This window comes from Pseudomonas sp. MB-090624, from assembly GCF_003205245.1.
Taxonomy (GTDB): Bacteria; Pseudomonadota; Gammaproteobacteria; order Pseudomonadales; family Pseudomonadaceae; genus Aquipseudomonas; species Aquipseudomonas juntendi.
The window spans coordinates 1-56,048 of sequence record NZ_QJRK01000026.1 but is presented as its reverse complement, the minus strand read 5'-3'; the positions used below and the strand labels follow the sequence as shown (position 1 = coordinate 56,048).

General features: G+C 61.8%; 51 protein-coding genes, 1 other RNA gene and 2 pseudogenes (1 of these 54 running past the window's edge). 30 read left to right on the top strand and 24 right to left on the bottom strand.

The features are described from left to right. Positions 1–122 carry the 3' portion of a hypothetical protein gene (locus DMX12_RS29040; protein WP_146226835.1) on the top strand. 103 nt of this gene lie to the left of the window's left edge, so 122 of the gene's 225 nt are visible here — the last part of the coding sequence; its start codon lies beyond the left edge, outside the window; its stop codon occupies positions 120–122. Positions 123–138: 16 nt separating this feature from the next. Here DMX12_RS29040 and DMX12_RS15905 read toward each other — a convergent pair whose 3' ends face one another. The 4 genes and pseudogenes from DMX12_RS15905 to DMX12_RS15890 all read right to left on the bottom strand — a co-directional run. Then, a complete protein-coding gene (locus tag DMX12_RS15905) occupies positions 139–2,283 on the bottom strand; it encodes a relaxase/mobilization nuclease domain-containing protein (RefSeq protein ID WP_177411271.1) in 2,145 nt (714 codons plus the stop codon). 11 nt (positions 2,284–2,294) lie between these two features. Then, the gene (mobC, locus tag DMX12_RS15900) at positions 2,295–2,669 is read right to left on the bottom strand and encodes a plasmid mobilization relaxosome protein MobC (protein ID WP_110678589.1); all 375 of its coding nucleotides are present in this window, start codon (positions 2,667–2,669) and stop codon (positions 2,295–2,297) included. A gap of 284 nt (positions 2,670–2,953) precedes the next feature. After that, positions 2,954–4,708, bottom strand: a complete 1,755-nt coding sequence (locus DMX12_RS15895) for a recombinase family protein (protein ID WP_177411270.1) — start codon at positions 4,706–4,708, stop codon at positions 2,954–2,956. Between the two features lie 44 nt (positions 4,709–4,752). Then, positions 4,753–5,715: pseudogene (locus DMX12_RS15890) on the bottom strand (YifB family Mg chelatase-like AAA ATPase); the annotation flags it as partial. Positions 5,716–5,972: 257 nt separating this feature from the next. On the opposite strand from DMX12_RS15890, the gene DMX12_RS15885 reads away from it, so the two are divergent. Beyond that, entirely contained in the window at positions 5,973–7,985 is a 2,013-nt protein-coding gene (locus DMX12_RS15885; RefSeq protein WP_110678587.1) for a DUF4034 domain-containing protein, read from the top strand. Between the two features lie 23 nt (positions 7,986–8,008). Here DMX12_RS15885 and DMX12_RS15880 read toward each other — a convergent pair whose 3' ends face one another. Further along, on the bottom strand, positions 8,009–8,275 hold the full coding sequence (locus tag DMX12_RS15880) for an accessory factor UbiK family protein (RefSeq protein ID WP_009681642.1): 267 nt from the start codon (positions 8,273–8,275) through the stop codon (positions 8,009–8,011). Between the two features lie 384 nt (positions 8,276–8,659). On the opposite strand from DMX12_RS15880, the gene glnK reads away from it, so the two are divergent. The 3 genes from glnK to sutA all read left to right on the top strand — a co-directional run bounded on the left by glnK (position 8,660) and on the right by sutA (position 11,137). Then, on the top strand, positions 8,660–8,998 hold the full coding sequence (gene glnK, locus DMX12_RS15875; protein WP_002555808.1) for a P-II family nitrogen regulator: 339 nt from the start codon (positions 8,660–8,662) through the stop codon (positions 8,996–8,998). Positions 8,999–9,044: 46 nt separating this feature from the next. After that, positions 9,045–10,376, top strand: a complete 1,332-nt coding sequence (locus tag DMX12_RS15870; protein WP_110678584.1) for an ammonium transporter — start codon at positions 9,045–9,047, stop codon at positions 10,374–10,376. A 431-nt stretch (positions 10,377–10,807) separates the two neighbouring features. After that, positions 10,808–11,137, top strand: a complete 330-nt coding sequence (sutA, locus tag DMX12_RS15865) for a transcriptional regulator SutA (protein ID WP_009681644.1) — start codon at positions 10,808–10,810, stop codon at positions 11,135–11,137. 152 nt (positions 11,138–11,289) lie between these two features. Here sutA and DMX12_RS15860 read toward each other — a convergent pair whose 3' ends face one another. Genes DMX12_RS15860 through DMX12_RS15835 form a run of 6 tightly spaced genes read right to left on the bottom strand, consistent with a single transcriptional unit; the run spans position 11,290 to position 15,916 of the window. After that, a complete protein-coding gene (locus tag DMX12_RS15860) occupies positions 11,290–11,985 on the bottom strand; it encodes an HAD family hydrolase (RefSeq protein WP_009681645.1) in 696 nt (231 codons plus the stop codon). After that, positions 11,982–12,881, bottom strand: a complete 900-nt coding sequence (gene xerC, locus DMX12_RS15855) for a tyrosine recombinase XerC (protein WP_110678582.1) — start codon at positions 12,879–12,881, stop codon at positions 11,982–11,984. The genes DMX12_RS15860 and xerC overlap by 4 nt, the downstream gene beginning before the upstream one ends. Beyond that, on the bottom strand, positions 12,881–13,591 hold the full coding sequence (locus DMX12_RS15850; RefSeq protein WP_009681647.1) for a DUF484 family protein: 711 nt from the start codon (positions 13,589–13,591) through the stop codon (positions 12,881–12,883). The genes xerC and DMX12_RS15850 overlap by 1 nt, the downstream gene beginning before the upstream one ends. A 13-nt stretch (positions 13,592–13,604) precedes the next feature. Continuing rightward, on the bottom strand, positions 13,605–14,435 hold the full coding sequence (dapF, locus tag DMX12_RS15845; RefSeq protein WP_009681648.1) for a diaminopimelate epimerase: 831 nt from the start codon (positions 14,433–14,435) through the stop codon (positions 13,605–13,607). A 4-nt stretch (positions 14,436–14,439) separates the two neighbouring features. Next, a complete protein-coding gene (lysA, locus tag DMX12_RS15840) occupies positions 14,440–15,687 on the bottom strand; it encodes a diaminopimelate decarboxylase (RefSeq protein ID WP_110678580.1) in 1,248 nt (415 codons plus the stop codon). Positions 15,688–15,697: 10 nt separating this feature from the next. Beyond that, on the bottom strand, positions 15,698–15,916 hold the full coding sequence (locus DMX12_RS15835) for a lipoprotein (RefSeq protein ID WP_110678578.1): 219 nt from the start codon (positions 15,914–15,916) through the stop codon (positions 15,698–15,700). Positions 15,917–16,166: 250 nt separating this feature from the next. Here DMX12_RS15835 and cyaY point away from each other — a divergent pair, with 250 nt between their 5' ends. From cyaY to rnk, 3 genes and pseudogenes are all read left to right on the top strand, one after another. Beyond that, complete coding sequence (gene cyaY, locus DMX12_RS15830; RefSeq protein WP_029887574.1) at positions 16,167–16,499, top strand: iron donor protein CyaY; 333 nt, start codon at positions 16,167–16,169, stop codon at positions 16,497–16,499. 1 nt (position 16,500) lies between these two features. After that, positions 16,501–16,725: pseudogene (locus tag DMX12_RS15825) on the top strand (DUF1289 domain-containing protein). A gap of 146 nt (positions 16,726–16,871) precedes the next feature. Beyond that, on the top strand, positions 16,872–17,282 hold the full coding sequence (gene rnk, locus DMX12_RS15820) for a nucleoside diphosphate kinase regulator (protein ID WP_110678576.1): 411 nt from the start codon (positions 16,872–16,874) through the stop codon (positions 17,280–17,282). Between the two features lie 39 nt (positions 17,283–17,321). Here rnk and DMX12_RS15815 read toward each other — a convergent pair whose 3' ends face one another. Next, complete coding sequence (locus DMX12_RS15815; RefSeq protein WP_110678574.1) at positions 17,322–20,171, bottom strand: class I adenylate cyclase; 2,850 nt, start codon at positions 20,169–20,171, stop codon at positions 17,322–17,324. 168 nt (positions 20,172–20,339) lie between these two features. Between DMX12_RS15815 and DMX12_RS15810 the strand changes: the two genes are divergently transcribed. After that, the gene (locus DMX12_RS15810; RefSeq protein WP_110678572.1) at positions 20,340–20,792 is read left to right on the top strand and encodes a YaiI/YqxD family protein; all 453 of its coding nucleotides are present in this window, start codon (positions 20,340–20,342) and stop codon (positions 20,790–20,792) included. 194 nt (positions 20,793–20,986) lie between these two features. Here the strand turns inward: DMX12_RS15810 and elbB are convergent, their stop codons facing one another. Continuing rightward, positions 20,987–21,646, bottom strand: coding sequence for an isoprenoid biosynthesis glyoxalase ElbB (elbB, locus tag DMX12_RS15800; protein ID WP_054911892.1), 660 nt, complete (start codon positions 21,644–21,646; stop codon positions 20,987–20,989). 187 nt (positions 21,647–21,833) lie between these two features. Then, positions 21,834–22,436 carry a DedA family protein gene (locus DMX12_RS15795; protein WP_009681657.1) on the bottom strand — a complete coding sequence of 201 codons (603 nt, stop codon included), beginning with the start codon at positions 22,434–22,436 and terminating at the stop codon, positions 21,834–21,836. Between the two features lie 211 nt (positions 22,437–22,647). On the opposite strand from DMX12_RS15795, the gene ppk1 reads away from it, so the two are divergent. Then, positions 22,648–24,897: a polyphosphate kinase 1 gene (gene ppk1, locus DMX12_RS15790; protein WP_054905404.1), complete on the top strand. Its 2,250-nt coding sequence runs from the start codon at positions 22,648–22,650 to the stop codon at positions 24,895–24,897. Here ppk1 and ppx read toward each other — a convergent pair. Next, positions 24,884–26,386, bottom strand: a complete 1,503-nt coding sequence (gene ppx / locus DMX12_RS15785; RefSeq protein WP_110678568.1) for an exopolyphosphatase — start codon at positions 26,384–26,386, stop codon at positions 24,884–24,886. The two genes, ppk1 and ppx, sit on opposite strands and share 14 nt — an antisense overlap. A gap of 242 nt (positions 26,387–26,628) precedes the next feature. On the opposite strand from ppx, the gene trxA reads away from it, so the two are divergent. The 5 genes from trxA (at position 26,629) to DMX12_RS15760 (ending at position 31,980) form a co-directional block, all read left to right on the top strand. Then, positions 26,629–26,958, top strand: a complete 330-nt coding sequence (gene trxA, locus DMX12_RS15780) for a thioredoxin TrxA (RefSeq protein WP_110678566.1) — start codon at positions 26,629–26,631, stop codon at positions 26,956–26,958. A 226-nt stretch (positions 26,959–27,184) separates the two neighbouring features. Then, the gene (gene rho / locus DMX12_RS15775; protein WP_029886229.1) at positions 27,185–28,444 is read left to right on the top strand and encodes a transcription termination factor Rho; all 1,260 of its coding nucleotides are present in this window, start codon (positions 27,185–27,187) and stop codon (positions 28,442–28,444) included. A 205-nt stretch (positions 28,445–28,649) separates the two neighbouring features. Beyond that, the gene (gene ubiD / locus DMX12_RS15770) at positions 28,650–30,116 is read left to right on the top strand and encodes a 4-hydroxy-3-polyprenylbenzoate decarboxylase (protein ID WP_110678564.1); all 1,467 of its coding nucleotides are present in this window, start codon (positions 28,650–28,652) and stop codon (positions 30,114–30,116) included. Then, on the top strand, positions 30,116–31,084 hold the full coding sequence (locus DMX12_RS15765; RefSeq protein ID WP_110678561.1) for a CDP-6-deoxy-delta-3,4-glucoseen reductase: 969 nt from the start codon (positions 30,116–30,118) through the stop codon (positions 31,082–31,084). The genes ubiD and DMX12_RS15765 overlap by 1 nt, the downstream gene beginning before the upstream one ends. A 245-nt stretch (positions 31,085–31,329) precedes the next feature. After that, the gene (locus DMX12_RS15760; RefSeq protein WP_009684148.1) at positions 31,330–31,980 is read left to right on the top strand and encodes a gamma-glutamylcyclotransferase; all 651 of its coding nucleotides are present in this window, start codon (positions 31,330–31,332) and stop codon (positions 31,978–31,980) included. A 119-nt stretch (positions 31,981–32,099) separates the two neighbouring features. Here the strand turns inward: DMX12_RS15760 and DMX12_RS15755 are convergent, their stop codons facing one another. Then, positions 32,100–33,077 (bottom strand): NADPH:quinone oxidoreductase family protein, encoded by a 978-nt coding sequence (locus DMX12_RS15755; protein ID WP_110678559.1) that lies wholly within the window; start codon positions 33,075–33,077, stop codon positions 32,100–32,102. A 169-nt stretch (positions 33,078–33,246) separates the two neighbouring features. Here DMX12_RS15755 and DMX12_RS15750 point away from each other — a divergent pair, with 169 nt between their 5' ends. Continuing rightward, positions 33,247–33,651, top strand: coding sequence for a flagellar basal body-associated protein FliL (locus tag DMX12_RS15750; protein ID WP_009684146.1), 405 nt, complete (start codon positions 33,247–33,249; stop codon positions 33,649–33,651). Positions 33,652–33,673: 22 nt separating this feature from the next. On the opposite strand, the gene DMX12_RS15745 is transcribed toward DMX12_RS15750, so the two are convergent. Further along, positions 33,674–34,123: an EVE domain-containing protein gene (locus DMX12_RS15745; protein WP_009684145.1), complete on the bottom strand. Its 450-nt coding sequence runs from the start codon at positions 34,121–34,123 to the stop codon at positions 33,674–33,676. A gap of 179 nt (positions 34,124–34,302) precedes the next feature. Here DMX12_RS15745 and DMX12_RS29510 point away from each other — a divergent pair, with 179 nt between their 5' ends. Continuing rightward, positions 34,303–34,455, top strand: coding sequence for a hypothetical protein (locus DMX12_RS29510; protein ID WP_009684144.1), 153 nt, complete (start codon positions 34,303–34,305; stop codon positions 34,453–34,455). A gap of 19 nt (positions 34,456–34,474) precedes the next feature. Here the strand turns inward: DMX12_RS29510 and DMX12_RS15740 are convergent, their stop codons facing one another. The 4 genes from DMX12_RS15740 to DMX12_RS15725 form a co-directional block, all read right to left on the bottom strand. Further along, positions 34,475–35,083: a 5-formyltetrahydrofolate cyclo-ligase gene (locus DMX12_RS15740; RefSeq protein ID WP_110678627.1), complete on the bottom strand. Its 609-nt coding sequence runs from the start codon at positions 35,081–35,083 to the stop codon at positions 34,475–34,477. 80 nt (positions 35,084–35,163) lie between these two features. Beyond that, positions 35,164–35,343: non-coding RNA, 6S RNA (ssrS, locus tag DMX12_RS15735), on the bottom strand. 17 nt (positions 35,344–35,360) lie between these two features. Continuing rightward, on the bottom strand, positions 35,361–35,681 hold the full coding sequence (locus DMX12_RS15730) for a cell division protein ZapA (RefSeq protein WP_009684142.1): 321 nt from the start codon (positions 35,679–35,681) through the stop codon (positions 35,361–35,363). Further along, positions 35,678–35,860, bottom strand: a complete 183-nt coding sequence (locus DMX12_RS15725; protein WP_029886233.1) for a TIGR02449 family protein — start codon at positions 35,858–35,860, stop codon at positions 35,678–35,680. The genes DMX12_RS15730 and DMX12_RS15725 overlap by 4 nt, the downstream gene beginning before the upstream one ends. A gap of 181 nt (positions 35,861–36,041) precedes the next feature. Here DMX12_RS15725 and DMX12_RS15720 point away from each other — a divergent pair, with 181 nt between their 5' ends. The 10 genes from DMX12_RS15720 to gcvP all read left to right on the top strand — a co-directional run bounded on the left by DMX12_RS15720 (position 36,042) and on the right by gcvP (position 48,582). Further along, positions 36,042–36,596: a YecA family protein gene (locus DMX12_RS15720; RefSeq protein WP_009684141.1), complete on the top strand. Its 555-nt coding sequence runs from the start codon at positions 36,042–36,044 to the stop codon at positions 36,594–36,596. Positions 36,597–36,617: 21 nt separating this feature from the next. Continuing rightward, on the top strand, positions 36,618–37,952 hold the full coding sequence (gene pepP / locus DMX12_RS15715; RefSeq protein WP_054911886.1) for a Xaa-Pro aminopeptidase: 1,335 nt from the start codon (positions 36,618–36,620) through the stop codon (positions 37,950–37,952). Further along, positions 37,949–39,148 carry a 2-octaprenyl-6-methoxyphenyl hydroxylase gene (gene ubiH, locus DMX12_RS15710; protein WP_054905399.1) on the top strand — a complete coding sequence of 400 codons (1,200 nt, stop codon included), beginning with the start codon at positions 37,949–37,951 and terminating at the stop codon, positions 39,146–39,148. The genes pepP and ubiH overlap by 4 nt, the downstream gene beginning before the upstream one ends. Further along, the gene (locus tag DMX12_RS15705; RefSeq protein ID WP_009684137.1) at positions 39,145–39,627 is read left to right on the top strand and encodes a DUF4442 domain-containing protein; all 483 of its coding nucleotides are present in this window, start codon (positions 39,145–39,147) and stop codon (positions 39,625–39,627) included. The genes ubiH and DMX12_RS15705 overlap by 4 nt, the downstream gene beginning before the upstream one ends. 8 nt (positions 39,628–39,635) lie before the next feature. After that, positions 39,636–40,853, top strand: coding sequence for a 2-octaprenyl-3-methyl-6-methoxy-1,4-benzoquinol hydroxylase (locus tag DMX12_RS15700; protein ID WP_166524963.1), 1,218 nt, complete (start codon positions 39,636–39,638; stop codon positions 40,851–40,853). 117 nt (positions 40,854–40,970) lie between these two features. Further along, positions 40,971–41,972, top strand: coding sequence for an extracellular solute-binding protein (locus DMX12_RS15695; RefSeq protein WP_047150145.1), 1,002 nt, complete (start codon positions 40,971–40,973; stop codon positions 41,970–41,972). Positions 41,973–42,134: 162 nt separating this feature from the next. Next, positions 42,135–43,757, top strand: a complete 1,623-nt coding sequence (locus tag DMX12_RS15690) for an iron ABC transporter permease (RefSeq protein WP_110678557.1) — start codon at positions 42,135–42,137, stop codon at positions 43,755–43,757. A gap of 124 nt (positions 43,758–43,881) precedes the next feature. Beyond that, entirely contained in the window at positions 43,882–44,964 is a 1,083-nt protein-coding gene (gene gcvT, locus DMX12_RS15685; RefSeq protein WP_110678555.1) for a glycine cleavage system aminomethyltransferase GcvT, read from the top strand. A 51-nt stretch (positions 44,965–45,015) separates the two neighbouring features. Next, positions 45,016–45,399: a glycine cleavage system protein GcvH gene (gene gcvH, locus DMX12_RS15680; RefSeq protein ID WP_110678553.1), complete on the top strand. Its 384-nt coding sequence runs from the start codon at positions 45,016–45,018 to the stop codon at positions 45,397–45,399. Between the two features lie 309 nt (positions 45,400–45,708). Then, positions 45,709–48,582, top strand: coding sequence for an aminomethyl-transferring glycine dehydrogenase (gene gcvP / locus DMX12_RS15675; protein ID WP_110678551.1), 2,874 nt, complete (start codon positions 45,709–45,711; stop codon positions 48,580–48,582). 46 nt (positions 48,583–48,628) lie between these two features. Here the strand turns inward: gcvP and DMX12_RS15670 are convergent, their stop codons facing one another. Both DMX12_RS15670 and DMX12_RS15665 read right to left on the bottom strand, forming a co-directional pair. Further along, a complete protein-coding gene (locus DMX12_RS15670) occupies positions 48,629–48,943 on the bottom strand; it encodes a DUF2388 domain-containing protein (protein WP_009684128.1) in 315 nt (104 codons plus the stop codon). A gap of 85 nt (positions 48,944–49,028) precedes the next feature. Further along, positions 49,029–50,702: a GspE/PulE family protein gene (locus DMX12_RS15665; protein WP_110678549.1), complete on the bottom strand. Its 1,674-nt coding sequence runs from the start codon at positions 50,700–50,702 to the stop codon at positions 49,029–49,031. 379 nt (positions 50,703–51,081) lie between these two features. Here DMX12_RS15665 and DMX12_RS15660 point away from each other — a divergent pair, with 379 nt between their 5' ends. Continuing rightward, positions 51,082–51,555 carry an Lrp/AsnC family transcriptional regulator gene (locus DMX12_RS15660; RefSeq protein WP_054905209.1) on the top strand — a complete coding sequence of 158 codons (474 nt, stop codon included), beginning with the start codon at positions 51,082–51,084 and terminating at the stop codon, positions 51,553–51,555. 134 nt (positions 51,556–51,689) lie between these two features. On the opposite strand, the gene DMX12_RS15655 is transcribed toward DMX12_RS15660, so the two are convergent. Further along, complete coding sequence (locus tag DMX12_RS15655) at positions 51,690–53,057, bottom strand: inorganic triphosphatase (RefSeq protein ID WP_110678547.1); 1,368 nt, start codon at positions 53,055–53,057, stop codon at positions 51,690–51,692. Between the two features lie 230 nt (positions 53,058–53,287). Here DMX12_RS15655 and argE point away from each other — a divergent pair, with 230 nt between their 5' ends. Continuing rightward, the gene (gene argE, locus DMX12_RS15650) at positions 53,288–54,430 is read left to right on the top strand and encodes an acetylornithine deacetylase (RefSeq protein ID WP_110678545.1); all 1,143 of its coding nucleotides are present in this window, start codon (positions 53,288–53,290) and stop codon (positions 54,428–54,430) included. A 124-nt stretch (positions 54,431–54,554) separates the two neighbouring features. Further along, complete coding sequence (argA, locus tag DMX12_RS15645; protein WP_029888017.1) at positions 54,555–55,853, top strand: amino-acid N-acetyltransferase; 1,299 nt, start codon at positions 54,555–54,557, stop codon at positions 55,851–55,853. Positions 55,854–56,048 lie beyond the last annotated feature (195 nt).

The following is a 56,048-nucleotide window of genomic DNA, read 5'->3' as shown; positions in this document are numbered from 1 at the left end:
CGTTGTCACGCTTTATAAATGATTGCATGAAGGAATACTTAGATGTAAGCAAAGTTAACGGATTCAACAAAGATGTAACGCTACAAGTGGGGATTAGAAACTTTCAAACCCAAGACAAATAAAAGCCCAGAGGGCTTTTTATTTATCTTCTTTACGTTTCGGCTTTAAATCCATTCCAACCCCACGGCGACGGGTTCTTTTGTTTTGGTCATTATCTAGCTTCTTCTGTTTTTGTGCTTCTTCAATTTTCTCATTACGTTCGTTTATTTTATCTTGTAGTATCTCTTCCCTGATTTCCGGGCTTTCTATCTTTTCAAGTTTCTTCTGTATTGCTTCATATAGTTCAATTTCTTGCCTCGCTTCATCTAAGCCATCAACATCAAATTCTTTAAGTCTCTCTACAAACTCCTTGTTAGCTTCATAGGCTTCCTCATCAAGAAAGTCAAAGCCGGGGTTGTTGTGCTCAATTTCTTTAAGGAAGATGTTGAAATCTTGTTTAATCTCAATTGTCTTTTGAGCTTGATACGCATTAAGTGATTCCGCATAAATAGGGGTATCCTTTAACAACTGTTTGTGGTCAATGATGATTTCATCAAACTCACCTTTCAAGTTTGGGTGGTCAGTGTAAGCCACAAATAATTCTGTGTTGAGTTGTTTGAACTCTTCTTTTTTATCTGCTGGTGCATTGTCAAATTCATTTCCGAAACATCTGCGGCAAGTAATAGAACCGTGTTCCATACAAAGCATTTCTGGTGTGACCTTATTCAATACCTCACGTAAGGCGTCTTGTGGGGTAGGTTTAAACATACTATTCAACTCATCAATCAAGTCATCATTAGTCGCTGCAACGTGTTCTTGTTCAACCTGCTTTGTAGGCTCTTCTGGTGTCTCTGGTGCGTTTTGAGCAGGCGTAGGCATGACTGGTGGGACAATGATAGGCTCTACTGGTTTAGCTGGCTCTACGGCCACCGTAGGAGCTTCTAGTTTAGGTTCTGGCTTCTTGTTCATAGAAGCGTATTGCTCTTGGATTTTCTTCAATTCTTCAAGGTCTGCTGGTGTAGGTTTGTAACCTTCAAGCTTGAACCCTTTGGCTTCCAATCCCATTAACTGAAATTCAAGCCATATATTTTTCTTAAAGAAATCAGGGCCATTCACTGTGAATGATTGTGGTGGTTTGGCGTCAGCAACAAGCCTTTGAATGCCAGCCTTTGCTGACTGTCTTGATAAGTCATGAAATGAAACTTTTGACGGGTCTTTGTAATACTCGAATGATTTCTTGCTGCTGGCTGAATTATAGAAATATTCAACCTTGTCACTATGCTGAATAAACTTGAACTTGGTGGCAAGCACTGAGTTCGGTTTAATCTTTTTCATGTAGTCGGGTGCTGCTTCATTGGAAGCAATAGAACAATCTTCGTATTTCTTAAAGTTGTGCTTATTTTTCAAAGTCTGCTCAAAGCCAGTGTCATCACCTAGTTTCGCTTTAAGTGTTTTGTAAGATAGGCCAAGCTCGGATGCTTTGAAAATCTGGTCTTCATGTTGAATGGAGAAAGATGATTTACCATTGTGAATGACATTAAAACCATTCGCAGTTATCTGGTTGATAAAGTCGGAAGGGCTTGAAGAGTTATCAAGGTAAACGTTTAAAGCGTCTTTCATCTGCTGCTTGTTGGACGTTATGCCTCGAACATCAAGCATTCTTTCATTGGATGACGGATGCTTGTCTTTATATTTTTTGCTGATGATGTCCTTCTTATCTTTTGGTGATAAGTCTTTTCTTTTGTCAAGTGCGTCCATGTCTCTTGATATTCGGTTCTCTGGAATAATTAGATTGTATTTCTGTTCAAGCTTTTCACATTCTCTTTCAATGACTCGGTAGTCATTGCTAACGTTATAACACTTACCATTGAAGTCTTTCAAACCCCAAACAATATGAACGTGAACCTCATCTGTATCAATATGAACACCCAACGCATACTTTCTATTTGAAAGGTTATGCGTCTTTTCATAGAGTTCTTTTACTATCTGCTTCGCTTGTTCAGGAGTAACGTTATCATTGGTATGAAAGCTGACCATATCGTGCTGGCTTCTAACTGACTGCTTTCTGCCTTTGGTTCTAACAGCGACATCACTTTCGATGGATGTTGCAATGGCATTAGCAATTTGTCTTTTGGATGAGTTCATAGGTGTGTAAATGTTGCTTTCGAACAATACACATCCTTCATCTTTGTGAAAGTATTTAGAAGCCTTATATACTCCTGACCTGCTTTTTTGGGTGCTCAATCTTTTCCTTATCATATATCTCCTTTGGTTGTTATTTTCTCCTTTTTCAAGTTTTCAAGTCTATTCATCAATACACCCATGTTCTTATCTAATTTGCTCAGAACATCCAAAACGTCTTGGCTTGGTTGCTTCCCTGAATTTAACGCTGCTGCTATCTGGTTAACGTTGTTGCCAATCTGGCTGAATACTTTTTCAATGGTGACTATATCCTCTCTTAATTTTGGGCTGCTTACTTCTATGATTTCATTTATTCCATTATTTATAATGTGGGAAATGAATTTCACCTGAGTCATTTTTAATGTGGCTCTCTGCTTTTCGAGCAGTAAAATATCTTCCCGTGGAAGTCTAAAATTTAACTGATTACTTTTTCTAACTTTGTCATTCATACAATCCTCCATGTTGATTGCTATACATTTTTCAAACGTAGTGCGAAAAATCGAGCGTAAATGTTAGTAAATGAACGAAGTGAAATTTGCTATACATTTACATTGCTCGCATATAAAGAATTCAAACTACTAATATCAAGTTAACATGTATTAAAATGTTTTCAAGTTGTATAGCTTTCAATAAGCCAGATAACAAAGAATGAGAGCGTATAGCAACGTATAGCAACGTATAGCCAGCATTAAAAAGGCCACCTGATAGGCAGCCTACTTTGATTATGATGGCGTCAATTAAAGTATTCGTTGAGATTGTTGATGCCGAACTCTTTAAGGGGGTTATGTAGGCTGAACTGTTTGGCTATGCGGTCAATTTCAAAACCGTTCTGGAAAATCTTCGCAAACAAAGTTCTTGAGGTTTTGTCGAATTTGAATTTGAAAGTTATATCGTTAGCAACAAAGAATTGATTTATTTTTAAGCGGCCATCTTCTGTTTTATATAAATCAATTATGTCGTTTTCCGAGTAAATGTTTATAGTGGTTTTCTTGATGTTTATTTGTGTTTGTAGCTCTGCAAGGTTTTGTTCAATATCGTTGATGGTTGCTTCTGTTTTGCTGACTACCTGCAAGAATTCTTGCGGGATAACACCGCTGGTGAAGCCTGCAAAAGACTTCATCAGGTTGTCTCTGTAACTTTTTTGTTCAAGCAATAGGTTGCTCAATTCAAAAATTATCTTGTTGTCTTTGGTTTGGTTTTCTCTGTTTGAAAGTAGCTTGATTAGTAGCTCTTTAAAGTTTTCTACTCGTTCTTCCTCATCAATATCTTCCTTTGTTGGAAGGCGATACCTCATGCCGCTTTCGCGAGTAATCCATTCATATTCAATTTCAGTATCCGGCATTTCGTTTTGCCACGGGTGGACGTCAAAGTCTTCATCCGTCGTGGATTGATATATGAGTTCAAGAAATAACCCAAAAGCCAAGTCAAAACGAAAGCGTGGTTGGTCACATCCATTTTTTAATTCTTTGCGTGTGTAGCATTGAAAATACGGATAAACGACGCCTTTGGGGTTTGTTTGTTTTTCAAACAACATAGATGCCTCACAACAATCACATTTGATGCTGTGGCGGAAAATGTTCAAGCTGCCAACACTTTGGTTGCCGTAGTTTTTTCTTTGTGCTCTATTTTTCATTGCTGCTATTGCTTCATTAAACAGCTCATATGAAACGATTTGCGGGTAATAGTTTTCAATGTATCGCTCAAATACTTTCTTTTTGTTTTCGTCTCTTCGCTGAGCCATGTAAGCACCGAGAACGTATTTCGTATCTATTAGATGCTTTATATTTCTACTTGACCATTTTCGTTTTGAATAAGCATTTAGCTTTTTAATTGACAATGACACGCCGACATATTTCAAGCTCTCAAAGAAATCTCTTATTTCCTGAGCTTCTTCTTCCTCGATTTCAAAGCAGTTAAGCTCTGTATTGTATCGAATTCCATATGGTGGATTATGGGCGTTAAAAATGACTTTTTCTTCTTCAGCTAACTTCTTGGCTCTATTCCATGCGGATTTTCTACGAACTGATTTTGTCTTACTTTCTTCGTATGCTCGCTTTGCGATAACACTTAAGAGAATATCTTGCTGTAAGTCATCAATACGGTTTGTTTCGTTTGGTTTTTCATATCGTTGACCATCAATAGTGGTTATTAAAATAACCCCTTTTTCAAGGATGCCATTGACTAGCTCTTTTGCTTGCAGAAGTCTTTGACGACTAAGCCGGTCGATACTTTCAACAAATATATAATCGCCCTCTTTGATATGCATATCGCTAATCATATCAATGAGTTCTTTTAGTTTTCCTTTTCGTTTGTTGCTTCCATCGTGTGCAGATATGCCCGTATCCGAGTAGATATTCTCGGGCGGCAACTCAATACCTTGTTGCTTTGTAATGGCTTGGATCGATGCCATTTGACGGTCTACGGAATCCCTACCGGCTTCACCTTGGGCTTTTGATGAGTAGCGGATATAAGCGTAGGCAGTAGGCATTCCGGGCTTCCTGTGGCATTTGGTAAAGTGTGAGAATACCATCTACCGATCTCCAACGGCTCGCGTAACACCTCCAGCACGCGGCGCTCGAATTCCGGCAGCTCGTCAAGGAACAGCACACCGTGGTGGGCGAGGGTGATTTCGCCAGGTTGCGGCCGGCTGCTGCCCCCCACCAGTGCCGGGCCGGAGGCGGAGTGGTGCGGGTGGCGAAAGGGGCGCTGCGGCCAGCTGCTCAGCGGTGCATGGCCGCTGACCGACTGGATCGCCGCCACTTCCAGCGCCTCGTGCTCGTCCAGTGGCGGCAGCAGCCCGGGCAGCCGGCTGGCGAGCAAGGTCTTGCCGGTGCCGGGCGGGCCGGTGAACAACAGGTTGTGCGCCCCGGCAGCTGCCAGCAGCAAGGCGCGCTTGGCCGCCAGTTGCCCTTGCACCTCACTCAGGTCCGGGTACGGCCGTTGCTGCAGGATCAAACCGTTGGCCGCATAAGGCGCCAGGGGCACCTGGCCGTTGAGGTGGGCAACCAGCTCCAGCAAGTGCCCCACGGCATACACCGCCAGGCCGCTGGCCAGGCTGGCCTCCTCGGCGTTTTCCCGTGGCACCACCAGCGCCCGGCCTGCTTCGCGGGCCGCGAGTGCCGCCGGCAATACCCCCTGCACCGGGCGCAACGTGCCAGACAGTGCCAGTTCGCCCAGGCATTCAAGCTCGGCAAGGGCCGCGGTTGGCAGTTGACCGTCGGCGGCGAGGATGCCCAAGGCAATGGCCAGGTCGTAGCGCCCGCCATCCTTGGGCAGGTCGGCGGGGGCGAGGTTCTGGGTGATGCGCCGTTGTGGGTAGTTCAACCCGGAATTGACGATGGCGCTGCGTACCCGGTCTTTGCTTTCCTTGACGGTGGTTTCCGGTAGGCCGACCAGGGTGAGGTGCGGCAGGCCATTGGTCAGGTGCGTTTCGACGCTGACCGCCGGTGCCTGTACGCCCACCTGGGCGCGGCTATGGACGAGGGCTAGGGACATGGACGCTCCGTTGTCGCGGGTGAAGGCCGCTTCCTGCGGTAGCGCACAGGATAGCCAGCGCTCCTGCTGCCGGCGCAAGAAGTGTGCGTCGTGGTTTTTCCGGGCAGGGATTTATCGCGGATTTTTACACCTCTGAGCAAAAGGTGGATCCAATATTCTTTGCGCAGGGGCCGGGTATGGCTTAGTGTTGTTGGGCAACTGCAGTTGCCATGGAATGGCACTGTCCCTTCTTCCAAATGGACTTGAGGAATTGCTCCGTGCAAACGCTCACCCACACTCACCAGGTAATCCGCGAACTGGTGCAGGCCCGCGCATTCGTTGAACTTACCCGTTTTTTCGACCGCCTCGAGGCGCAGTGGTATCAGGCGCCGCCCGGCGAGTTTCCGGCCTACCTGGCGGCCCTGGAAGGCCACATGTTCGCCGACCTCGACAACCAGGGCGACAAAGCCCCGAGCCAGGTGCTCAAAGCCTGGGTCGATGCCTGCCCCAAGGCTTACCACCCGCACGTGGTAATGGGCATGCACTGCTTCCACCGCGCTTGCCGGGTACAGGCTGATGGCCAACCCAACGCTGCGCGTGTGCTGGCCGTAGGGCAGATATGCGAAACCGCGACTGCGCACCTGCTGCAGGCCCTGGAGCGTTCGGCGCAACCGCTGGCAGCGGCCATCGGCATGCTGCGCGTCAGTGCGCAGTTGCGCGAGCCTGGCTGGTTGGCCGAGTTGTTCAACGGGCGGCCTGCGCGCTATCGGCCCAGTGCCCATGCCGATGTGGAGGTGCAGGAAGCCGCCGCGCCGCTGTTGGTCAGGCATGGGGTGCAACCGCTGGCGGAACTGCCAAGCAGCTTGCCCGCGTGCCTGGCCAAGCGGACCTACCAGGACACCCAGGACCCGCGTTACTACTGGCTCCGCCACGCACTGGGGCTGCGCCCCGGTTGCTTCGAAGCCATCCAGGCCCTGGCTATCTACCTGTTGCCGCGGTCGGGCGCCGGTGCCGATGCGCTTGAACTGTTGGCCAGCGGCCCGTTGTGCGCCGGTTGGGACGAGCGCCTGCGTAACGCCTTGCGCTGGATGGCCGTCGAAGAACAGCTGCTGTTGCCGGCTGCCGACCAGTTGCAGGCCGTGGCCACCTGGCAGCAGTTGTTCGACGCCTGGGCACAGCGCCCGCTGAGGCCAAGGGAGCGCGCAGTACTGCTGGCCTGGCGGGGGGCGTTGCGCTGTACTGCATTGCACGATCAGGCCGGCGCGATTGGCGACTTTGCCGCAAGCCTGGCATGCAATGCCGATCATGGAGCCATCGGGGCCATGGGCGAGCCGTTCCGTTGCCTGGCCGAGCTGATACTGCGCGACGGCCTGGCGGATGAGCAGCAGTTGCTGCGCCGCGCCCTCGAGCGCCTGTGCGACGGGCGCTGCCATGCGGGCGCCTGTGCCTTGCGCGCCGCAGGGCACTGCTTTGGTCTGTGGGGGCTGCCACGCTCGGCCGAGCAGGCCCGGGCATGGTCGCAGCGGGCGGTGAAACGCCAGCTGGCAGGCCATGCGCCGGGGTTCACGGTGCTTGCGGCGGCGCGCCTGCTGTTGGCTGCCAACCGCCATGAAGTGGCCGTCTACCTGTATGAGCGTTGTGCCGAACTGAACCTGCCGGGGGCAGCCCTTGGCTTGTATGACTTGTACTGTGGTGGCCAGGCGAACACCCCGCAGGAGTACATTGATCGCCAGGCCGCTGAACATTGGCTACGGCGCGCAGTGGCAGCGGGCAGCCGCCGGGCCAAATACAAGCTGGCGTGCCTGCGCATGAAGGGTGGCGAGGACCTCAGCGAGCGCAGCGCCATGCTGGCCGTCAGGCACCTGCTGGTCGACGCGCTGGGCGATTCCCAGACCAATGCCCGCGCGCGTTTGCATCTGGGCATCCTGTTGCGCCAGTTCGGCAACTCTCGGGAGCGGGCCGAGGCTGTGGCGTACCTGTTGAGCCTGGTCGAGCACCCTGACCTGGGAATTGCTGCACGCGCCAGTGCCGAGCTGGGACTGGCCTGGATGCAGGGGCGCGGCACCCGCAAGCAAAGCCGCTTTGCCGCCATCGAATGGGCCAACCGTGCGGCCAGCTTGCAGCCGGCAGACGCCACCATCGCGCGTATCCAGGCCCAGATACTCAACTCGCACAACCGGCTGAAAACAGTGTTCACACAATGTGGTGCAGCGCTGTTGCGCGGCACCCTGCATGCCAGTGAGCTACCGCCCAGGCCGCCTGAGCTGAACGCCCTGCGGGTTTCCGCCTGACGTGTGGCAGCAGCAGGGCTGGTTCAGTCCTGCTGGGCAGTAGGGGCCAGCCGCGCTTCCAGCTCTGCTACCTGTTGCTCCAGGGCCTCAAGGCGTGCACGGGTGCGCGCCAGCACGACCATCTGGCTGTCGAATTCGTCACGGCTGACCAGGTCCAGTTTGCTGAACGCCCCTTGCATCAGCACTTTGAACTGGCTTTCCAGTTCGGCGCGAGGCTGTGCGGTATCGCTGCTGAACAGGCGCGAGGCCTGGTCGCTCAGGGCATCGAGAAGGGCTTTGGGCGCGAGCATGGGGCTTTCCATTGAAACTGAGAAATGGCCAGCAGTGTAGCACGCACGCACATGGGCCTTTCTTTCACAGACGCTCGCGCGGCACTGCACGTTTTTCGAGCAGCAGCCCCCGCCTGCGCGCACCGAAACTGTGCATGATCTGCATGCTGGCGACTGGCCAATCCTGACTAAATCACATAACTCGCTGTTTTTCGTGGCTTTGGCGGAACTGGCAAGGTTTCTGCAAAGACCAGTTCGAGCCATGCACTGATGCAGTTCCTTGTGACCAGGCAGTGCGCACGCGGAGCCGGATGCCGACGACGCGTTACAAAGCCAACCGCTGCGCTTAGACTTGAGACGGGTTTGTTTTCCTGGGGCAAGTCCACCAAATCGGGAGAGAGTTTCATGAAGCTAGTCACAGCCATCATCAAGCCGTTCAAGCTGGACGACGTGCGCGAGTCACTGTCGGAAATCGGCGTGCAGGGTATCACCGTCACCGAAGTCAAAGGTTTCGGTCGCCAGAAGGGCCACACCGAGCTGTACCGCGGTGCTGAGTATGTGGTCGATTTCCTGCCCAAGGTGAAGATCGATGTCGCCATCGATGACAAGGACCTTGATCGGGTAATCGAAGCCATCACCAAGGCAGCCAACACCGGCAAGATCGGTGACGGCAAGATTTTCGTGGTGAATCTGGAGCAGGCGATCCGTATCCGTACCGGCGAAACCGATACCGACGCGATCTAAGCAACAACAAAGCCTCACCAAACCCAAAGCCCCAGGAGAAAACAACATGACTCTGCGTAAGATCGCAGGGCTAGGAGCCCTATTGTCCCTCGTAACCCCCGGGCTCGCCCTGGCAGAGGAAGCTGCCCCAGCGCTGAACTCCGGCGACACCGCCTGGATGCTGACCGCGACGGCGCTGGTGCTGTTCATGACCATTCCGGGCCTGGCCCTGTTCTATGGCGGCATGGTGCGTTCCAAGAACGTGCTGTCGGTGATGATGCAGTGCTTTGCAATCACCGGCCTGATGAGCATTCTCTGGGTCGTCTACGGCTACAGCATGGCCTTCGATACCGCCGGTATGGAAAAAGGCGTACTCAATTTCAATTCGTTCGTTGGCGGCTTCTCCAAGGCCTTCCTCAGCGGTGTCACGCCCGAGAGCCTGACTTCGGCCACTGCGCTGTTCCCTGAAGCGGTGTTCATCACCTTCCAGATGACCTTCGCCATCATCACCCCGGCGCTGATCGTCGGTGCCTTCGCCGAGCGCATGAAGTTCTCCGCGATGCTGGTGTTCATGGGTATCTGGTTCACCCTGGTATACGCGCCAATCGCGCACATGGTGTGGAGCGGTGACGGTGCACTGATGTGGGACTGGGGCGTACTGGACTTCGCTGGGGGCACCGTGGTGCACATCAACGCAGGTATCGCCGGCCTGGTCTGCTGCCTGGTACTGGGCAAGCGCAAAGGCTACCCGACCACCCCGATGGCGCCCCACAATCTGGGCTACACCCTGATGGGCGCGGCCATGCTGTGGATCGGCTGGTTCGGCTTCAACGCAGGTTCTGCTGCAGCGGCCAACGGCACCGCGGGCATGGCCATGCTGGTGACCCAGATCGCCACCGCCGCTGCGGCACTGGGCTGGATGTTCGCCGAGTGGATCGGCCACGGCAAGCCGAGCGCCCTGGGCATCGCGTCGGGTGTGGTTGCCGGCCTGGTCGCCATCACCCCGGCCGCGGGTACCGTGGGCCCCATGGGTGCCCTGGTAATCGGCCTGGCTTCGGGTGTGATCTGCTACTTCTGCGCCACCACCCTCAAGCGCAAGCTGGGCTATGACGACTCGCTGGACGCCTTCGGTGTTCACGGTGTGGGCGGCATCATCGGCGCCATCCTCACCGGCGTGTTCGCAGCCCCGGCACTGGGCGGCTTCGGTACTGTCACCGACATCGGCATGCAGGTCTGGGTACAGGCCAAAGGCGTGATCTTTACCGTGGTCTACACCGCCATCGCCACCTACGTGATTCTCAAGGTGCTGGACCTGGTGATGGGCCTGCGGGTCAACGAAGAAGAAGAGTCGGTCGGTCTCGACCTGGCTCAGCACAACGAGCGCGGCTACAACCTGTAACTGCGACGCGGTAAAAACTTGCCCGGCTTGCCGGGCATTTTTTTGCCAGATTTTTAACATTTCCCGCTCGGCAAACGGTTTATCCGGCACGTTCGCGACGTAGGCAAAATACTTACAAGTCGTAGGGCATTTATGGTGCTTTGCTTTTTCTACCGGCACGCTAGAATGCGCGCCAAAGGGTGTTTGGCAAGCAGTCGGCGCACTTCAATCAGCCTTTGCTACGCTTGCCAATAGCGAGTGGCCAGCAGGGGCTAATGGATTTGTCAGGTTCTGCCAGGAGCAGGGCCTGCTGGGTACCGCCTCCCATCAGGAGCGCCGGCCCCAAGGGCAGTGGCCTAACCCACGGCCAGTTGAATTTTCACTGGTAGCTGCCGGTCTACGGCTGCACTGGTCTATAACTAACCTGCTTTTCGCAAGTCATGAGGTAGAACATGAGCGACGACGATCTGGAAAATGATGACCTCGAAGTAGGTGACGAAGACGAGGGCGATGAAGGCCTCGAAGCGGCGGCTGATGACGGCGTCGAAGACGCTGGCGATGACGACAGCAGCCCGGCACCCGCTGCCAAGGGCAAATCCAAGGCGGCAGTCTCGGTAGACGAGATGCCGAGCATGGAAGCCAAGCAGAAAGAGCGTGATGCACTGGCCAAGGCGATGGAAGAATTTCTGTCGCGCGGTGGCAAGGTGCAGGAAGTCGAGGCCAATGTGGTCGCCGACCCGCCCAAGAAGCCGGACAACAAGTACGGCAGCCGCCCTATCTGAGTGGCTGATCGTCAAAAAGCCCGCCGTCGCTGCGGGCTTTTTTGTGCCTGTGCCGGCCTGTTCGCGGGCAAGCCCGCTACCACAGGTCTTGGGACCTGCACGGTCCCTGTGGGAGCGGGCGTGCCCGCGAATGGGCCGCAAAGCGGCCCCTGTCAGCGCCAGCGTGCGAGCACGTCGGGCAGCTGCGACAGGCGCCGGATCTCGGCATCCGGGGCCTGCTCGCCAGCCCAGGCCTTGCCCTGCGGGTTGAACCAAACCGCGCGCAGCCCGGCGCGCTGGGCACCGGCAATGTCGTCAGCCGGGTGATCACCAATGTGCACCGCCGCACCGGCGTCCACCTCGCCACGCCGCAAGGCCTCCAAAAACGGCGCCGGGTCCGGCTTGCCAATGCCCAGGTCCTCGGCACACAGGGCAAAGCGGAAGTAATCCGCCAGCCCCAGCCGGCTGACGTCGGCATTGCCATTGGTGACAACGCCCAGGGTGTACTGATGCCGCAGGATCTCCAGCATTGGCTGCACCTCGGGGAAGATCTGCACCTGGTGGCGAGCATGCAGGAACACCTCGAAGCCTTCATTGGCCAGGTCCTGTGCGTGTTTCTCGCTGTAGCCGACCTCTTCCAGGGCATGGAACAGTACCCGCCGGCGCAGGGCACTGATGCGGTGTTTCAGGCCGGGCTCGGCCTGCACCAGGCGTTCGCGGATGGCGAACAGGTGTTCCACCGGCACCCCGCCCAGGAGGGGGGCGTTGGCTTCGAGCCAGTCGCGCAGCACGACTTCCGCACTGGCAATCACTGGCGCGGTGTCCCACAGGGTGTCGTCGAGGTCGAAGGTGATCAGCTTGATGCTCATGAGTCTGTGCCTTTGCTGCGTTTGGCCCGGGGGTGGGCGCTGTCGTACACCGCCGCCAGGTGCTGGAAGTCCAGATGGGTATAGATTTGCGTGGTGCTGATGTCGGCATGGCCGAGCATCTCTTGCACTGCGCGCAGGTCCTGGGACGATTCCAGCATATGGCTGGCGAAGGAATGACGGAGCATGTGCGGGTGCAGGTGTTGGCCCAGTTCACGTTCACCCACGGCCTTGACCCGCTGCTGTACGGTACGGGGGCTGATGCGGTTGCCCTGGCGGGTGATGAACACGGCGCGGTCGCGCGGGTTGCCGATGCCGCGCAGGCGGTACCATTCCTTCAGCGCTTCGCGGGCCTTGCGGCCGACCGGTAGCACCCGCGCCTTGCCGCCTTTGCCCAGTACCTGCACCAGGCCGGCGGCAAGGTCCAGGTGATCCAGGTCGAGGTTGGTCAGCTCAGACAGGCGCAGGCCCGAGGAATAGAACAGCTCCAGCATGGCCTGGTCACGGCGGGCAATGAAGTCGTCGTCCACGCCGCCATCGAGTAGCTGCAGCGCACGGTCGGTGTCCAGCACCTTGGGTAGCTTGCGCTCGCCCTTGGGGGCGCTCAAGCCGGCGGCAGGGTCGTGCTGGCACAGGCCTTCGCGGTTCAGGTAACGGTACAGGCCGCGTACAGCGGACAGCAGCCGCGCCAGGCTGCGCGAGGCCTGACCATGGTGATGCAGGCGGGCGACCAGCTGACGCAACTGCTGAATCTGCAGCGCTTGCCAGTCGGCAATACCGTGCTCCTTGCAATAGGCAATGACCTTGTCCAGGTCGCGACGGTAGCCCAGCAAGGTGTGCTCCGACACCTGGCGCTCACTGCGCAGGTGTGCGCAATAAGCCTCCAGCTGGCGTTCCATCAGCGTACCGAACGCAGGGTCTGGGTCACCCGTGGCACGACACGGCCGAGCACTTCGGCGATGTAGCCGAGGAACAGCGTGCCGACGCTGCTCTTGTAGTGTTGCGGGTCTCGGCTACCGATTGCCAGCACCCCATGCAACCCCTGGTACTCCAGCGCGGCCACGGCGCTGGAGCCGACCTCGCGGCGCTGTTCCTCGCCGAACAGGAAGGCCAGTTCATGTTCGCGCAGGTTGCCGCTGACCGTCTTGCCACCGCCCAACAGGGCACCGATGGCCTGTTGGGCCTCGGCATTGCTGACCCAGCGCCCCACGGGGGCAACGTTGTCACCGAACAGGATCAGGCTGACAAAGGGCACCTGAAACTCCTGGCGCAGGCTGTCTTCGACGGCCATGACCACTTCTTCCAGGCTACCGGCATCAAGCAGGTCGAGGATCAGCCGGCGCGTCTTGTCGAACAGCCGGTCGTTGTCACGGGCCACGTCCATCAGTTGTGACAGGCGGTGGCGCATCTCGATGTTGCGGTCGCGCAGCAGCTTGAGCTGGCGCTCGACCAGCGACACGCTGTCGCCGCGCTGGTGCGGAATACGCTGTTCGATCAGCAACTCGTCGTGCTCGCTGAAGAAGGTAGGGTGGGCGCGCAGGTAGGCGACCACCGCCTCGGCATCGAGCTCGGCGGACTGCTGGGGTACAACCTTGGGCTGATCGGTCATGGCGGTTACTCGCTTAGAGACGAACCTGTCCTTCGTAGACGCGTACGGCCGGGCCGGTCATCACCACGGGCTTGCCGGGGCCGGCCCATTCGATGTGCAGGCGGCCACCTGGCAGGTCGAGGGATACCGGGGAGTCCATCCAGCCCTGGCTGATCGCCGCCACGGCGGCGGCGCAGGCGCCGGTGCCGCAGGCCTGGGTTTCGCCCGCGCCGCGTTCCCACACGCGCAGGTTGGCCCGGTGGCGGTCGATGACCTGAAGGAAGCCGGCATTCACCCGCTGCGGGAAGCGTGGGTGGTTTTCGATCTTCGGGCCCAGTTCATGCACGGGGGCAGTACGCACGTCGTCGACACGCAGCACGGCATGCGGGTTACCCATGGACACGGCGGCAATCGAATGCAGCTGGCCGTCGACTTCCAGTGGGTAGTTCAGCGCCTGCGCGTCGGCGACGAAGGGGATTTCGGCAGGGGTGAAGCGCGGTGGGCCCATGTCGACACTCACCTGGCCGTCGTTTTGCACGTCCAGCACGATGATGCCGCTCTTGGTTTCCACGCGGATGCGTTTTTTCGCGGTCAGGCGCTTGTCCAGCACGAAACGGGCGAAGCAGCGCGCACCGTTGCCGCACTGCTCCACTTCGGAGCCGTCGGCATTGAAGATACGGTAGCGGAAGTCCACTTCCGGGTTGTTCGGCGCCTCGACGATCAGCAACTGGTCGAAGCCGATGCCGGTGTGGCGGTCACCCCATTGCTTGGCGTGCTTGGGCTGGATGTGGGCGTGCTGGCTGACCAGGTCCAGGACCATGAAGTCGTTGCCCAGCCCATGCATCTTGGTAAAACGCAGTAGCATGGGCTTACTCCGGCAGCAGGCTTTCGCCAGCGTACAGTTCGGCGATGGTCTCGCGGCGGCGTACTTCGAACGCCTGGTCACCGTCAACCAGGATTTCGGCGCATCTACCACGGGTGTTGTAGTTGGAGCTCATGACAAAACCATAGGCGCCCGCCGACTCGACAGCCAGCAAATCACCTTCGGCCAGGTCGAGGAGACGGTCTTTGCCGAGGAAGTCGCCGGTCTCGCAGATCGGCCCGACCAGGTCATAGGCACGGCCTTCACCGCCACGCGGCTTGACCGCGCTGACGCCCATCCAGGCCTGGTACAAGGCCGGGCGGATCAGGTCGTTCATCGCCGCATCGATGATGGCGAAGTCCTTGTGTTCGGTGTGCTTGAGGTATTCCACGCGGGTCAGCAACACGCCGGCATTGGCCACGATATAGCGGCCAGGCTCGAACACCAGGGCCAGGTCGCGGTCGCCAACGCGCTCGCGGATGGCCTTGATGTAGTCGGCCACCAACGGCGGCTGTTCGTCACGGTAGCGCACCCCGACCCCGCCGCCCAGGTCCAGGTGGCGCAGGTGAATGCCGCACTCGGCCAGGCGGTCGACCAGCACCAGCAGGCGGTCGAGCGCGTCGAGGAACGGGTCGATGGTGGTCAGCTGGGAGCCGATGTGGCAGTCGACACCGACCACTTCAAGGTTCGGCAACTGTGCCGCACGCACGTAGATGGCTTCGGCGTCGGCAATGGCGATGCCGAACTTGTTTTCTTTAAGGCCAGTGGAGATGTAAGGGTGAGTACCGGCGTCCACGTCCGGGTTGACCCGCAGCGATACCGGGGCAACCTTGCCCATTTCGGCGGCTACCACCTGCAGGCGCTCCAGCTCGTCAGTGGACTCCACGTTGAAGCAGTGCACACCCACTTCCAGGGCACGGCGCATGTCTTCGCGGGTTTTCCCCACGCCGGAGAACACCACGCGGTCAGCGCGGCCACCGGCCGCCAGCACACGCTCCAGCTCGCCGCCGGAGACAATGTCGAAACCTGCACCCAGGCGTGCCAGCACGTTCAGCACGCCGAGGTTGGAGTTGGCCTTGACCGCAAAGCACACCAGGTGCTCGGCGCCTTGCAGGGCGTCGGTGTAGCTGCGGTACTGGGCCTCGATGTGAGCGCGCGAGTACACGTAGGTAGGCGTGCCATGGCGTTCGGCGATGGCCGACAGGGCTACACCCTCCGCGAACAGCTCGCCGTCGCGGTAGTTGAAAGCGTTCATCTGGTTTCCTTTACTCCGCAGGCGACTGCTCGGGCTCGGGCTCGGACTCGGGCGCTGGCGGCTGCTCCTGAACCGCGGTCGGCTTGGCTTTCGACGAGTGCTGGTGCGACTTGTGCGCTTTAGCGTTATCGCCGTCGTCCGGCAGATACAGCGGGCCTTTCTGGCCGCAGGCCGAAACGAGGCAGGCAACAGCGACCAGCGCCGCGAAGGAGGAAATCAGGCGCTTCATGGGTGAAATCCTTAGAAAATGCAGTATTGCGCCCGAGTATACCGAGCGACCGGCGGCTTGCCTATGCAAGGGCCGGTCCGCCGGGCGGGCAGCAGACGCGGCAAGCTTCAAGCTTCAAGCGGCAAGAAAAAGCGATCGGGTGTAGGCTGGGCTTTTTCTTGCGGCTTGTAGCTAGCAGCTTGCGGCTGGCGCGTTGCGCCCGTATCTTCCCCGGCTTGCCTGTAATGCCGCCAATTTCGAGGTTCCTGCAATGAGTTTGAGTGAAGCGCGTTTCCACGATCTGGTCGACGCGACCCAACAGGCCCTGGAAGACCTGTTCGACGAGAGCGGCCTGGACCTGGACATGGAGAATTCCGCTGGCGTGCTCACCGTCAAGTTCGAAGGCGGCGCCCAGCTGATCTTCAGCCGTCAGGAGCCGCTGCGCCAACTGTGGCTGGCTGACCGTTCCGGTGGTTTCCACTTCGACTACGACGAAGAGAGTAATAAGTGGGTCTGCGAAAAGAGCGAAGAGCTGCTGGGCGAAATGCTCGAGCGCATCGTCTGGGAGCGGGCTGGCGAGAAGCTGGACTTCGACGAGATCTGACATGAGCAGCGCCCAGCCACGGCCACCCAAGCCGTTGTACAGCAACGTCAGCCCCGCGGTGCCATCACCCTGCATCAGCGTCTGCCGGCTCGACGAGCAGCGTGTCTGCACCGGTTGCCACCGGCATGTCGAGCATATTCGCTAGTGGCGCTCGGCCGATGACGAGCGGCGCCGGCAGATCTGCCGCGAGGCACAGGTCCTGCGTGCGCAGGCAAAGGCATACTGACCGCAGGGGCTTGAGTATTTGCCCGTCTGTGGTAGTGTCGGGTTCTGCGTCGATGACGCCAAAGCCTTTTTAAACCCCGCCCTTGGGCGGGGTTTTGCTTTATTTGTGCATTGAAAATTGCCTGTTCAAAGGAGTCTGACTGGATCATGAGCACCAAGCCTTCCCTTATCCTCACCCGATTGGACGTACAGCGTCTGGAGCGTCTGATCGAGAACCTCGACGAGAGTACGCCGGGTGTGTTCGCCCTGCAGGAGGAGCTGGACCGTGCCGCACAGGTCGTCGGTCATGAGGAAGTACCCGCAGGCGTGGTGACCATGAACTCGCGCGTGCACTGCCGTGAGGAAGCCAGCGGCAAGGACTACCACCTGACCCTGGTGTACCCGAAGGATGCCGGGGCGGAAGGCAAGGTTTCGGTGCTGGCGCCAATTGGCTGCGCTTTGCTGGGGTTGTCGGTGGGTGAACAGATCGACTGGCCGGCGCCGGGGGGCAAAACCCTCAAGCTGAAACTGCTGGAAGTCGAGTACCAGCCTGAAGCGGCGGGTGATTTCGACCTCTGAGGCCTGGGCCGCCATGCGGCCCATGTTGGAGCAGCCCGGTCATTGGCACAGCACCTGCTCCAACCCCTCGTTCAATGCCTGCTCCAGCACCCGCTTGTAGCTCAGGTAAACCTGCGTTGCCCCCAGCCGGTCATCCAGCAGCTCGGACAAATCCAGGTCGGTGATATAGCACCGGTACTTCCCGGCCCCGCGCCGCTGGCCAATGATCTGCCGCGCCACTACCGCATACAGCTGCGGCCCATGCTCCAGCTCGGAAAACTCCTGCTGGTCGCAGTACAGTGTCACATGCGCAGCACCCCCTACACCGGCCTGGATGATGGCCTGCACTTCATAGTAAGGCTGGTGACTGCCCTCCTGCGGCGCCACGCGCGGTTCGATGCTGCGGGCCTTGCCCGGGCCACCAGGCAGTAGCTGCGCGTACTGGATATCCAGGGCCGCCTGCCCAAGGTCATCCAGCGGCAGGCGAGCCTCGCGGCGCATCACCACCGAGCGCAAAAAGCGCTGCAGCGGCAACAGCAGGTGCGCCTCGTCATGCAGCGGCAGGCGCTGTTGCCATAACGCGTTGCATTCATCCAGCACGTACAGCTCGGCCCATTCGTCCTGCAGGCGGTAGAACACCTGAATGCACGCCGGCCGGCCCTGCTCCAGCACCAGGCGCAGGTCGTGATCTTGCAGGGCGTTGGCGTCCAGGTACAACGGGCTGTAGACGCTGCGTTCTTCGCCCAGGTAGGCCAGCAGGGCATCGTGCTCGGCCAGGGTGCTCAGGCTGACATGCCCCGGTTGCAGCTCCAGCACATGGGTGTGTTGGGCGACCTGTAGCAGGTAGCGGTGCTGCAGGCCCTGGGCTTGCAACAGCTGCACGGTGTCGAAGATCTCTTCCACCCGTTGGCTGATGGCCTGTGCGCGGCTCGGGCAGAAGCAATGCACCCGTACCCGCGGCCGGTGGCCATGCGCCAACGGGCTGTTGAGAAAGTCACGCAGGCAGCGCACCAGCGCGTGTTCGCCGTCAAAGCGCTGAACCAGCACTTCGTTCCAGCTGTTCAGGGTGACCTGGTCCAAGGTCAGCACCAGGTTCTCCCGCACCCCGGCATAGCTCAGTGAGTCGGTGCGCTCGGTGGTCATCAGGATGTTCAGGTCGCGGTGGTGGCGCAGTGGGTCGATGGCCACGTTGACCAGTAGCAGCACTTCATCGGCAACGCTGGGTTGCAGCAGGCGCACCTCACTCACGGTCGGCAAGGGCAGGGGGATGCATTGCTGCAGGCAACCGAGCAGGTTGACCAGCTCGAACTCGCTCAGGTCACTGACACCTGGGTGCAGCGCCAAGCGCGTGCCGCTGTCGATGACCCCGTTGCGATGGGCCCAGGCCAGCAGCTCCAGCAGCTCGCGGCAGCGTTTTATCGGGTTGAAGTACTCGACGTCATGAGAGTTCAGGTTGCCGCTGTACAGTTCCCAGTGGTAGTTACCTGGTTCCTTGCGGTTAGGTAACTGAATCAGGGTGAGGGTGTCTTCGGCGAGGTCCGGAGCGATACCCGGGTTGATCACCTCGACCTTGCCGGCACGGCGCTCGAAGGCCGCATACAGGCGCCTGCCCAGTACGTTGAGCTCGCGTTGGTCGGCACGGCTGCTGGCGTTCCGGGTGCGTGCGAACTGGCCAAGGAAGCGATAGCTGTGGTTCAGCTCGGCCACCAGTTCGCGGCGCTCCACGGCAACCTGCTGGACTTTCCATTGGCTGCGGCTGTCCAGTATCGCCAGCTGGCGCTCATCCCACCCCCACTGGTCAGCCAGGCGCTGAAGCAAACGGCGCTGCCAGCCATTGCTACGGTTCTGGTCGCTGAGCTTCTTGTTCACCTTCAGGTACAGGCTGCGCCGTACCCGTTCCAGGCGCACAGGCTCGCCCTTTTGCAGCAGGTAGCGTTCGATGCGCCGGTAGACCATGACATACGGGTCCAGCTCGTCCAGGTCCAGCTGGTTGGCGAACACTGCCTGCTTGTAGTCCAGGCTCAGGCAGCGCACGCCAGGGTATTCACTGGCGTAGGCCTCGGTCAGCAGCAGTTTGAGCAGCGACTTGTAGGGTGAGTCGATGCCTTTGAACAGTTGCCACAGGCCGGCACCAATGAACTCGCCGGGCGGAATGTGCGCCAGGTTGCCCAGGTCGAGCACATCCTGGCTGCGGATAAAACGCTTGGCCAGCAGGGTCTGGGTATAGGCCTGGTAATTGCCTTCTTCGTAGACCGGCACCAGCCACCACAGCGGCGTACGCCCGGCCAGCCACACGGTTGTGCGGTAGAACTCGTCCAGCAGCAGGTAATGCTGGGTAGTCCCGCAATTGTCTGAGCCAAGCTGACCATCACGCTGGCCCTGGGCAAACCCTTGGGTGTCGATCAGGAAAAAGTGTGCCTCTGCGCCCAGGCTGGCCGCCCAGGTTTCCAGCAGTTGGCACTTGCGGCGCAGCTCTTCGAGCAACGGCTCGGGCAAGCCGGGGGCGTGGCATACCCACACGTCCATGTCGCTGTGCTCGGCCTGCGCCAGCGAGCCCAGGCTGCCCATCAGGAACAGGCCGTGTATCGGCCGTGGCGGGTTGCCGTGCTGGGCCTTGTAGGTGAATGAGCGGGCCAGGCGCTGGGCTTCTGCGACCAGCTCGCTACCGGGCTCGTAGCCCGAGACGCCTGCGGGGGTGCTGCCCGAGACGTAACCCGGCAATAGCGGGTGGTTCACGTGAAACAGCAAGGGCAACAGCAGCAGCACTTGTTGCTGACGTGTCGACAGGCCCTCCATTGCCCGCTGCAGCCGAGCCTGGTTCAGGTGCAGGAAACGCGCGCGCAGTGTCGCCAGGACTTTGCGGTCGATGCCTTGGTCCAGGTCGGGGCGGATTTCGTGGGGGTGGTTCATTGCGCGCTCGGGCAGGCCAGTGAAGCTGTGGCGAGTTTAGCCTGAGTAACAGGGGCGGATAAGCGCTAATTGGAAGATTGGCGCCATTTTTCCAGCGCGCCGGCCGGTTCCGGCTTTTGCCGTGCATGAGGCATCATGAGCACATTGAGCTGATGAAGAGATTATCCGATGCGTGTATGGATCGATGCCGATGCCTGCCCCAAGGCAGCCAAGGATCTGATCGTCAAGTTCGCCCTCAAGCGCAAGTTCGAGGCGGTGATGGTGGCGGGCCAGGCAGTGGCCAGGCCTGCGTTTGCGATCGTGCGGTTGATCGTGGTGCCCAGTGGCATGGATGCGGCCGACGATTATCTGGTCGAGCATGCCGTGCCGGGCGAGCTGGTGATCTGTAGTGACGTGCCGTTGGCCGACCGCCTGGTCAAGAAGGGCGTGGCAGTGCTGGACCCACGCGGGCGCGAGTTCGACGAGCGCAACATGGGTGATCGGCTGGCCGCGCGCAACCTGTTCACCGATTTGCGCGAGCAGGGCCAGGTCGGGGGAGGGCAGGCGGCTTATGGGGAGCGCGACAAGCAGGCGTTCGCCAATGCGCTGGACCGGATCATTTCGCGACTATCGAGGGCCTGAAGTGTAACGCGACCCATTTGTGGGAGCGGCCTTGTGTCGCGAAAGGGGCGCGAAGCGGCCCCGGCAATTTATGCGGCGAAGCTCAAATCCTGGGGCCGCTTCGCGCCCCTTTCGCGACACAAGGCCGCTCCCACATTGATCGGCGTACGCAGGCCTTTGGCCGCGCGGGATTCTGGGCTGCGCGTAGGCGGGCCTTACTCGTGGGTCAGCTCCAGCACCCGGTCCACCAGCTTGTTGATGCCACCAGCCGCCTCGCTGATCGACTTGGCCTCCATGTAAGCCGGGGTCGTCACCAGCTTGCGTTGGGTATCTTCGACGATGTCGTGCACGTCGCATTCTTCATGGGTGCCGCCCATCTTCACCACTGCCGCCGCAGTATCCGCGTCGCTGCCAATGGTGCAGACCACCCCCGGCCCGTAGATCTTCGCCGCCAGCGCCGGCGAAATGCAGATCAGGCCAACCGGCTTGCAGGCAGCGGCAAAGGCTTCGGCCAGGGCCAGCACGTCTGGGTTGACGCTGCAGTTGGCGCCTTCCACGGCGAAGTTGGACAGGTTCTTCGCCGCCCCGAAGCCACCCGGCACGATCAGCGCATCGAAGTCTTCGACCTTGGCCTCGCGAATGTCCTTGACCTCGCCCCGGGCAATGCGCGCCGATTCCACCAGCACGTTGCGCGACTCGGGCATCTCCTCGCCGGTCAGGTGGTTGATCACATGCATCTGCGCAATGTTCGGCGCGAAGCACTGCACTTGCGCGCCGCGCTGGTCCAGGCGCAGCAGGGTGATCACGCTTTCGTGAATTTCGGCGCCGTCGTACACGCCACAGCCGGAAAGAACCACCGCTACTTTTTTAGTCATGTTTGAAGCTCCAGTGTTGTGTCGCGCCTGGGAGATCGAGCGCTGCCTGCGCGGCGCATTGCGAGCGGGCGCTCGCCGGGTTGGTTTTCAGGGCCAGTCATGCTTGTGACAGGCACGCGGCCGCCTTGTTCGTCCGGCAACCCGACACGCTGTGTGCAACCCGATGCGCCGCAGTGGTGCTTCGGGGTCACTGCTGGTCGCGCTGTTCGCCCGCCGCCTGGGCGGCGGCCTTGCGCTCTGCGCGCAGGGCACGGAAGCGACGGCGCAGCCACAACAGCACGCCCAGCCCCAGCAGGGCGGCCAACACCCATAGTTCGTACCGCTTGACGTTGCCCAGCAGACCTTCGAGGATGGCGCCGAAGTGATAGGCCGCCGCACCCAGGGCAATGGCCCAGATCGCTGCGCCAATGCCGTTCAGCAGCAGGTAGCGGCGTGGCGGATAGCCCGACAGGCCAATGGCCACGGGCATGACCGTGCGCAGGCCGTAGACGAAGCGGAAACTCAGTACCCAGATGTCGGGGTGGCGGCGAATGTGGGCGAGCGCCCGGTCGCCCATCGCCTGCCAGCGCGGCTTGCGGGCCAGAATCTTGCGGCCGTGGCGCCGGCCCATGAAATACCACAACTGGTCGCCGGCATAGCTGCCGAAGAACGCTACCAGGCACACCAGGTTGATGTCCATGTAACCGCGGAATGCAAGGAATCCTGCAAGCACCAGGATGGTCTCGCCTTCGAAGAAGGTGCCTAGAAAAAGGGCAAAGTAGCCGAAATCCTGCAGGAATTGTTGAAGCATTTTCTGAGGTGCTGGCGAAATGAACGCGCAGCCTACCCCTTCGCGGGCATTCGGGAAAGTGTCCAAATGTGTCTCCACATGAACAATTCCTACACCACATTGCCATAGCCACGCGTCATGGCTTGCCCTGCCATGTCACACAGGCGTCATAATGGGCGCTTATCTTGCCGCTCAATCGATGATAGGGCGTTAACGTCCTCAGGAACGTCAGATGAATAATGAAGTGCTTAGCCCTGTCGCGATCAAGGATGCCCAGGAGCTCCCCGAAGAGATGCTGCAGACCCCGCCAGACCTGCCGCCGGCCACCGCGCCGGAAGCCGGGCAGGCGGCCGAGCCTGCCGCCCCGGTGCCTGCGCCGCCGCCGGCCCCGGCAATCGCGGTGCCTGGCCTGGACGACAGCAGCCTGTACATTCATCGCGAACTCTCGCAGTTGCAGTTCAATATTCGTGTGCTGGAGCAGGCGCTGGACGAGAGCTACCCACTGCTGGAGCGGCTCAAGTTCCTGCTGATCTTCTCCAGCAACCTTGACGAGTTCTTTGAAATCCGGGTGGCCGGCCTCAAGAAGCAGATCAATTTTGCCCGCGAACTGGCCGGCGCCGACGGCCTGCAGCCGCACCAGGCACTGGCGCGCATCAGCGAGCTGGTGCACCTGGAAGTCGACCGGCAATACGCCATTCTCAACGACGTGCTGCTGCCGGAGCTGGAAAAACACCAGATCCGCTTCATTCGCCGCCGTTACTGGACACCCAAGCTCAAGACCTGGGTACGCCGCTACTTCCGCGACGAAATCGCCCCGATCATCACCCCCATCGGCCTCGACCCGACCCACCCGTTCCCGCTGCTGGTGAACAAAAGCCTGAACTTCATCGTCGAGCTGGAAGGGGTGGACGCGTTCGGCCGTGATTCGGGCCTGGCGATCATCCCTGCCCCCCGCCTGCTGCCGCGGGTGATTCGCGTGCCGGAAGAAGTCGGTGGCCCGGGTGCCAACTATGTGTTCCTGTCGTCGATGATCCACGCGCATGCCGACGACCTGTTCCAGGGCATGAAGGTCAAGGGTTGCTACCAGTTCCGCCTTACCCGTAACGCCGACCTGGCACTGGACTCCGAAGAGGTTGACGACCTGGCCCGCGCCTTGCGCGGCGAGCTGTTCTCGCGCCGCTACGGCGATGCCGTGCGCCTGGAGGTCGCCGACACGTGCCCGAAACACCTGTCGGACTACCTGCTCAAGCAGTTCAGCCTCAGCGAAAGCGAGCTGTACCAGGTCAATGGCCCGGTCAACCTCACGCGCCTGTTCAGCATCACCGGCCTGGACAGCCACCCGGAGCTGCAATACACGCCGTTCACGCCGGCGATCCCCAAGCTGCTGCAGAACGCCGACAACATCTTCAGCGTGATCGGCAAGCAGGACATCCTGCTGATGCACCCCTTCGAGTCCTTCACCCCGGTGATCGACCTGCTGCGCCAGGCCGCCAAAGACCCGCACGTGCTCGCCGTGCGCCAGACCCTTTACCGCTCCGGGGCCAACTCGGAAATCGTCGATGCCCTGGTGGATGCAGCGCGAAACGGCAAGGAGGTCACCGCGGTGATCGAACTGCGTGCGCGTTTCGACGAAGAGTCCAACCTGCAGATGGCCAGCCGCCTGCAAGCGGCGGGTGCGGTGGTGATCTACGGCGTGGTCGGTTTCAAGACCCACGCCAAGATGATGCTGATCCTGCGTCGCGAGCACGGCGAGATCGTGCGCTACGCCCACTTGGGTACCGGCAACTACCACGCCGGTAACGCCCGCCTGTACACCGACTACAGCCTGCTGACCTCAGACGACGCCCTTACCGAGGACGTTGGCAAGCTGTTCAGCCAGCTGATCGGCATGGGCAAGACCCTGCGCATGAAAAAGCTGCTGCACGCGCCGTTTACCCTGAAGAAGGGCATGCTCGACATGATCGCGCGGGAAACCCAGTTCGCCCTCGACGGCAAGCCGGCGCACATCATCGCCAAGTTCAACTCGCTGACCGACGCCAAGGTGATCAAGGCGCTGTACAAGGCCAGCCAGTCTGGCGTGAAGATCGACCTGGTGGTGCGTGGCATGTGCTGCCTGCGCCCAGGTATTCCGGGGGTTTCGCACAATATCCAGGTGCGCTCGATCATCGGTCGCTTCCTGGAACACACGCGGGTGTTCTACTTCCTCAATGGCGGCGAAGAGCAGATCTACCTGTCCAGCGCCGACTGGATGGAGCGCAACCTCGACAAGCGTGTCGAGACCTGCTTCCCGGTCGAAGGCAAGAAGCTGTTGCTGCGGGTGAAGAAAGAGCTGGAAGGCTACCTGACCGACAACACCCATGCCTGGACCTTGCAGCCCGACGGGCGCTACGTGCGTAGCACCCCAACCGGCAACCAGAACCCGCGCAGCGTTCAGGCGACCCTGCTGGAGCGCCTGAGCAACCCGGTCCTCAACGTACGCTGAGGACGAAGCCGACCCGGGTCAGCCACTCCGCCTCGTTGGCGAAGTCGGCCTGGGTCAGCTGGTTCTGTTCCAGCCAGCCTTCAGGGAAGGCGATGTCGAGGCTTTCCCCGGCAGCCTTGAGCTGGACCTTCGGCATCTGCTGGTTGCCACGGATGTGGTGGAACAGGATGGCGAAGCGCAGCAGCACGCACAGGCGCAGCAGTTTCACGCCTTCCTCTCCCAGTTCGGCAAACTTGTCCTTGGGAATGTTGCGGCGGTGGCCGCGTACCAGCAAGGCCATCATCTGCTGGTCTTCGCGCGAGAAGCCCGCCAGGTCGGAGTGTTCGATCAGGTAGGCGCCATGCTTGTGATAGTGGTAGTGGGCGATATCCAGGCCGATTTCATGCACTTTGGCTGCCCAGCCGAGCAGATCGCGCCAATTTCCATCCTTCAACCCCCATGCATCCGAGACCTGGTCGAAGGCGTGCAAAGCCTTGCGCTCTACGCGCGCTGCCTGGCCCTGGTCGACGTGGTAACGCTCCATCAGTGAGTTCAGGGTGCGTTCGCGCACATCTTCATGGTGGTGGCGGCCTAGCAGGTCGAACAGCACGCCTTCGCGCAGCGCGCCGTCGCAATGGTCCATGCGCTGCAGTTCCAGGGCATCGAAGATGGCTTCCAGAATTGCCAGGCCGGCCGGGAAGATGGTACGGCGGTCCGGCTTGATGCCTTCGAAGTCGATCTTGTCGACGTCGCCCAGCTTGAACAGCTTGCGCTTGACCCAGGCCAGGCCCTCGGCGTTGACCTCACCGTTGCCCAGGCCGCCGTCCTTGATGGCGGCAGCGATGGCACGGATGGTTCCGGACGAGCCGATGGCCTCGTCCCAGGTCAGGCGGTGCAGGGCGTTTTCGATGCTCATCAGCTCCAGGCGCGCGGCGGTGTAGGCCTGGGCGTAGCGGGCCGGCGTGATCTTGCCGTCGCGGAAGTAGCGCTGGGTGAAGCTGACGCAACCCATTTGCAGGCTTTCACGCAGCAGCGGCTCGAAGCGCTGGCCAATGATGAACTCGGTGCTGCCGCCGCCGATGTCGGCGACCAGGCGTTTGCCGGGGGTGTCGGCCAAGGTGTGGGACACACCCAGGTAGATCAGGCGCGCCTCTTCGCGGCCGGAGATGACCTCGACCGGGTGCCCGAGGATGGCTTCGGCACGCTGGATGAATTCGTTGCGGTTGCGCGCTTCGCGCAGGGCATTGGTACCGACGATGCGCACCGAGCCAGCCGGCATGCCGTGGATCAGTTGGGAAAAGCGCTTGAGGCAGTCCAGGCCCCGCTCCATCGCCTCTTCACTGAGCTTGCGCTCTTCGTCGATGCCGGCGGCAAGCTGAACCTTCTCGCCGAGCCGCTCGAGGATGCGGATTTCGGTATGGTGGGCCTTGGCCACGACCATGTGGAAGCTGTTGGAGCCAAGGTCGATGGCGGCGATCAGAGACAGGTTCTTCGCGATGTTGTGCGGCATGCTGTGTGTTCTCGGTCGTTAACCCGGCAATCGTGCCACGATAGCAGGCTGTCGCCAACGCGTGACATGCCAGGCCTTGATGCAAGGCAATGTGCCATTCGATGCTATGACACGCAGATGACAGTTTCGATTCGTGGCGTCTTGCCCAACTATAGTTACACTCAATCGACCGCAGCTTCCTGTAGAGCGTGGGTGCGGCTATCATGGGCCACGTTTTTTTGCTTACGACCCTGGAGATATCCATGAGCAGCGATCTGATCAAACATGTCACCGATGCCACCTTCGAAGCCGAAGTCCTGGAGGCTCAAGGCCCGGTGCTGGTCGACTACTGGGCTGAATGGTGCGGCCCGTGCAAGATGATCGCGCCGGTACTGGACGACATCGCTTCCACCTACGAGGGCAAGCTGACCGTCGCCAAGCTGAACATCGACGATAACCAGGAAACCCCGGCCAAGCATGGCGTGCGTGGCATCCCGACGCTGATGCTGTTCAAGAACGGCAACGTCGAAGCCACCAAGGTGGGCGCGCTGTCCAAATCCCAGCTGGCCGCGTTCCTCGACGCCCACCTGTGATGTGAAAAGGCCCCGCGAATGCGGGGCTTTTCTTTTTCAGAGCACTAGACGCAGAAAAAAGCAAGTGTTACATTCGGCCTCGCACTGCTTCTCCAGTGCCTTCTACATGCCGTCGCCGAAGCATCCCCAATTCGAATCAGTACGCGATCCTGTCGCCATCTAGCGGCGCGGCTTCATTAAGCCAAAGCTTAATTCTCCCTTCTTACATGATTACGTCATTCCCCTTATGAACCTGACTGAACTCAAGCAAAAGCCGATTACCGATCTTTTGGAAATGGCCGAACAGATGGGCATCGAAAACATGGCCCGTTCGCGCAAACAGGACGTGATTTTCGCCCTGCTGAAAAAGCACGCGAAAAGCGGCGAAGAGATCTCCGGTGATGGCGTGCTGGAGATTCTCCAGGATGGTTTCGGTTTTCTGCGTTCGGCTGATGCGTCCTACCTGGCCGGCCCTGACGATATCTACGTCTCGCCCAGCCAGATCCGCCGTTTCAACCTGCGCACCGGCGACACCATCGTCGGCAAGATCCGCCCACCGAAAGAAGGGGAGCGTTACTTCGCGCTGTTGAAGGTCGACACCATCAACTTCGACCGCCCGGAAAACGCCAAGAACAAGATCCTGTTCGAAAACCTGACGCCGCTGTTCCCGAACAAGCGCCTGAAGATGGAAGCCGGCAACGGTTCCACCGAGGACTTGACCGGCCGCGTCATCGACCTGTGCGCCCCGATCGGCAAAGGCCAGCGCGGCCTGATCGTTGCTCCGCCAAAAGCGGGCAAGACCATCATGCTGCAGAACATCGCGGCGAACATCACCCGTAACAACCCCGAGTGCCACCTGATCGTTCTGCTGATCGACGAGCGCCCGGAAGAAGTGACCGAAATGCAGCGTACCGTGCGCGGCGAAGTGGTTGCCTCTACCTTCGACGAGCCGCCAGCGCGCCACGTGCAGGTTGCCGAAATGGTGATCGAGAAGGCCAAGCGCCTGGTCGAGCACAAGAAAGACGTGGTGATCCTGCTGGACTCCATCACCCGCCTGGCGCGTGCCTACAACACCGTGATCCCGAGCTCTGGCAAGGTACTGACCGGTGGTGTCGACGCCCACGCCCTGGAAAAGCCGAAGCGCTTCTTCGGTGCGGCACGTAACATCGAGGAAGGCGGTTCGCTGACCATCATCGCCACCGCGCTGGTCGAAACCGGCTCGAAGATGGACGAAGTGATCTACGAAGAGTTCAAGGGCACCGGCAACATGGAGCTGCCGCTGGACCGCCGCATCGCCGAGAAGCGCGTGTTCCCGGCCATCAACATCAACCGTTCCGGTACCCGCCGCGAAGAGCTGCTGACCGCCGACGACGAATTGCAGCGCATGTGGATCCTGCGCAAGCTGCTGCACCCGATGGATGAAATCGCCGCCATCGAATTCCTGGTCGACAAGCTCAAGCAGACCAAGACCAACGACGAGTTCTTCCTGTCGATGAAGCGCAAGTAAGCGTTTCCAGACCGGAACTGAATGGGGCCGCTTCGCGCCCCTTCGCGGGCACGCCCGCTGCCACAGGTTCAGTGTGATCCATGTGGGAGCGGGCGTGCCCGCGAAGGGGCGCGAAGCGGCCCCACTGCATTTTTGCCCCCAAACAAACCCCGAACGGCGCTACACTCTGCACCCCCGACCGATACGGCCAATACGAGGCTCCCGCATGCAGTATCGCGACTTGCGCGACTTCATCCGTGGCCTGGAACAGCGCGGCGAGCTCAAGCGCATCCAGGTTCCGATCTCCCCCGTCCTGGAAATGACCGAGGTCTGCGACCGCACCCTGCGTGCCAAAGGCCCGGCGTTACTGTTCGAAAACCCCACAGGCTTCGACATCCCGGTGCTCGGCAACCTGTTTGGCACCCCAGAGCGCGTGGCCATGGGCATGGGCGCCGAGTCGGTCGATGAACTGCGGGAAATCGGCAAATTGCTGGCGTTTCTCAAGGAGCCCGAGCCGCCGAAGGGCCTGAAGGACGCCTGGTCGAAGCTGCCGATCTTCAAGAAAGTCGTGTCGATGGCGCCGAAAGTGGTCAAGGACGCGGTCTGCCAGGAAGTGCTGGTCGAGGGTGACGACGTCGACCTTGGCTCGCTGCCTATCCAGCACTGCTGGCCTGGCGACGTGGCGCCGCTGATCACCTGGGGCCTTACCGTGACCCGCGGGCCGAACAAGGACCGCCAGAACCTGGGTATCTACCGGCAGCAGGTGATCGGCCGCAACAAGGTCATCATGCGTTGGCTCAGCCACCGGGGCGGTGCGCTCGACTACCGCGAATGGTGCGAGAAGAACCCGGGCCAGCCTTTCCCGGTTGCGGTCGCCCTGGGCGCAGACCCGGCAACCATCCTGGGCGCCGTGACGCCGGTACCGGACACACTCTCCGAATATGCCTTTGCCGGCCTGCTGCGCGGCAACCGCACCGAACTGGTGAAGTGCCGCGGCAGCAACCTGCAGGTGCCGGCCACCGCCGAAATCATCCTGGAAGGCGTGATTCACCCTGGCGAAATGGCCCCCGAGGGCCCGTATGGTGACCATACCGGCTACTACAACGAAGTGGACAGCTTCCCGGTGTTCACCGTCGAGCGCATCACCCACCGGCTCAAGCCGATCTACCACAGCACCTACACCGGTCGCCCGCCTGATGAGCCGGCTATTCTCGGTGTCGCGCTGAACGAAGTGTTCGTGCCGATCCTGCAAAAGCAGTTCCCGGAGATCACCGACTTCTACCTGCCGCCGGAAGGTTGCTCGTACCGCATGGCGGTGGTGACCATGAAGAAGCAGTACCCCGGCCATGCGAAGCGCGTGATGTTGGGTGTATGGTCGTTCCTGCGACAGTTCATGTACACCAAGTTCGTTATTGTCACCGATGACGATATCAACGCCCGGGACTGGAACGATGTGATCTGGGCAATCACCACACGCATGGACCCCAAGCGTGATACGGTGATGATCGACAACACCCCGATCGACTACCTGGACTTCGCGTCGCCGGTTTCGGGGTTGGGGTCGAAGATGGGCCTGGATGCCACGCACAAGTGGCCAGGCGAGACTACACGCGAATGGGGGCGGGTCATCGTCAAGGACGAAGCCGTCACCCGGCGTATCGATGAGCTGTGGGATCAGTTGGGAATAGATTGATGCAGGTAACGTTGCAGCCGTCCGGGGCGGTGCTGGCGCTCGAACCCGGGGAACGGATCCTGGATGGAGCGCGGCGGCTGGGCTATGACTGCCCGAACAGCTGCCGCAATGGCAATTGCCATGTCTGCGCCGCGTTGTTGGTCGAGGGCCGGGTCCGTCAGGACGGCGAAATCCGCGACCATGGCGAGTTGTTCACCTGCATTGCCGAACCGCTGGAGGACTGCGTGTTGCTCTGGGATGGTGTGCTCGCCCTGGGCGAGTTGCCTGTGCGCAAGCTGGCGTGCAGCGTGAGTGAATGCGTTGACGTCGGTGGCGACGTGTGGCGGGTGCGCTTGCGTGCTCCGGCGGGCAAACCCCCGCGTTACCACGCCGGGCAGTACCTGATGATCGAGCGTGAGGGCGGCAAGCAGGCGGCCTTCTCGCTGGCGTCTGCGCCGCACGGCGGGCGTGAACTGGAGCTGCACGTACTGGCGCGCGAGCCTAGTGCCCAGCAACTGATCGAGCAGCTCAGGCGCGACGGCCTGGCGCGTATCGAAATGCCGTTTGGCGACACCCACCTGGCCGAGTTGCCCGAGAGCCCGTTGGTATTGATTGCCGCCGGCACCGGCATGGGCCAGATGCACAGCCTGGTCGAGCATTGCCGCGCCAAGGGCTTCCAGTACCCGGTGCACCTGTACTGGGGGGTGCGTCGGCCTGAAGATTTTTACCAGATCGAGCATTGGGACGAATGGCAGCGCCTGCCCAACCTGTACCTGCACCAGGTGGTCAGCGATCTGTGCGGCTGGGAAGGGCGGTGCGGTATGTTGCATGAAGCCGTTTGCGAGGACATCGCCGACCTCAATACTGTGCATGTGTATGCCAGTGGCTCGCCAAACATGATCTACGCCACACTCGACGCCTTGGTCGAAGCCGGCATGGATGCGCACCGTATGCGTGCCGATGTATTTGCCTATGCCCCACGTGGCTAATAACCCAAGTTGGCAAGTCAGGTTATAAGGCGGTAATTGTTACCGCCTTGATTAATAACTTTCCCTGTTGTTGAAACAATCATTTCCAGTCGTCGGCTGCGCGCATGAAACCTGGCTACGAGGGCTTGAGTATTCCTGCGGTTCTGACCTATGGTTAGTGCAAGCGCCTTGGTATAGAGGCCTTGGCGCTTAACCTCATCGAATTTCGCTACATCCGTAGTTCACAGGAATCCTGGCGGCAGCTTATGTCGGCACTTGAAAGCATGTCGTGGAAAGTTTCATATCCACCGACACTCGACTTTGGTCAGCAACATACGCACGAACAGTTGTTCAACTCCATGAAGACGACCATGTCTCGGCACCCGGGTGGGCCGGTGTGGCTGTTTGCCTATGGCTCGTTGATCTGGCGCCCCGAGTGCAATTCGGTGGAGCGCCAGCGCGCACGCGTACATGGTTATCACCGGGGGCTCTACTTGTGGTCGCATGAGCATCGCGGCACCCCGGAAACCCCCGGGCTGGTATTCGGCCTGGACCGTGGCGGGTCCTGCAGTGGCTTTGCCTACCGGCTGGATGAAAGCAACCTGGACGACTCGCTCATGGCCCTGTGGCAACGTGAGATGCCTTACCCGGCCTATCGGCCGCATTGGCTCAACTGCCGGCTGGGCGATGGCACCAAGGTGCAGGCGCTGGGCTTTGTGCTGGAGCGGCATTTACCCTGCTATGCCGGCGATCTGCCGGATACCTTGCTCAGCCATATCCTGGCCAGCGCCAAAGGGCGCTACGGCACCACCCGCGACTATGTCGAACAGACCTTGCAGGCCCTGCGCAGCCACCAGATGCCTGATCGCAACCTGGAGGCGCGGTTCCGCCGTTGCCATAACCCGCGCGAGGTTTGATCAGCCTGTGCCGGCCTATTCGCGGGCACGCCCGCTCCCACAGGAATCCATGCTTTTTGAACCTGTGGGAGCGGGCGCGCCCGCGAAAAGGCCGGAACTGCTGATGAAGATCTAAAGCCTTACCTGGCCAGCACCACCAACTTACCCACAGCCTGCCGCTGCCCTAGTTTCTCAATGGCAGCCCCGGCCTCGGCCAGTGGATAAGTCTGCGACACCAGCGGCTTCAACTTGCCTTGGGCATGCCAGGCAAACAGCTGCTGGAAGTTGGCCGCATTGTCCTGCGGCTGGCGCTGGGCAAACGCACCCCAGAACACCCCAAGCACCGCCGCGCCTTTGAGCAGCACCAGGTTGGCTGCCAGCTGTGGAATGGTGCCACTGGCGAATCCCACCACCAGCAACCGGCCATTCCAGGCCAGCCCGCGTACCGCCTGCTCGAACAGCTCGCCACCGACCGGGTCGTAGATCACGTCCACCCCCTGGCCGTTGGTCAGGCGCTTGATTTCCTCGCGCAGGCTGGACTGGCTGTAGTCGATCAGTTCATCTGCCCCGGCTGCCTTGGCCACCGCCAGTTTTTCGGCATTGCTGGCGGCCGCGATGACGCGGGCCCCCATGGCCTTGCCGATCTCCACCGCCGCCAGGCCGACGCCACCGGACGCGCCCAGCACCAACAAGGTCTCACCCGCTTGCAATTGGCCACGCTGGCGCAGGGCATGCATCGAGGTGCCATAGGTCATGCCAAACGCCGCTGCCGTGGTGAAGTCCATGCTCGCCGGGATCGGCAGCACGTTGTAGAACGGCACTGCCACCTGCTCGGCAAACGCCCCCCAGCCGGTCAGCGCCATGACCCGGTCACCGACCTTGAAGGCGCCGGCCTTTTCCCCGACCGCGGCTACCACACCGGCCGCCTCACCACCGGGGGAGAACGGCAGCGGTGGCTGAAACTGGTACTTGCCTTCGATGATCAGCGTGTCAGGAAAGTTGACCCCGGCCGCCTGCACGTCCAGCAGGATTTCGTTCTTCTTCGGCAGTGGGCTGGCGACTTCTTCCAGCACCAGGTTGCCCGCCGGGCCAAGGGTTTTGCACAACACAGCTTTCATTGGGGCTATTCCTTTGCGGGTCGTGGCCGATAAGTGTAGGAGGGCGGTGTACCGGGTCAACGAGCATGGCCCGCCCTGATGGGCAGGCATAAGCGGCGGCGTGAGCCTGGGCTTGGGTTTGCGCGCAGCGCTGGGTAAGCTGGCGCCAATTGGAATGAGGAGCGAATTCGTGAAAGCGTGGATCTTGATGGTACTGGCGCTGTTGCTGCCAACTGCGGCCATGGCCGAAGAAGCCAAGGAGGGTGCCCCCAAGGTTGCCTACATCACCCTGAGCCCGCCTTTTGTCGGCAACTATGCCCTGGATGGCGGCCCCCGCCTGCGGGTGTACAAGGCCGATGTGGCCCTGCGTGTGACCGGTGATGAAGCCGCCAAGGCCGTTCAGCACCACGAACCGCTGATCCGTAACCAGCTGGTGGCGCTGTTCACCCAACAGACTGTCGACAGCATGAGCAATGTCGAGGCCAAGGAGCACCTGCGCCAGGAGGCACTGAAACAGGTGCAGCAGGTGATGGAAGCCGAAGAGGGCAAGCCGATCGTTGAGGACCTGCTGTTCAACAACCTGATCGTGCAGTAAACGGCGCCGCTGGCGCGCGGTTTCAGCGCAACGCGACAATCACCGCCCATTGCTCGGCGGTTACCGGCATGACCGACAGGCGGCTGCCCTTCTGCACCAGCGGCAGTTCGGCCAGGCCGGCCTGCTGCTTCAGCTGGCCCAGCTCCAGTACCCGTGGCAGGGTTTGCACATGCGCCACATCCACTGCGCTCCACGGGTTCTTCTCGGCTGTGGCCTTGGCATCATGGTATGGGCTTTGCGGGTCCAGGGCAGTCGGGTCGGGGTAAGCCGCACGAATGATTTCGCCAATACCGGCGATGCCAGGCTGCGGGCAGCTGGAATGGTAGAAAAAGAACCTGTCACCCTCGCTCATGGCCCGCAGGAAATTACGCGCCTGGTAATTGCGCACGCCGTCCCAGCGCGCTTCGCCCAGGCGCCCCAGCGCTTCGATGGAGAGTTCGTCGGGCTCGGATTTCATCAGCCAGTAGGCCATGCGTGTCGCTCCTGAAAAGGTTTGTAATAACCTGTTGCACGAAACCGACAGCCGGTTGGCGTCAAGGTTTGCTTGCTGACGCAGGTTGTCGGAAAATGCGCCCCGTTTAATGCGCGATGCTCCGGCGGCACTCAGAAAGCCGCCGAGCCTGAACAGTTTGCCTTGGGGGGCAATCTTCCATGTATCAACGTAAAAAACCGGATCTGCTGTGGGTCCTGGTGTTTATTTTTGGCCTGGGTGTGGTCACTACCGGTTATGCGCAAGGGCTATGGGAGCGCAAGCTGGACAACGCCTACCAAACGTCGGCAGACGCCAGCCAGCCACAACGTTGATGCCCCCTGCTGGCGCCGATTACCGCGGCGCCAGGTACCAGCCACGGTCCGAGACCGTGCCCTGCAACGGTACGTCCCAACTGGCCTGCGCCAGCCGCTCGACCTTCTGGCACTCATGCGCCAAGCCCAGCAGCAACGGTTTTTTCCAGCTTTGCCGGCGCCCCTGGTAGGCCAGGCTGCGGTCATAGAAGCCGCCACCCATGCCCAGGCGCCCGCCCACCTCATCAAAGCCCACCAGCGGTAACAGAATCAGGTCCAGTGCCCAGATGGGCCGTTGGCGTTTGCGCTCGATAACCGGTTCAGGGATACGGAAACGGTTGGGTCGCAGTTTTTCCCCTGGCTCGAAACGCTGGAACACCATGCGCGTGCGCGGCCAGGCATGCAGTACCGGCAGGTAGGTGCGCTTGCCGCGGCGCTGGGCTTCACGCAATAACAGGCGCGGGTCTATCTCGCCGTCGTTGGGCAGGTACAGGGCAATGTGCCTGGCGCGGCGGAACAGGGGGTGTTGGGCCAGTTGCCGATACAGCCCACGGGCCGCCTGGCGTTGCTGGGCGGGGGCGAGGGCGCGACGGGCATTGCGCAGCAAACGGCGAAGCTGAGGGCGGGTAAGCGGCGCGGTGTCGGTCATGGCACAGGCGATCCCAGGGGTGCTGGCCGCCAGACGCGGCACAAACGAATTGCCCGCCACAGGGGGCGGGCAAGGAATTCAGGCTCCCCGATAAGACCGCTATCGGTGTAGCCCTTGAACCCGAAAGTTCAAGGTGGAGATTGCAGGGGGCGTTAAGGCTTTCCGTCGGGCGGACATGCACACCGGCCCCAGCGTGCAACCCCCGTGGTTGTGCGTATCGGCTCAGGGACATAACCGACTGGCGCATCCCCCAGGGAGTGGCGCCAGTATACCAATCTCAGCCGATTTTGGTATCCGTGTCGTCGGACAAAGCCTTGTCTACCCGATCCAGCAGGTCGCGCACCTGTTCGCGGTTGGTGCCGCTGACGGGCGCCGCGCTGCGGTCTTCCTGGCGGTGCAGCATCTCGTGGGTGATGTTCAACGCGGCCATGACGGCAATGCGGTCGGCGCCGATCACCTTGCCGCTGCTGCGGATCTCGCGCATCTTGCTGTCCAGGTAGCGGGCTGCGCTGACCAGGTTGTTGCGCTCTTCCGGCGGGCAGATGATCGAGTAGTCCTTGTCGAGGATCTGCACGGTGACGCTATTGCTTGAACTCATGAGTCTTGCTCCAGAGCCTTGAGGCGTAAAATCATCGACTCGACCTTGCGCTTGGCTATCTCGTTTTTTTCGATGAGGTGGGCGCGCTCTTCGCGCCAGGACTTTTCCTGAGCTACTAGGAGTGCATTTTGCCGTTTTAGTTGCTCGACACGTTCGATCAGCAGCTCGAAACGGCTCATCAGTGCCTGCAGGTCGTTCTCTTGCGTGGGTTGCACTCGATTCGCTCCGTCGTTCGGTCACCTGGCGATGATGCCTCTCCCTGGGTGGCGACGGCCAGTGCCGATGGTCTTGGCGCGCCTGCCGGTGCTAGGATACAAGGCCTCATTCTAGTCATTTGCGCCGTCTGGCGCCTAGCTGCCCATGCCCAATACCCAATCGCCCTACATCGCTTTCGCCATGCTGCTGTCCAGCAATGGCCACCCTGTCACCCCGGCCGAACTGCACGGCCTGCTGATTGGCCGCAGCTGCGCCGGTGCCGGCTTCGATGCCGACGGCTGGCTGGCCGACGCGGCCCAACTGCTGGAAACCGAGCCCGGTGACACCGTGCGTAACGCCCTGGTTGGCCTGCAGGAAATGGTCAAGGGCGAGCTCACCAGCGACGACATGGCCATCGTTCTGCTGCTGCCTTCCGACGATGCCGCGCTGACCGACCGCGCCACCGCGCTGGGGCAGTGGTGCCAGGGCTTCATCACCGGCTTCGGCCTGAACGCCGGCGGCAAGGACTTGTCCGACGAGGCCAAGGAAGTGCTGCAGGACCTGGTGGCCATTTCCCAGGTGCAGGAAGCCCTCGAAGAATCCGAGGACGGCGAGAGCGACTACATGGAAGTCATGGAGTACCTGCGCGTTGCGCCGCTGCTGCTGTTCTCCGAGCTGGCCAAGCCTTCCGCACCCGCGCCCAAGCCATCGCTGCACTGATCAACCAGGGGTAGTCTGCCCATGAGCCACATTCCCAAGGCCGAGTATGCCCGGCGGCGCAAGGCGCTGATGGCGCAGATGGTCCCCAACAGCATCGCCATCCTGCCCGCCGCCGCGGTTGCCATCCGCAACCGCGACGTCGAGCACGTGTACCGCCAGGACAGCGACTTCCAGTACCTCAGCGGCTTCCCCGAGCCAGAGGCAGTCATTGCCCTGATCCCCGGGCGCGAGCACGGTGAGTACGTGTTGTTCTGCCGTGAGCGCAACCCCGAGCGGGAGCTGTGGGATGGCCTGCGCGCCGGCCAGGAAGGCGCAGTGAGTGATTTTGGCGCCGACGATGCATTCCCCATCGCTGACATCGACGAAATCCTGCCTGGCCTGATCGAAGGCCGCGAGCGGGTGTACAGCGCCATGGGCAGCAACCCTGAATTCGACCGCCGGTTGATGGACTGGATCAACGTGATCCGCTCCAAGGCCCGGCTGGGTGCCCAGCCACCGAACGAGTTCGTTGCGCTGGATCATCTGCTGCATGACATGCGCCTGTATAAATCGGCAGCGGAAGTGAAGGTCATGCGCGCGGCTGCAGACATTTCTGCGCGTGCCCATGTGCGGGCCATGCAGGCCTGCCGGGCCGGGTTGTACGAATACAGCCTGGAAGCCGAGCTGGACTACGAGTTCCGCAAGGGCGGGGCGAAGATGCCGGCCTACGGTTCCATCGTTGCCGCTGGGCGCAATGGCTGCATCCTGCACTACCAGCAGAATGACGCACCGCTCAGGGAGGGCGACCTGGTGCTGATCGACGCCGGCTGCGAAATCGACTGCTACGCCAGTGACATCACCCGCACCTTCCCGGTCAGCGGGCGCTTTTCACCCGAGCAGAAGGCTATCTACGAGCTGGTGCTCAAGGCGCAGGCGGCCGCGTTCGCCGAAATCGCCCCCGGCAAGCACTGGAATCATGCCCATGAGGCGACCGTGCGGGTCATCACCACCGGGCTGGTGGAACTGGGCCTGCTGGAAGGCGATGTGCAGGCGCTGATCGACAGCGAAGCCTACCGCGCCTTCTACATGCACCGCGCCGGCCACTGGCTGGGCATGGATGTGCACGATGTGGGCGAGTACAAGGTGGGGGGTGAATGGCGGGTGCTGGAACCGGGTATGGCGCTGACCGTCGAACCGGGTATCTACATTGGTGCCGACAATCAGGCCGTGGCCAAGAAGTGGCGCGGCATTGGCGTAAGGATCGAGGACGACGTGGTGGTGACCAGGCAAGGTTGTGAAATACTCACTTCGGGCGTGCCACGCACGGTCGCCGAGATCGAGGCGCTGATGCAGGCTGCACGCAAGGACGCCGCATGAACCGGGTAAACCTGGCAATCATTGGTGGCGGCCTGGTGGGTGCCAGCCTGGCGTTGGCCTTGCAGGCCGGGGCCAAGGCCAGAGGCTGGAAGATCCTGCTGATCGAGCCGTTCGCCCCTGGCGACAGTTACCAGCCCAGCTACGATGCCCGCTCTTCGGCGTTATCGTTCGGCACCCAGCAGATCTATCAGCAACTGGGCCTGTGGCAGGCCATTGGCCAGCGCGCCGAGCCGATCCGGCAGATTCACGTCTCCGACCGTGGCCGCTTTGGCGCCACCCGCCTTGATGCCCAGGAAGAAGGCGTGCCGGCGCTGGGTTACGTGGTGGAGAACGCCTGGCTGGGCCAGTGCCTGTGGCAAGGCCTGGACCGCGAGGTGGTCAGCTGGCGCTGCCCGGCAGAAGTGACCGCGCTGCAGGCGGTCGACGGTGGCTACCAGCTGCGCTTGAACGACGACACCCAGCTGCAATGCGACCTGGCAGTCCTGGCCGACGGCGGCCGTTCTGGTTTGCGCGAGCAACTGGGCATCCAGGTACGCCATACGCCCTACCAGCAAAGCGCCCTGATCGCCAACATCAGCCCTGGCGAGGCCCATGGCGGCCAGGCCTTCGAGCGCTTCACCGAAGACGGCCCCATGGCCTTGCTGCCATTGCCGGATAACCGCTGCGCGCTGGTATGGACCCGCCAGGGCATGGACGCAAAACGCCTGGCCGCGATCGACGAGCGCAGTTTCCTGCGCGAGTTGCAGGGGGTGTTCGGCTACCGGCTGGGCGCGCTGCGCCAGGTGGGTGCACGGCATCTGTACCCGCTGTCGTTGATCGAAGCCCAGGAGCAGGTGCGGCCACAGTTGGTGGTGCTGGGCAACGCTGCGCACAGCTTGCACCCGATTGCCGGGCAGGGGTTCAACTTGTCGTTGCGTGACGTGCAGGCGTTGGCCGAGGCGCTGCTTGCCGGCCCGCAGCGTCCGGGCGACCTGGCCACGCTGCAGGCCTATCACCAGCGCCAGCGCCTGGACCAGGCCATGACCATCGGCTTCTCCGACCAGGTCACCCGCCTGTTCGGCAGCCAGCAGCCGTTGCTGGCCGCCGGGCGCAACCTGGGCCTGCTCGGGCTCGACCTGCTGCCACCGGCCAAAAGCTGGTTCGCTCGCCAGGCCATGGGCCTGGGCACCCGCCCCGACCGGCAGGGCCAGGCATGAGCAACCCCCGTAAACGCGCACGCCGGGCGCGCATGCTGCGCTGGCTGTTGAACCTTTACCCGCCTTACCTGGGGGCAGGTATCCGCGTGCAGCACATCAGCCCGGACCTGCGCAGCGTGAAGGTGGCAATGAAGCTGACGCGCTGGAACCGCAATTACGTCGGTACCCAGTTTGGCGGCAGCCTGTATGCCATGGTCGACCCGTTCTACATGCTGTTGCTGATCGAGCAGCTGGGGCGCGACTACATTGTCTGGGACAAGGCTGCCAGCATCGATTTCATCGCGCCGGGCAAAGGCCCGGTGTTTGCCGAATTCCACGTCGATGACGCGCTGCTGGACGACATTCGCCAGCAGACCGCTACCGGCAAGAAGTGCCTGCCGCGTGTGCAGGTCGATATCCGCGATGGCGCCGGCGAACTGGTGGCGCGGGTCGATAAAACCCTATATGTGCGGCTCAAGCCGCAAGCGAGGCTGGCGTAGGCATGGAAATGCGCGCAGATCTGTTGATTGTCGGTGCCGGTATGGTCGGCAGCGCCCTGGCCCTGGCGTTACGCCACAGTGGCTTGCAAATCCTCTTGCTCGACGGCGGCCCGCTGACGGTCAAGCCGTTCGATGCCCAGGCGCCGTTCGAACCGCGTGTCAGCGCATTGTCGGCCGCCAGCCAGCGCATTCTCGAACGCCTCGGTGCTTGGGAGGGCATTGCCCAGCGGCGTGCCACGCCGTATTCCGACATGCATGTGTGGGACGGCAGCGGCACCGGGCAGATCCACTTTTCGGCCGCCAGCGTGCACGCCCAGGTGCTCGGCCATATCGTCGAGAACCGCGTGGTGCAGGACAGCCTGCTGGAGCGCCTGCACGACAGCGATGTCGGCCTGCTGGCCAATGCGCGGCTGGAACAACTGCGCCGCTCTGGCGATGACTGGCTGCTGACCCTGGCCGATGGCCGGCGCCTGCGCGCGCCGCTGGTGGTCGCGGCCGATGGCGCCCATTCGGCCGTGCGGCGGCTGGCCGGTTGCGACACCCGCGAATGGGATTACCTGCACCACGCTATCGTGACCAGCGTGCGTTGCAGCGCCGGGCACCAGGCCACAGCCTGGCAGCGCTTCACCGATGAGGGGCCGCTGGCCTTCCTGCCGTTGACCCGGGATGGCCAGCAAGACTGGTGCTCGATCGTCTGGTCGACCACGCCGGAGCAGGCCGAGCGGTTGATGGCGCTGGATGACGCTGCCTTCGTGCAGGCCCTGGAGCGGGCCTTCGAGGGGCGCCTGGGGAGCGTGTTGCAGGCCGACCCACGGGTGTGTGTACCGCTGCGTCAGCGCCACGCCAAGCGCTACGTGGAGCACGGCCTGGCGTTGGTGGGTGATGCGGCCCACACCATCCACCCCTTGGCCGGGCAGGGCGTCAACCTGGGGTTTCTGGATGCGGCGGTGCTGGCCGACGTACTGGGCAAGGCCTGCGAGCGTGGCGAACGGCTGGCGGATGTGAAGGTACTGAGCCGTTACGAGCGCCGGCGCATGCCGCATAACCTGGCGCTGATGGCGGCGATGGAAGGGTTCGAGCGGTTGTTCCAGGCCAACCCGCTGCCGTTGCGCTGGTTGCGCAACAGTGGGCTGAAGCTGGTGCAGCAGATGCCCGAAGCCAAGGCGATGTTCGTGCGCCAGGCGTTGGGGCTGTCCGGGGATTTGCCGGAATTGGCCAGGGCTTGAGATGGCCGGGGCCGCTTTGCGGCCCCTCTGCAACATCCGGTAACGGCTCAAAGGATGAGCAAGAAAATGGGATTCACTACCATTTGCGCCTCTCATACCTTCCGAGGAGCGCTTTCCATGTTGCCACGCAAGCCCCTACTGGCCGCCCTGGCCCTGACTTTGTTCGGCGGCACCGCCCAGGCAGCGGAAGAAGTGGTGGTGTACTCCTCGCGCATCGATGAGCTGATCAAGCCGGTGTTCGATGCCTATACCGCCAAAACCGGCGTCAAGATCAAGTTCATCACCGACAAGGAAGCGCCGCTGATGCAGCGCATCAAGGCCGAGGGCGACAATGGCGTGGCCGACCTGCTGTTGACCGTCGATGCCGGCAACCTGTGGCAGGCCGAGCAAATGGGCATCCTGCAGCCGATCAAGTCCGCCACCATCGACCAGAACATTCCGCCGCAGTACCGCGCCTCGTCCCATGACTGGACCGGCCTCAGCTTGCGCGCGCGCACCATCGTCTACTCCAGCGAGCGGGTCAAACCGGCAGAGTTGAGCACCTACGAGGCCCTGGCCGACAAGCAATGGGAAGGCCGCCTGTGCCTGCGCACGGCGAAAAAGGTCTACAACCAGTCGCTGACCGCCACCCTGATCGAAACCCATGGCGAGGCGAAGACCGAGCAAATCGTCAAAGGCTGGGTCAACAACCTGTCCACCGATGTGTTCTCCGACGACAACGCGGTGATTCAGGCCATCGAGGCCGGCCAGTGCGACGTGGGCATCGTCAACACCTACTACTACGGCCGCTTGCACAAGCAGAACCCGCAGTTGCCGGTGAAGCTCTTCTGGCCCAACCAGGGCGACCGTGGCGTGCACGTGAACCTGTCGGGCATTGGCCTGACCAAACATGCACCGCACCCCGAGGCAGCGACCAAGCTGGTGGAATGGATGACGGGTGAAGAAGCGCAGAAACTGTTCGCCGACATCAACCAGGAATTCCCGGCCAACCCGAAAGTCAGGCCATCGGAAGAAGTGGCAGCGTGGGGCAGCTTCAAGGCAGACAGCATTCCGGTGGAAATTGCCGGCAAACGCCAGGCTGAAGCCATCCGTCTGATGGATCGGGCTGGCTGGAATTAAGCGCCGGGCTTTATCCTCTCGGGGCCTGAAAGGGCCTCTTCGCGGGCTCGCCCGCTCCCACAGGATCTGCACTGCCCTTGAGATATGGGCAGTCCCTGTGGGAGCGGGCGAGCCCGCGAACGACCGCAAAGCGGTCGCAAACCAGCCATAGAGACATTCACCTTGTCCCACACCCCCCAACGCCGCTGGTACTTGCCGGTATCGCTGATCGCTGCCCTGGTGCTCCTGCCCCTCAGCGTGCTGCTGCTGTCGTGGCAATCCATAGACGTGCAGATCTGGTCGCACCTGCTCGACACCCAGATGAGCCGCCTGCTGGGTAACACCCTGACGCTGGTTCTGGGGGTGGGCATCGGCGTCACCGTGCTGGGCGTCAGCCTGGCCTGGCTCACCAGCCTCTGTGAGTTCCCCGGCCGGCGCTGGCTGGACTGGGCGCTGATGTTGCCGTTCGCCATACCCGCCTATGTGCTGGCTTTCGTGTTCGTCGGCCTGCTGGACTTCGCGGGCCCGGTGCAGACCGCACTGCGCGAGGTATTCGGCCCCATGCGCCTGCCCCGGGTGCGCTCTACTGGCGGGGTCATCATCGTGCTGGTGCTGGTGTTCTACCCCTATGTCTACCTGCTGGCGCGCACGGCGTTCCTGGCACAGGGCAAAGGCTTGATGGAGGCCGCGCGGGTGCTTGGGTTATCACCCTTGCAGGCCTTCTGGCGGGTGGCGCTGCCCATGGCGCGGCCGGCGATCGGCGCCGGTGTCGCCCTGGCGCTGATGGAAACCCTGGCCGATTTCGGCGCGGTGGCGGTGTTCAATTTCGACACCTTCACCACAGCCATCTACAAGACCTGGTACGGGTTTTTCAGCCTGTCCAGCGCAGCCCAGCTGGCCAGCCTGTTGCTGCTGGCGGTAATGCTGGTGCTGTACGGCGAGCGCTGCGCCCGCGGCGCCAGCCGCAGTGGCAACGAGCGGCCACGCGGGCAGGCGCTGTACCGCTTGCGCGGGCTGAAGGCGTTGCTGGCCAGCGGCTGGTGCCTGCTGGTGTTCGCCTGCGCCTTCGTCATCCCGCTGCTGCAACTGCTGGCGTGGTTCTGGCAGCGCGGGCGGCATGACCTGGACGAGCGCTATGTCGGCCTGGTGTCGCACACCTTGTACCTGGGCGCCATGGCCGCGCTGCTCACCGTGAGCGCAGCATTGCTGCTGGCCTTCGCCCGGCGCCAGGCGCCGAGCGCCGGCATACGCGCCGGGGTCGGCCTGGCCAACCTGGGCTATGCCTTGCCCGGTTCGGTGTTGGCGGTGTCGATCATGCTGGCCTTCAGTTACCTGGACAACCAGCTGGTCATCCCGTTGTCCGGCTGGTTGGGCGGGGCCGGCAAACCGTTGCTGCTGGGCAGCCTGTCGGCCTTGCTGCTGGCTTACCTGGTGCGCTTTATCGCCGTGGCTTACGGGCCACTGGAAAGCAGCTTGGAGCGCATTCGGCCTTCTTTGCCCGAGGCTTCACGCAGCCTGGGTGTCGGCGGTGCCAGGTTGTTCCTCAAGGTCTACCTGCCGCTGTTGCTGCCTGGCGCCCTCAGCGCCGCCTTGTTGGTGTTTGTCGACGTACTCAAGGAAATGCCGGCCACCTTGCTGATGCGGCCGTTCGGCTGGGACACGCTTGCGGTACGGGTTTTCGAGATGACCAGTGAAGGCGAATGGGCGCGAGCGTCATTGCCCGCCCTGACGCTGGTGCTGGTGGGCCTGTTGCCGGTCATCGGCCTGATCCGCCGTTCGGCCCGTCGACCCGGCCACGGTCACTGAGGGTGCCAGCGCGCGGGCTTGCGGCTACAATGCGCGGCATTCGCGCGGCGGGTGTCAAACAACAAGAGCTGACGCGCAACGTCATCGACCGCCGCCGCTTCGCCACGCCCGGAAGGAGAAACCCATGGGACAGCGCACGCTTTTGTACGACCTGCACCTGGCGCTAGGCGCCAAAACGGTCGATTTCGGTGGCTGGGACATGCCCCTGCACTATGGCTCGCAGGTCGAGGAGCACCATCAGGTGCGCAGCGATTGCGGGGTGTTCGATGTTTCCCACATGACTGTGATCGATGTCGATGGTAGCGATGCCACCGCCTGGCTGCAGCGCCTGCTGGCCAACGATGTGGCCCGCATCGACGACACCGGCAAAGCGTTATACAGCCCGCTGCTGCAGGCGCAGGGCGGAGTGATCGACGACCTGATCGTATACCGCACGGAAGATGGCTATCGCCTGGTCACCAACGCCGCCACCCGCGCCAAGGTGCTCGGCTGGCTGCAGCAGCAGCGTGACGGTTTTGCCGTGGACTTCAAGGTCCGCCCCGACCTGGCCATCCTTGCCATCCAGGGCCCGCGTGCCCGAGAAAAGGTTGCGCCCCTGCTTAGCGCCGCGCGTGCCGCGCTGATCCGCGAACTGCGCCCGTTCGAAGGCTTTGCCGAAGGCGACTGGTTCATTGCCCGCACCGGGTATACCGGTGAAGACGGCCTCGAGATCATCTTCCCTGGCGACCAGGCCGTGGGCTTCTTCAACGACCTGGTGGGTGCCGGCATTGCCCCCAGCGGCCTTGGCGCGCGCGATACCCTGCGCCTGGAAGCCGGCATGAACCTGTACGGCCAGGACATTGACGAGCAGCACACCCCGCTTACCTCCAACCTGGGCTGGAGCATTGCCTGGGAGCCTGCCGAGCGTGACTTCATTGGCCGCGCTGCCCTGTTGGCGGAAATCGAGCACGGTGTGCAGGAAAAACTGGTCGGCCTGGTACTGGAAGAGCGCGGCGTGCTGCGCGCCCATCAGGTCGTGCGTGTCGCCGGTATTGGCGAAGGGGAGATCACCAGTGGTAGTTTCTCGCCTACGCTGAGCAAGTCCATTGCCTTGGCGCGCGTGCCCATGGCCACTGGTGACCGGGCCGAGGTGGAAATTCGCGGCAAGTGGTACCCGGTGCGGGTGGTCAAACCGACCTTCGTGCGCCACGGCAAGATCCTGATCTGAACCATTATTTACCGGCGGGCGTACCGCTGAGCCAATCGAGGAATTCAAGACATGAGCAATATCCCCGCCGACCTGCGTTTCGCCGAGAGCCACGAGTGGGCCCGCCTGGAAGCCGACGGCACCGTTACCGTGGGCATCAGCGACCACGCCCAGGAGGCCTTGGGTGACGTAGTGTTCGTCGAACTTGCCGAAGTCGGCAAGGTATTCGCCGCGGGTGACGCTGCCGGCGTGGTCGAGTCGGTCAAGGCCGCTTCGGACATCTATGCCCCGGTGGGTGGCGAAGTGATCGCGGTGAACGAAGAGCTGGCTGACAGCCCGGAGCAGCTCAACGAAGAGCCTTACGGGGCGTGGATCTTCAAGCTCAAGCCAAGCGACAAGGCCGAGCTGGACAAGCTGCTGGATGCTGCTGGTTACAAGGCTGCGATCGGCGAATAAGGCTTCAGGCCTGATCGCCGGCAAGCCAGCTCCCACAGAGATCGCATCAGGGCTGACAGGTGGTCGCCACAAGATATGCAGTGCCAGTGAGATCGAGCGCCGCCCGCGCGGCGCATCGCGAGCTGCGCTCGCTCTCACAGGCGCTGCATGTCTTCTGACAAACACCTGTCAGCCCTGATGCGATCCCTGTGGGAGCCGGCTTGCCGGCGATAGGGCCGGTACTGACCAAACAAGTTTCCCCGCACAACCGGCAATCCCTTCCTAGACTTGTAGTCTCCATGAGAGCTGTTCCAGGAAGAGAGCGTGGTCATGTCCCAGTCGCCGTCCCTGCATCAACTGCAAGAGCTCAACCCGTTCCTGCGTCGCCACCTGGGCCCGGATGCCGCCGAGCAGCAGGCCATGCTCAACGCACTGGGCGTGGCGAGCCGCGCCGAGCTGATCGAGCAAACCGTTCCGCCAGGCATACGCCTCAAGCGCCCCCTCGACCTGCCTCCGGCACTCGACGAGCAGGCGGCCTTGGCCAAACTCGCGGGTTACGCTGCGCAAAACCAGGTATGGACCAGCCTGATCGGCATGGGCTACCACGGCACCATCACCCCCACGGTCATCCTGCGCAACGTGCTGGAAAACCCCGGCTGGTACACCGCCTACACGCCTTACCAGCCCGAAATAGCCCAGGGCCGGCTGGAGGCGCTGCTGAACTACCAGCAGATGGTCATCGACCTGACCGGGCTGGCCCTGGCCAACGCCTCGCTGCTGGACGAGGCGACTGCCGCCGCCGAGGCCATGGCCCTGGCCAAGCGCGTGGCGCGCAGCAAGAGCAACGCATTCTTCGCCGATGAGCACTGCCACCCGCAGACCCTGTCAGTGCTCAAGACCCGCGCCGAAGGCTTCGGCTTCGAACTGATCATCGACTCTGTGGATAAGCTGAACACGCATGCGGTATTCGGCGCCTTGCTGCAGTACCCCGATACCCACGGCGAGGTGCGCGACCTGCGCCCGCTGATCGAGCACTTGCATGGCCAGCACGCCCTGGCCTGCGTGGCAGCCGACCTGCTCAGCCTCGTACTGCTCACGCCGCCCGGCGAGCTGGGCGCCGATGTGGTGTTGGGTTCCAGCCAGCGCTTTGGTGTACCGATGGGTTACGGCGGGCCACATGCGGCGTATTTCGCCTGCCGCGACGACTACAAGCGGGCCATGCCCGGGCGCATCATCGGCGTGTCGCGTGATGCCCGTGGCAACACCGCGCTGCGCATGGCCCTGCAAACCCGCGAGCAGCATATCCGCCGTGAAAAGGCCAACTCCAACATCTGCACGGCGCAGGTGCTGCTGGCCAACATCGCCGGCTTCTACGCGGTCTACCACGGCCCGCAAGGGCTGCAGCGCATTGCCCAGCGCGTGCACCGGCTGACGGCGATACTGGCGGCCGGCCTTGCGGCCAAAGGCATCAAGCGCCTCAACCAGCACTTCTTCGACACCCTTACCCTCGACGTGGGTGGCGCACAGGCAGCCATCATCGAGAGCGCTGAAGCCGCACAGGTCAACCTGCGCATACTGGGCCGCGGCCACCTGGGCGTGAGCCTGGATGAAACCTGCAACGAGCAGACAGTGCTGCGCCTGTTGGACATTTTCGTGGGGGTTGACCACGGGCTGGACATCCCCGCGCTTGACCAGTCGGCCCTGGCCGAAGGCATTCCGCCCAGCCTGGTGCGGCATTCGCCGTTCCTTGCCCACCCGGTGTTCAACCTGCACCACAGCGAAACCGAGATGCTGCGCTACCTCAAGCAGCTGGAGAACAAGGACCTGGCGCTGAACCAGTCGATGATTCCGCTGGGCTCCTGCACCATGAAGCTCAATGCTACCAGCGAGATGATCCCGATCACTTGGCCTGCTTTCGCTCAGCTGCACCCGTTCGCCCCGGTGGGGCAGGCCGTCGGGTACAAGGCGATGATCGACGAGCTGGAAAGCTGGCTGTGCACCATTACCGGCTTCGATGCCATCTGCATGCAGCCCAACTCCGGGGCCCAGGGTGAGTACGCTGGCCTGATGGCGATTACCCGCTACCACCGCAGCTGCCAGCAACCGCAGCGTACCTTGTGCCTGATCCCGTCGTCGGCCCACGGCACCAACCCGGCGTCGGCACAGATGGCCGGCATGGAGGTGGTGATAGTCGATTGCGATCAGGGCGGCAACGTCGACCTGGCAGACCTCAAGGCCAAGGCCGGCGCAGCCGGTGAGCGCCTGTCGTGCCTGATGATCACCTACCCCTCAACCCACGGCGTGTACGAAGAGGGCATTCGCGAAATCTGTGACGTGGTACACCAGCACGGCGGCCAGGTGTACATGGACGGCGCGAACCTCAATGCCCAGGTGGGGTTGGCGCGCCCTGCCGACATCGGTGCCGATGTGTCGCACATGAACCTGCACAAGACCTTCTGCATCCCCCACGGCGGCGGTGGTCCGGGCATGGGGCCGATCGGTGTTCGCGCTCATCTGCAACCCTTCGTCGCCAGCCACCCGGTGGTACCGGTCCCCGGCCTGGATCCGAACAACAGTGCGGTCAGCGCTGCGCCCTGGGGCAGCGCCAGCATTCTGCCGATCAGCTGGATGTACATTGCCATGATGGGCCCGCAACTGGCTGACGCCAGCGAGGTGGCGATCCTCTCTGCCAACTACCTGGCCAGCCAGCTGGCAGGGGCCTTCCCGGTGCTCTACCGCGGGCGTAACCAGCGCGTGGCCCATGAGTGCATACTCGATCTGCGGCCGTTGAAGGCGCTGACGGGCATCAGCGAGGAGGACGTGGCGAAGCGCCTGATGGACTACGGCTTCCATGCACCGACCATGTCGTTCCCGGTGCCGGGTACGCTGATGGTGGAACCGACCGAAAGTGAGTCCAAGGCCGAGCTGGACCGCTTTATCGAAGCGATGCTGGCAATTCGCGCGGAGATCGCGGACGTTCAGGATGGCAAGTGGCCGGCAGAGAACAGCCCGCTCAGGCATGCGCCGCATACCTTGGCCGATGTCCTGGGTATATGGGACAGGCCCTACAGCCTGGAGCAGGCGGTGGCACCGGTTGCGCATGTGCGCCAATACAAGTACTGGCCGGCGGTTAACCGGGTCGACAACGTGTATGGGGACCGCAACCTGTTCTGTGCCTGTGTGCCGGTGGAGGCTTATCGCTGATAGCGCAGGGGTGACCGATTGGGCGCGCAGCGCGCGCCCCGGGGTTTTACTCGGCTACCGCATTCTTGGCCAGGATGGCATTGGCCAGCTCCATGTCCGAGGCCTGCAGCCCCGGGTTCTCGGCCCGTGCCTGGTGCATGGCGGCTTCCAGGAACGGCCCACGAATCGCACCTTCGCTGGCAACGAAGCTGCTGGCGTCGTCCTGCGCGGCGAGGACAAGCTTGTGGTCCCGCGACGTCAGGTAGGTCGAACCAGTCGTTGCCCCGGAAGAAATCACGTTACGCCAAAAGGTATCAGCCATGGCCGAGCCCATAGGCAGCGAGAGCAGGGCAGCGGCGGCAACGGCAGTTTTGAGACGCATGTTGAAACACCTCGAAGGGTGGGGTTGAAGATGCGCCGTTGGATCTTTTCCAATGGGGCAAGTTCCTGAATGCCGGGGCTTTTCGTCAGCCGCACACGCGCAATACCTCATGCATGCAGGTCTGCCCAGTGGTCACCTTGGCCTCGCCACAACGGCGAAGGTCCACCAGGCCATCGGCCCGGGCCTGTTGCCGCAGAATGGTCAGGTCGGCATCCCGGCCGATCAGCGCGCGCAGCTGGTCGCTGGGCTCGAGCAGTTCAAATAAACCGGTGCGGCCATGAAAGCCGGTGCCTCGGCAGGTACGGCAGTGGGCGCAGGTATTCGCTTGGCAGTCCGGGCACAGGGTGCGTACCAGGCGCTGGGCCATGACGCCGACCAGCGTCGCCTTGATCAGGTAGTCGGCCACGCCCAGTTCCTGCAGGCGGGTGATGGCCGCGCAGGCATCGTTGGTGTGCAGGGTAGACAGCACCAAATGCCCGGTCAGGGCGGCCTGTACCGCCACCAGGGCCGTTTCGCGGTCGCGAATTTCGCCGATCATGATGATGTCCGGGTCCTGACGCAGCAGGGCGCGTACCCCGGCGGCAAAACCAAGGTCCAGGGCGGGCTGCACCTGCAACTGGTTGAACGCCGGCTCCAGGCGCTCGATGGGGTCTTCGATGGTGCACAGGTTGACCTGTGGCGTGGCCAATAGCTTGAGGCTGGTATACAGCGTGCTGGTCTTGCCGGAGCCGGTGGGGCCGGTCACCAGGATGATGCCCTGGCGCTTGGCCAACAGGCGCTGCCACTGGGCCAGTTGCTGGCCTTGCAGGCCGAGGCGGTCGAAGCCCTCGTGCAGTTGCTGCGGGTCGAACAGGCGCAGCACCAGCTTTTCGCCGTAGGCGGTTGGCAGGGTCGACAGCCGTAGCTCGACCTCACCGCCGCCGGGCAGGCGGCTGTGCAGGCGGCCGTCCTGCGGCCGGCGCTTTTGCGCCACATCCATGCGCCCCAGGTGCTTGAGGCGGCTGACCAGTGCCAAGGTCACGCCGGCAGGAAAGGCGTACACGTTATGCAGCAGGCCGTCGATGCGGTAGCGCAACTGGCCCTGATCGCGGCGGGGTTCCAGGTGAATGTCGCTGGCACGTTGTTCGATAGCGTACTGCAGCAACCAGTCGACGATGTGCACGATGTGCGCGTCGTCGGCGCTGGCTTCGGCCTGGCGCTTGCCCAGTTCCAGCAGTTGCTCGAGTTCGCCCAGGCCGGCGGCCTGCTGGTATTGCGCGCCTTTTACCGACTGGGCGAGGTGCTGGAACGACTGCCCTGCCTGGCGGATTTGCAACGGGCTGGCCAGCACCCGGCGAATCGGCCGGCCCAGGCTGCGGGCCAGGTCGGCCTGCCAGTCGTTCTGGTAGGGCTCGGCACTGGCGACGGTAACGCCGAGGGCGTCGGCTGCGACGATGAGGATGCCGTGGCGCTGGGCGAAGGCCGGCGCGATCAGGCCGCTGACCTGGGGCAGGTCGAGCTGCATGGGGTCGATGCGCAGGTAAGGCTGGCCGACCTTGCGGGCCAGCCATTGGCAAAGGTGCTCAAGGTCCAGCTGCTGGCCAGGCTGTTGGCGGTGTTCGAGGCTGCAGGCGGCGATCTGTTCGAGCGGATGGCAAGCGGGGTGGGCGGCGGCGTTGTCGAGCACGTGCTCGGCGTCGTTGGCGTGCAGGTGCTGGTCGGCGACCAGCGCGGCGAGCACGCGTTCAAGGTCGAGGGTCATTGTGTGCGGGCTATGCATGCTGGGCGTCCGTGCCTGTTCGGGAATGTGCCGATCAGGCTAGCCGGGCGGGGCGCGGGCATCACGGGGGAAGGGTTTCGGGGTTTTACACCTACGGTGCAGAGGTATTGCGCGAGGCTATAGGCTAATGCCTGTCGGTCAAGTAATTTGGGGCCGCTTTGCGACCCTTCGCGGGCACGCCCGCTCCCACAGGGTGATCGCGCATTTCTTGAGTTCAGCGCCTAACGTGTGGGAGCGGGCGTGCCCGCGAAGGGCTGCAAAGCAGCCCCAGTAACGCTTAACTGACAGGCATTAGGCAGCCTTTATTCGCTATGATTTGACCATTTTGCTTGGCTAACGAATTGAGCAATTCGTCAGCACCCATCATGGAGAAACAGCAATGCATAGCGAGCTGGACGCCTACGATCGGCGCATTCTTGAACTGCTGCAAGAGGACGCTTCGCTTTCCAGCGCGCAGATTGCCGAGCGTGTGGGGCTGTCACAGTCACCGTGCTGGCGGCGTATCCAGCGTTTGAAGGACGAGGGGGTGATTCGTGGGCAGGTGACCTTGCTCGACCGCAAAAAGATCGGCCTGAACACCCAGATATTCGCCGAGGTGAAGCTCAATGCCCACGGGCGCTCCAACTTCACCGAATTCACCGAGGCCATTCGCGGCTTCCCGGAGGTGCTGGAATGCTATGTGCTGATGGGCGCGGTGGATTTTTTGCTGCGCATCGTTACCTCGGATATCGAGGCCTACGAGCGGTTCTTCTTCGAAAAGCTGTCGAACGTGCCGGGGATTCAGGAAGTGAACTCGATTGTGGCACTTTCAGAGATCAAGTCCACGACCAGCCTGCCGCTCAAGACCCGCTGACGTGGTTTCGTGTAGGAGCGGCCTTGCGTCGCGAAAGGGCCGCAAAGCGGCCCCGGCAGTATCTGCTTGAAGCGCAGATCCCGGGGGCGCTTCGCACCCCTTTCGCGACGCAGGGCCGCTCCTACAGGGCCGCATCAGGCCTTGAGCAGGTGCTTCCAGCCACGGCTCTGGTCGACTGCCCGTGCCTGGTCGATGCGTGCTTCCAGCACTTCATCGCTGATCGGCAGTTCGGCCAGCTCGTGCAGCTTCTTCAGGTCGCCATACAGGCGGTCCATCTGCGGTGCTTCCAGCACCTGGCGGGCGTGGTGCAGCCAGGCCAGCAACTGTTCGATCCGCGGCAGTTGCTCAGCCAGGTCTTCGGGGCGCTGGGTGTACAGCGGCAGCTTCAGTGCACGGCCTTCTTCACCCAGCAAATGGCCCATCCAGCTGGCCAGCTGCGCCTTGCCCTGGCGTTCGCCACGGCCCTTGCGTTCAACTGTCCAGGTGCGGGCCAGCAGCCAGCGTGAGGTTTCCAGCGAGAACTGGCCCCAGCGCACGTCTTCCAGCTCTTCGGCAAACTGCTCGGGCGCGGCGCGGCGGATGTCTTCGTCGTCGTTACCGGCCTGCACCAGCGGGCGCCAGTCTTCCAGCAGGGCGTCGAGGCTGCTGCGCAGTTCACGGGTAGCGGCACGCGGTGCGGCCTGGCCCAGGCTGGCGGTCAAGGCACGCAGTTCGCTCAGGCACTCGACCCAGTCCTGCAACAGGCGCCAGTGGCCATTGTGGCGGTACTGCTCGGCCAGGCGCTGGCTGCTGCCCAGCAGTTGCCAGGCCAGGGCGGCGTAGGCGTCGTCCACGGCCATTTCCGCGTCCAGCTCGGCCCCTGGCAGGCCCAGCTCATAGCTGTCTGGCTCCAGCAGGCGGTAGCCGCGCTCGGCCTTGCTGATGTCGCACGGCATCAACGGCAGGCTGGCGGCCAGCTCGGCGGCCAGTTCCAGCAGTGCCTGCGGCTCACCTTCGCGCAGCTCAAGCTCCAGCTCGCAGATGGCTTCCTTGCGCTTGCCGGCGAACACGAAGCCTTGGTCCAGCGCGGCCTCGATCACCACCTTGCTTTTGCCACGGCCCCAGGCGATTTCGGCGAACTCGCGGGTGAAGTCCGTGGTGAACAGTGGCTTGATGGTCTTTTTGTCCAGGCCGGCCAGTTGTTCGGGCCAGCAGGTGGCATCGAGCTTTTTCAGGTCCAGCTTGGGCTTGTCCAGGTTCCACTCGTACTCATTGCGCTCCGACAGGCCCGCTACGCTCTGGCCGCGGCACTTGAGGGTCTGGATGACCACATCGCCATCGCGACGCAGGCGCAGGGCCACGCGGGCAGCAGACAGCTCACGCTCGGCAGTGTCGAAGTACTGGTTGGTCAGTTCGCGGGTCTGCCAGCCGGACTTGTTGCGCTTTTTCAGCAGAGGGTGCTCGCGCAGGGCGGCAAGGGTCTCGCGGCTGGCGCGTAGCTTGAGTTCGGTTTCTTTGTGCATCACAGACTCGAAGGAGGGGGCGTGGTTGGCAAGGAGTTTACAGCAGTCGGCCGCGCTCTGTCGGGTCGCGGTGGTTTCTTCGCGGGCTCGCCCGCGCCCACAGGCAAAGCGCAGCCCTTGAAGGCATTGAAATCGATGTGGGAGCGGGCAAGCCCGCGAAGAAGCCCACACGCTTGCCCTGGGAACGATAGGCATTGTTATGATGGGCAACGCTTCCCAGGAGTACGCGCATGCCGTTGCCGACGCTGAAAGACCAGTTTGCCGCCTTGATCGCCGCGCCTTCGGTCAGTTGCACCCAGCCAGCGCTGGACCAGTCCAACCGCCAGGTCATCGAGCTGCTCGCCGGTTGGCTGGGCGACCTGGGGTTCCAGTGTGACATTCAGCAGGTTACCCCCGGCAAGTTCAACCTGCTGGCCAGCCGCGGCACCGGCCCGGGCGGCCTTGTGCTGGCGGGGCACAGCGACACCGTGCCCTACGACGAACAACTGTGGCGCAGTGACCCGCTGAAGCTGACAGAAACCGACGGGCGCTGGGTTGGCCTGGGTAGCTGCGACATGAAAGGGTTCTTCGCCCTGATCATCGAAGCCGTCATTCCGCTGCTGGAGCACGATTTCAAGCAGCCCCTGCTGATCCTCGCCACCTGTGACGAAGAAAGCTCCATGTCTGGTGCCCGCGCCCTGGCCGAGGCTGGCCAGCCGTTGGGGCGAGCGGCGGTGATCGGCGAACCGACCGGGCTGCGGCCGATCCGCATGCACAAGGGCATCCTCATGGAGCGCATCGACATCCTGGGGCGCAGCGGCCACTCCTCGGACCCAAGCCTGGGCCACAGCGCCATGGAAGCCATGCACGCGGTCATGGGCGAGCTGATGGGCCTGCGCCAGCAATGGCAGCAAACCTACCGCAACCCGCAGTTCAGCGTGCCCACCCCGACCATGAACTTTGGCTGCATCCACGGCGGCGACAACCCAAACCGTATCTGCGGCCAGTGCGCACTGGAGTTCGACCTGAGGCCTTTGCCCGGCATGGATGCCGAGCAGCTGCGGGCGGCCATCCGCGAGAAACTGCAGCCGCTGGCCGAGCGCCACGAGGTCCGTATCGACTACGCACCGCTGTTCCCGGAGGTGCCGCCGTTCGAGCAGGCGGCCGACGCCGAGCTGGTGCAGGTAGCCGAACGCCTGACCGGCCATCGCGCCGAAGCGGTGGCGTTCGGCACCGAAGCACCTTATCTTCAGCAGCTGGGTTGCCAGACCATCGTGTTGGGCCCCGGCGACATCGCCTGCGCCCACCAGCCTGGCGAATACCTTGAAATGTCACGAATCGAGCCTACCGTGCGTCTATTGCGTGACCTGATCCGGCACTATTGCCTGCACTAAACGTCAATCGTACTGATTCGTTCCTGCCTAGAGGAGACCGCGCGTGACCGCAAGCCTGTTCCGACGATGATCCTGAACGCCCCGTGTATCGCCGTTCTCCGTCCACTTATTCACAGGCCCTGTCATGCCCGATTACGTCAACTGGCTGCGTCATGCCTCCCCTTACATCAATGCCCATCGCGACTGCACCTTCGTGGTCATGCTGCCTGGCGATGGGGTAGAGCACCCCAACTTCGGCAATATCGTCCACGACCTGGTCCTGCTGCACAGCCTTGGCGTGCGCCTGGTACTGGTGCACGGCTCGCGCCCGCAGATCGAAAGCCGTTTGGCTGAGCGCGGCCTGACGCCGCATTACCACCGCGGCCTGCGCATCACCGATGCCGCCACCCTGGATTGCGTGATCGACGCTGTCGGCGCCCTGCGCCTGGCCATCGAGGCGCGCCTGTCGATGGACATCGCGGCCTCGCCGATGCAGGGCTCGCGCCTGCGCGTGGCGTCCGGCAACCTGGTCACCGCACGGCCGATCGGTGTGCTCGAAGGGGTGGACTACCACCACACCGGCGAAGTGCGCCGGGTCGACCGCAAGGGCATCAGCCGCCTGCTCGACGAGCGCTCCATCGTGCTGTTGTCGCCCTTGGGTTACTCACCCACCGGGGAGATCTTCAACCTGGCCTGCGAGGACGTCGCTACCCGCGCGGCCATCGACCTGGGTGCCGACAAGCTGCTGCTGTTCGGCGCCGAGCCAGGTTTGCTGGACGCAGACGGCAAGCTGATACGCGAGCTGCGCCCACAACAGGTGGCCCCGCACCTGCAGCGCCTGGGCAGCGATTACCAGGGCGAGTTGCTGGATGCTGCGGCTGAAGCCTGCAAGGGCGGCGTCGCGCGTAGCCACATCGTCAGTTATGCCGAAGACGGCGCCCTGCTGACCGAGCTGTTCACCCGCGGCGGGGGCGGCACGCTGGTATCGCAGGAGCAGTTCGAGGTGGTGCGCGAGGCGACCATCGAAGACGTCGGTGGCTTGCTCGACCTGATCAGCCCGCTGGAAGAGCAGGGCATCCTGGTGCGTCGCTCGCGCGAGGTGCTGGAGCGTGAGATCGAGCAATTCAGTGTGGTCGAGCGCGAAGGCATGATCATCGCCTGTGCGGCGCTGTACCCGATTGCCGATTCCGAGGCCGGCGAGCTGGCGTGCCTGGCGGTCAACCCGGAATACCGCCATGGTGGGCGGGGCGACGAATTGCTGGAGCGCATCGAGAGCCGTGCGCGGCAAATGGGCTTGAGTACCCTGTTCGTGCTTACTACCCGTACTGCGCACTGGTTTCGCGAACGTGGCTTTGCGCCGAGTGGCGTGGAGCGCCTGCCGGCAGCGCGGGCTTCGCTGTACAACTATCAGCGTAATTCGAAGATTTTCGAGAAGTCTTTGTAAACCTGTACCGGCCCTATCGCCGGCAAGCCGGCTCCCACAGGGAAAGCGCCAGCCCTGAAGGTTGTGCAGTACCTGTGGGAGATTCTATGGTTCCTGGCAAGGGTAGCCGGAGCATCTTCAGCGCCTGTGAGATCGAGCGCCGCCCGCGCGGCGCAATCGCGAGCTGCGCTCGCTCCTACGTTTGTTTCGGGCCAG

What these genes read in the sequence shown, in the direction of transcription:
- mobC (WP_110678589.1), bottom strand. Translation starts at nt 2,669, where the DNA reads ATGAATGACAAAGTTAGAAAAAGTAATCAGTTAAATTTTAGACTTCCA.
- DMX12_RS15895 (WP_177411270.1), bottom strand. Translation starts at nt 4,708, where the DNA reads ATGCCTACTGCCTACGCTTATATCCGCTACTCATCAAAAGCCCAAGGT.
- DMX12_RS15880 (WP_009681642.1), bottom strand. Translation starts at nt 8,275, where the DNA reads ATGCTCGCGCCCAAAGCCCTTCTCGATGCCCTGAGCGACCAGGCCTCG.
- glnK (WP_002555808.1), top strand. Translation starts at nt 8,660, where the DNA reads ATGAAGCTAGTCACAGCCATCATCAAGCCGTTCAAGCTGGACGACGTG.
- DMX12_RS15870 (WP_110678584.1), top strand. Translation starts at nt 9,045, where the DNA reads ATGACTCTGCGTAAGATCGCAGGGCTAGGAGCCCTATTGTCCCTCGTA.
- sutA (WP_009681644.1), top strand. Translation starts at nt 10,808, where the DNA reads ATGAGCGACGACGATCTGGAAAATGATGACCTCGAAGTAGGTGACGAA.
- DMX12_RS15860 (WP_009681645.1), bottom strand. Translation starts at nt 11,985, where the DNA reads ATGAGCATCAAGCTGATCACCTTCGACCTCGACGACACCCTGTGGGAC.
- xerC (WP_110678582.1), bottom strand. Translation starts at nt 12,881, where the DNA reads ATGGAACGCCAGCTGGAGGCTTATTGCGCACACCTGCGCAGTGAGCGC.
- DMX12_RS15850 (WP_009681647.1), bottom strand. Translation starts at nt 13,591, where the DNA reads ATGACCGATCAGCCCAAGGTTGTACCCCAGCAGTCCGCCGAGCTCGAT.
- dapF (WP_009681648.1), bottom strand. Translation starts at nt 14,435, where the DNA reads ATGCTACTGCGTTTTACCAAGATGCATGGGCTGGGCAACGACTTCATG.
- lysA (WP_110678580.1), bottom strand. Translation starts at nt 15,687, where the DNA reads ATGAACGCTTTCAACTACCGCGACGGCGAGCTGTTCGCGGAGGGTGTA.
- DMX12_RS15835 (WP_110678578.1), bottom strand. Translation starts at nt 15,916, where the DNA reads ATGAAGCGCCTGATTTCCTCCTTCGCGGCGCTGGTCGCTGTTGCCTGC.
- cyaY (WP_029887574.1), top strand. Translation starts at nt 16,167, where the DNA reads ATGAGTTTGAGTGAAGCGCGTTTCCACGATCTGGTCGACGCGACCCAA.
- rnk (WP_110678576.1), top strand. Translation starts at nt 16,872, where the DNA reads ATGAGCACCAAGCCTTCCCTTATCCTCACCCGATTGGACGTACAGCGT.
- DMX12_RS15815 (WP_110678574.1), bottom strand. Translation starts at nt 20,171, where the DNA reads ATGAACCACCCCCACGAAATCCGCCCCGACCTGGACCAAGGCATCGAC.
- DMX12_RS15810 (WP_110678572.1), top strand. Translation starts at nt 20,340, where the DNA reads ATGCGTGTATGGATCGATGCCGATGCCTGCCCCAAGGCAGCCAAGGAT.
- elbB (WP_054911892.1), bottom strand. Translation starts at nt 21,646, where the DNA reads ATGACTAAAAAAGTAGCGGTGGTTCTTTCCGGCTGTGGCGTGTACGAC.
- DMX12_RS15795 (WP_009681657.1), bottom strand. Translation starts at nt 22,436, where the DNA reads ATGCTTCAACAATTCCTGCAGGATTTCGGCTACTTTGCCCTTTTTCTA.
- ppk1 (WP_054905404.1), top strand. Translation starts at nt 22,648, where the DNA reads ATGAATAATGAAGTGCTTAGCCCTGTCGCGATCAAGGATGCCCAGGAG.
- ppx (WP_110678568.1), bottom strand. Translation starts at nt 26,386, where the DNA reads ATGCCGCACAACATCGCGAAGAACCTGTCTCTGATCGCCGCCATCGAC.
- trxA (WP_110678566.1), top strand. Translation starts at nt 26,629, where the DNA reads ATGAGCAGCGATCTGATCAAACATGTCACCGATGCCACCTTCGAAGCC.
- rho (WP_029886229.1), top strand. Translation starts at nt 27,185, where the DNA reads ATGAACCTGACTGAACTCAAGCAAAAGCCGATTACCGATCTTTTGGAA.
- ubiD (WP_110678564.1), top strand. Translation starts at nt 28,650, where the DNA reads ATGCAGTATCGCGACTTGCGCGACTTCATCCGTGGCCTGGAACAGCGC.
- DMX12_RS15765 (WP_110678561.1), top strand. Translation starts at nt 30,116, where the DNA reads ATGCAGGTAACGTTGCAGCCGTCCGGGGCGGTGCTGGCGCTCGAACCC.
- DMX12_RS15760 (WP_009684148.1), top strand. Translation starts at nt 31,330, where the DNA reads ATGTCGGCACTTGAAAGCATGTCGTGGAAAGTTTCATATCCACCGACA.
- DMX12_RS15755 (WP_110678559.1), bottom strand. Translation starts at nt 33,077, where the DNA reads ATGAAAGCTGTGTTGTGCAAAACCCTTGGCCCGGCGGGCAACCTGGTG.
- DMX12_RS15745 (WP_009684145.1), bottom strand. Translation starts at nt 34,123, where the DNA reads ATGGCCTACTGGCTGATGAAATCCGAGCCCGACGAACTCTCCATCGAA.
- DMX12_RS29510 (WP_009684144.1), top strand. Translation starts at nt 34,303, where the DNA reads ATGTATCAACGTAAAAAACCGGATCTGCTGTGGGTCCTGGTGTTTATT.
- DMX12_RS15740 (WP_110678627.1), bottom strand. Translation starts at nt 35,083, where the DNA reads ATGACCGACACCGCGCCGCTTACCCGCCCTCAGCTTCGCCGTTTGCTG.
- DMX12_RS15730 (WP_009684142.1), bottom strand. Translation starts at nt 35,681, where the DNA reads ATGAGTTCAAGCAATAGCGTCACCGTGCAGATCCTCGACAAGGACTAC.
- DMX12_RS15725 (WP_029886233.1), bottom strand. Translation starts at nt 35,860, where the DNA reads ATGAGCCGTTTCGAGCTGCTGATCGAACGTGTCGAGCAACTAAAACGG.
- DMX12_RS15720 (WP_009684141.1), top strand. Translation starts at nt 36,042, where the DNA reads ATGCCCAATACCCAATCGCCCTACATCGCTTTCGCCATGCTGCTGTCC.
- pepP (WP_054911886.1), top strand. Translation starts at nt 36,618, where the DNA reads ATGAGCCACATTCCCAAGGCCGAGTATGCCCGGCGGCGCAAGGCGCTG.
- ubiH (WP_054905399.1), top strand. Translation starts at nt 37,949, where the DNA reads ATGAACCGGGTAAACCTGGCAATCATTGGTGGCGGCCTGGTGGGTGCC.
- DMX12_RS15705 (WP_009684137.1), top strand. Translation starts at nt 39,145, where the DNA reads ATGAGCAACCCCCGTAAACGCGCACGCCGGGCGCGCATGCTGCGCTGG.
- DMX12_RS15700 (WP_166524963.1), top strand. Translation starts at nt 39,636, where the DNA reads ATGCGCGCAGATCTGTTGATTGTCGGTGCCGGTATGGTCGGCAGCGCC.
- DMX12_RS15695 (WP_047150145.1), top strand. Translation starts at nt 40,971, where the DNA reads ATGTTGCCACGCAAGCCCCTACTGGCCGCCCTGGCCCTGACTTTGTTC.
- gcvT (WP_110678555.1), top strand. Translation starts at nt 43,882, where the DNA reads ATGGGACAGCGCACGCTTTTGTACGACCTGCACCTGGCGCTAGGCGCC.
- gcvH (WP_110678553.1), top strand. Translation starts at nt 45,016, where the DNA reads ATGAGCAATATCCCCGCCGACCTGCGTTTCGCCGAGAGCCACGAGTGG.
- gcvP (WP_110678551.1), top strand. Translation starts at nt 45,709, where the DNA reads ATGTCCCAGTCGCCGTCCCTGCATCAACTGCAAGAGCTCAACCCGTTC.
- DMX12_RS15670 (WP_009684128.1), bottom strand. Translation starts at nt 48,943, where the DNA reads ATGCGTCTCAAAACTGCCGTTGCCGCCGCTGCCCTGCTCTCGCTGCCT.
- DMX12_RS15665 (WP_110678549.1), bottom strand. Translation starts at nt 50,702, where the DNA reads ATGCATAGCCCGCACACAATGACCCTCGACCTTGAACGCGTGCTCGCC.
- DMX12_RS15660 (WP_054905209.1), top strand. Translation starts at nt 51,082, where the DNA reads ATGCATAGCGAGCTGGACGCCTACGATCGGCGCATTCTTGAACTGCTG.
- DMX12_RS15655 (WP_110678547.1), bottom strand. Translation starts at nt 53,057, where the DNA reads ATGCACAAAGAAACCGAACTCAAGCTACGCGCCAGCCGCGAGACCCTT.
- argE (WP_110678545.1), top strand. Translation starts at nt 53,288, where the DNA reads ATGCCGTTGCCGACGCTGAAAGACCAGTTTGCCGCCTTGATCGCCGCG.
- argA (WP_029888017.1), top strand. Translation starts at nt 54,555, where the DNA reads ATGCCCGATTACGTCAACTGGCTGCGTCATGCCTCCCCTTACATCAAT.